At 33.9% G+C, this 57,671-nt stretch carries 33 protein-coding genes (1 of these 33 running past the window's edge); 17 read left to right on the forward strand and 16 right to left on the reverse strand.

What is annotated here, in order from left to right; all coding sequences use genetic code 11:
* A partial coding sequence (locus QL232_RS20430; RefSeq protein ID WP_281615568.1) for a T9SS type A sorting domain-containing protein occupies positions 1–6,075 on the forward strand: 6,075 nt, incomplete at its 5' end.
* Positions 6,076–6,113: 38 nt separating this feature from the next.
* On the opposite strand, the gene QL232_RS20435 is transcribed toward QL232_RS20430, so the two are convergent.
* Positions 6,114–6,260 carry a hypothetical protein gene (locus QL232_RS20435; RefSeq protein ID WP_281615569.1) on the reverse strand — a complete coding sequence of 49 codons (147 nt, stop codon included), beginning with the start codon at positions 6,258–6,260 and terminating at the stop codon, positions 6,114–6,116.
* A gap of 249 nt (positions 6,261–6,509) precedes the next feature.
* Between QL232_RS20435 and QL232_RS20440 the strand changes: the two genes are divergently transcribed.
* Together QL232_RS20440 and rfaD are read left to right on the forward strand one after the other, a co-directional pair.
* On the forward strand, positions 6,510–8,480 hold the full coding sequence (locus QL232_RS20440) for an OmpA family protein (RefSeq protein WP_281615570.1): 1,971 nt from the start codon (positions 6,510–6,512) through the stop codon (positions 8,478–8,480).
* Positions 8,481–8,570: 90 nt separating this feature from the next.
* Positions 8,571–9,542: an ADP-glyceromanno-heptose 6-epimerase gene (gene rfaD, locus QL232_RS20445; protein ID WP_281615571.1), complete on the forward strand. Its 972-nt coding sequence runs from the start codon at positions 8,571–8,573 to the stop codon at positions 9,540–9,542.
* A gap of 42 nt (positions 9,543–9,584) precedes the next feature.
* On the opposite strand, the gene QL232_RS20450 is transcribed toward rfaD, so the two are convergent.
* The 6 genes from QL232_RS20450 to QL232_RS20475 all read right to left on the reverse strand — a co-directional run bounded on the left by QL232_RS20450 (position 9,585) and on the right by QL232_RS20475 (position 22,969).
* A complete protein-coding gene (locus QL232_RS20450) occupies positions 9,585–11,417 on the reverse strand; it encodes a glycoside hydrolase family 13 protein (protein WP_281615572.1) in 1,833 nt (610 codons plus the stop codon).
* Positions 11,418–11,538: 121 nt separating this feature from the next.
* Positions 11,539–12,393, reverse strand: coding sequence for a SusF/SusE family outer membrane protein (locus QL232_RS20455; RefSeq protein ID WP_281615573.1), 855 nt, complete (start codon positions 12,391–12,393; stop codon positions 11,539–11,541).
* A 255-nt stretch (positions 12,394–12,648) separates the two neighbouring features.
* Positions 12,649–16,110 carry an alpha-amylase family glycosyl hydrolase gene (locus QL232_RS20460; RefSeq protein WP_281615574.1) on the reverse strand — a complete coding sequence of 1,154 codons (3,462 nt, stop codon included), beginning with the start codon at positions 16,108–16,110 and terminating at the stop codon, positions 12,649–12,651.
* A 200-nt stretch (positions 16,111–16,310) separates the two neighbouring features.
* On the reverse strand, positions 16,311–18,290 hold the full coding sequence (locus QL232_RS20465) for a SusF/SusE family outer membrane protein (protein ID WP_168884826.1): 1,980 nt from the start codon (positions 18,288–18,290) through the stop codon (positions 16,311–16,313).
* Positions 18,291–18,323: 33 nt separating this feature from the next.
* Entirely contained in the window at positions 18,324–19,976 is a 1,653-nt protein-coding gene (locus QL232_RS20470; RefSeq protein WP_281615575.1) for a RagB/SusD family nutrient uptake outer membrane protein, read from the reverse strand.
* Positions 19,977–19,987: 11 nt separating this feature from the next.
* A complete protein-coding gene (locus tag QL232_RS20475) occupies positions 19,988–22,969 on the reverse strand; it encodes a TonB-dependent receptor (protein ID WP_168884828.1) in 2,982 nt (993 codons plus the stop codon).
* A 633-nt stretch (positions 22,970–23,602) separates the two neighbouring features.
* On the opposite strand from QL232_RS20475, the gene QL232_RS20480 reads away from it, so the two are divergent.
* The 6 genes from QL232_RS20480 to QL232_RS20505 all read left to right on the forward strand — a co-directional run bounded on the left by QL232_RS20480 (position 23,603) and on the right by QL232_RS20505 (position 34,593).
* Positions 23,603–24,631: a LacI family DNA-binding transcriptional regulator gene (locus tag QL232_RS20480; RefSeq protein WP_281615576.1), complete on the forward strand. Its 1,029-nt coding sequence runs from the start codon at positions 23,603–23,605 to the stop codon at positions 24,629–24,631.
* A 194-nt stretch (positions 24,632–24,825) separates the two neighbouring features.
* Complete coding sequence (locus QL232_RS20485) at positions 24,826–28,044, forward strand: two-component regulator propeller domain-containing protein (protein WP_281615577.1); 3,219 nt, start codon at positions 24,826–24,828, stop codon at positions 28,042–28,044.
* Positions 27,992–28,657, forward strand: coding sequence for an ABC transporter ATP-binding protein (locus QL232_RS20490; protein WP_168884831.1), 666 nt, complete (start codon positions 27,992–27,994; stop codon positions 28,655–28,657). The genes QL232_RS20485 and QL232_RS20490 overlap by 53 nt, the downstream gene beginning before the upstream one ends.
* 21 nt (positions 28,658–28,678) lie before the next feature.
* A complete protein-coding gene (locus tag QL232_RS20495) occupies positions 28,679–33,514 on the forward strand; it encodes a hypothetical protein (RefSeq protein WP_281615578.1) in 4,836 nt (1,611 codons plus the stop codon).
* Between the two features lie 2 nt (positions 33,515–33,516).
* Positions 33,517–33,888 (forward strand): DUF1523 family protein, encoded by a 372-nt coding sequence (locus QL232_RS20500; RefSeq protein WP_168884833.1) that lies wholly within the window; start codon positions 33,517–33,519, stop codon positions 33,886–33,888.
* A 12-nt stretch (positions 33,889–33,900) separates the two neighbouring features.
* On the forward strand, positions 33,901–34,593 hold the full coding sequence (locus QL232_RS20505; RefSeq protein WP_281615579.1) for a YceI family protein: 693 nt from the start codon (positions 33,901–33,903) through the stop codon (positions 34,591–34,593).
* 60 nt (positions 34,594–34,653) lie between these two features.
* Here the strand turns inward: QL232_RS20505 and QL232_RS20510 are convergent, their stop codons facing one another.
* The 3 genes from QL232_RS20510 to QL232_RS20520 all read right to left on the reverse strand — a co-directional run bounded on the left by QL232_RS20510 (position 34,654) and on the right by QL232_RS20520 (position 37,150).
* Complete coding sequence (locus tag QL232_RS20510; protein WP_168884835.1) at positions 34,654–35,109, reverse strand: CBS domain-containing protein; 456 nt, start codon at positions 35,107–35,109, stop codon at positions 34,654–34,656.
* A gap of 224 nt (positions 35,110–35,333) precedes the next feature.
* Positions 35,334–36,083 carry a LytTR family DNA-binding domain-containing protein gene (locus QL232_RS20515; protein WP_168884836.1) on the reverse strand — a complete coding sequence of 250 codons (750 nt, stop codon included), beginning with the start codon at positions 36,081–36,083 and terminating at the stop codon, positions 35,334–35,336.
* The gene (locus tag QL232_RS20520) at positions 36,083–37,150 is read right to left on the reverse strand and encodes a histidine kinase (protein ID WP_281615580.1); all 1,068 of its coding nucleotides are present in this window, start codon (positions 37,148–37,150) and stop codon (positions 36,083–36,085) included. Before QL232_RS20520 ends, QL232_RS20515 begins: the two co-directional genes overlap by 1 nt.
* A 232-nt stretch (positions 37,151–37,382) precedes the next feature.
* Here QL232_RS20520 and QL232_RS20525 point away from each other — a divergent pair, with 232 nt between their 5' ends.
* From QL232_RS20525 to QL232_RS20535, 3 genes are read left to right on the forward strand one after another with little or no spacing between them, the layout of a single operon-like run.
* On the forward strand, positions 37,383–38,510 hold the full coding sequence (locus tag QL232_RS20525; protein ID WP_281615581.1) for an efflux RND transporter periplasmic adaptor subunit: 1,128 nt from the start codon (positions 37,383–37,385) through the stop codon (positions 38,508–38,510).
* Positions 38,511–38,540: 30 nt separating this feature from the next.
* Positions 38,541–41,759, forward strand: coding sequence for an efflux RND transporter permease subunit (locus QL232_RS20530; RefSeq protein ID WP_281615582.1), 3,219 nt, complete (start codon positions 38,541–38,543; stop codon positions 41,757–41,759).
* 54 nt (positions 41,760–41,813) lie between these two features.
* Positions 41,814–43,145, forward strand: coding sequence for a TolC family protein (locus QL232_RS20535; RefSeq protein WP_168884840.1), 1,332 nt, complete (start codon positions 41,814–41,816; stop codon positions 43,143–43,145).
* Between the two features lie 277 nt (positions 43,146–43,422).
* On the opposite strand, the gene QL232_RS20540 is transcribed toward QL232_RS20535, so the two are convergent.
* Both QL232_RS20540 and QL232_RS20545 read right to left on the reverse strand, forming a co-directional pair.
* A complete protein-coding gene (locus QL232_RS20540; RefSeq protein WP_281615583.1) occupies positions 43,423–44,775 on the reverse strand; it encodes an MATE family efflux transporter in 1,353 nt (450 codons plus the stop codon).
* Between the two features lie 61 nt (positions 44,776–44,836).
* Positions 44,837–45,415 (reverse strand): NUDIX hydrolase, encoded by a 579-nt coding sequence (locus QL232_RS20545; protein WP_281615584.1) that lies wholly within the window; start codon positions 45,413–45,415, stop codon positions 44,837–44,839.
* 132 nt (positions 45,416–45,547) lie between these two features.
* Between QL232_RS20545 and QL232_RS20550 the strand changes: the two genes are divergently transcribed.
* On the forward strand, positions 45,548–45,991 hold the full coding sequence (locus QL232_RS20550) for a PH domain-containing protein (protein WP_281615585.1): 444 nt from the start codon (positions 45,548–45,550) through the stop codon (positions 45,989–45,991).
* 25 nt (positions 45,992–46,016) lie between these two features.
* Positions 46,017–46,511 carry a hypothetical protein gene (locus QL232_RS20555; RefSeq protein WP_281615586.1) on the forward strand — a complete coding sequence of 165 codons (495 nt, stop codon included), beginning with the start codon at positions 46,017–46,019 and terminating at the stop codon, positions 46,509–46,511.
* A gap of 63 nt (positions 46,512–46,574) precedes the next feature.
* Here the strand turns inward: QL232_RS20555 and QL232_RS20560 are convergent, their stop codons facing one another.
* Positions 46,575–48,908, reverse strand: coding sequence for an amylo-alpha-1,6-glucosidase (locus tag QL232_RS20560; RefSeq protein WP_281615587.1), 2,334 nt, complete (start codon positions 48,906–48,908; stop codon positions 46,575–46,577).
* 447 nt (positions 48,909–49,355) lie between these two features.
* Here QL232_RS20560 and QL232_RS20565 point away from each other — a divergent pair, with 447 nt between their 5' ends.
* Together QL232_RS20565 and QL232_RS20570 are read left to right on the forward strand one after the other, a co-directional pair.
* The gene (locus tag QL232_RS20565; RefSeq protein ID WP_281615588.1) at positions 49,356–52,658 is read left to right on the forward strand and encodes a glycoside hydrolase family 38 C-terminal domain-containing protein; all 3,303 of its coding nucleotides are present in this window, start codon (positions 49,356–49,358) and stop codon (positions 52,656–52,658) included.
* A gap of 163 nt (positions 52,659–52,821) precedes the next feature.
* Entirely contained in the window at positions 52,822–53,487 is a 666-nt protein-coding gene (locus tag QL232_RS20570; protein WP_281615589.1) for a DUF2461 domain-containing protein, read from the forward strand.
* 62 nt (positions 53,488–53,549) lie between these two features.
* Here the strand turns inward: QL232_RS20570 and QL232_RS20575 are convergent, their stop codons facing one another.
* A complete protein-coding gene (locus QL232_RS20575) occupies positions 53,550–53,852 on the reverse strand; it encodes a hypothetical protein (RefSeq protein WP_168884848.1) in 303 nt (100 codons plus the stop codon).
* A 475-nt stretch (positions 53,853–54,327) separates the two neighbouring features.
* Here QL232_RS20575 and QL232_RS20580 point away from each other — a divergent pair, with 475 nt between their 5' ends.
* Positions 54,328–55,170 carry a 1,4-dihydroxy-2-naphthoyl-CoA synthase gene (locus QL232_RS20580; protein ID WP_168884849.1) on the forward strand — a complete coding sequence of 281 codons (843 nt, stop codon included), beginning with the start codon at positions 54,328–54,330 and terminating at the stop codon, positions 55,168–55,170.
* A 78-nt stretch (positions 55,171–55,248) separates the two neighbouring features.
* Here QL232_RS20580 and menD read toward each other — a convergent pair whose 3' ends face one another.
* Together menD and QL232_RS20590 are read right to left on the reverse strand one after the other, a co-directional pair.
* On the reverse strand, positions 55,249–56,946 hold the full coding sequence (menD, locus tag QL232_RS20585; RefSeq protein ID WP_281615590.1) for a 2-succinyl-5-enolpyruvyl-6-hydroxy-3-cyclohexene-1-carboxylic-acid synthase: 1,698 nt from the start codon (positions 56,944–56,946) through the stop codon (positions 55,249–55,251).
* 17 nt (positions 56,947–56,963) lie between these two features.
* Positions 56,964–57,671: the 3' portion of a polyprenyl synthetase family protein gene (locus tag QL232_RS20590; RefSeq protein ID WP_281615591.1), read on the reverse strand. 267 nt of this gene lie beyond the right edge of the window; only the last 708 of its 975 coding nucleotides appear in the window; its start codon lies off the right edge, out of view; it ends in the stop codon at positions 56,964–56,966.

A 57,671-nucleotide genomic window follows, 5' to 3' on the forward strand; every position in this document is an offset into this window, starting at 1 on the left:
GATGAATTCAGAAACTGGACTATCGACGGGGTAAGCTATGTAGTAAATGATTATGGTGAAGTAACTTCATTAGACATTAGTGGTAATGACCTTACTTCTACTCCATCAAGTTTACTAAATCTTATCAACTTAGGCACTTTAGATGTAAGTGATAACCAATTGTATTTTGACGATTTAGATGTTCTAAATGCAATGGGTGTTGCTAGTTTTATTTACAGTGGACAAACAATCGATCCAATCCAAGAGTTAGATGAAACTGTTAAAGGCGGTGAAGGCTATACTTCTTCATTAACTGACGCTCCAACATATTCAGACATATCATACCAATGGGTATTTAATGAATCTGGGTACTCGAATGTACTGGACTTAGATATCGAAACAATGACAACTGAAGACGTTGGTAACTATCAGTTATTTATTTCATCTACCAACTATGATGGATTAGAGATTAAATTTGCTGATATTGATATCATCTTCTCTAATGGTAATCTAGATTCAACTAAGGTTCATGATTTACTAACTGAATTGGGAATTTCCTTCAACGAAGATGATCCATTCAGAACATGGAATAACGATGGAATTATCACAGGAATTGATAACAATGGTTATGTAACTGATATCGATTTATATGGAAAAGGTTTAACAGAAGTTCCTTCTACTTTAGCTGCTTTCGACAATTTACAAAACTTAAATCTTGAGGATAACAATATCTACTTTGATGAATTAGATGTTTTACTAAGTTACAGTGGGGATATCAATTTAACGTATACTGGACAAAGTGTTACACCTTCTGTGATCAATGAAGTAGTAAAACATGGTGACAACTACAGTTCATCTATTACTCAAGATTACGTGGATGTCTACTACGATTGGAAAAAAGGTGGTTCTTCTGTTTACTCTACAAAAGACATTACATTTACTGATTTCCAACCTGCCAATGCTGGTACATATGACCTATATGTCACTTCGATGACACACTCAGGACTTGAATTCAACTTATATCAAATCAACCTTACTTACACATTAGGCGATAGAGATTCAGCCTATTTAGAACAAGTAATTGCAGATTTAGGTAAAACGATAGATAATCCTTCTGATGAGTTTAGAAATTGGACAGTCGACGGTGTGAGCTATGTAGTGAACGCTTATGGTGAAGTCACTTCATTGGATATTAGTGGTAACGACCTTACTTCTACTCCATCAAGTTTACTAAATCTTACCAATCTTACTACATTAGATGTTAGTAACAACCAGTTGTACTTCGATGATTTAGATATTCTTAGTGCAATGAGTGTAGCAAGTTTTGTTTATGACGGTCAAAGTATCGATCCTATTCAAGAACTTGATGCTACTGTTAAAGGTGGTGAAGGGTATACATCTTCATTAACTGATGTCCCTACTTACTCGGATATTACTTATCAGTGGGTGTTTAATGAGTCTGGATATTCAAATGTTCTTGATTTGGATATAGAAAGTATGACAAGAGAAGATGAAGGTAACTACCAATTATTTATCTCGTCATCTAACCACGATGGACTAGAAATTAAATATGCTGACATCGATATTACATTTGCATTAGGAGACCGAGACTCGACTAAAGTTCATGATTTATTGACTGAACTTGGAGTTTCATTTGAAGAAAATGATCCTTTCAGAGATTGGTTAACAGGAGGTATTATCGACAATATTGATGACAATGGTGCCGTAGGTGATATTAACTTAAGTAATCTGACCTTAACTCAAGTTCCTTCATCATTATCAGCATTTGAAGATTTACAGAACTTAAGCCTTGATGACAACAATATCTACTTTGATGAATTAGATGTATTACTTGGCTTCAGTGGTGACATCAATTTGACTTATGATGGACAAAGTGTTACTCCAACTGTGATCAACGAAGTTGTAAAACATGGTGACAACTACAATTCATCTATTACTCAAGATTATGCTGATATCTATTATGATTGGAAAAAAGGCGGTTCTTCAGTTTACTCTACAAAAGACATCTCTTTCACAGATTTCCAACCGGCTGATGCTGGAACATATGATTTGTATGTAACATCAACCACTCACTCAGGACTTGAGTTCAACATATACCAAGTTAACCTTACTTACACATTAGGTGATAGAGATTCTGTTTACCTAGAACAGGTAATTACAGACCTTGGTAAAACTATCGATAACCCTTCTGATGAGTTCAGAAACTGGACAGTCGACGGTGTAAGCTATGTAGTGAACACTTATGGTGAAGTCACTTCATTAGATATAAGTGGTAACGATCTAACTTCTGTACCTTCAAGTATTTTGAACTTAATGAATCTTGAAACTTTAGATGTTAGTAGCAACCAATTGTACTTCGATGATCTGGATTACCTAGGTACTATGGGGGTAACGAACTTCTATTATGGAAGTCAATCTATTGATCCAATTCAAGAGTTAGAAGAAATTGTAAAAGGTGGTGAAGGTTATACTTCTTCTTTAACAGCAGCACCTACTTACTCTGATCTAACATATCAATGGGTATTTAGTGAATCAGTACATTCTAATGTTCTTGATTTAGATATCGAAAGTATGACAAGAGAAGACGCGGGTAATTACCAATTATACATTTCTTCTTCTAACTATGATGGTTTAGCAATTATGTTTGCTGACATTAATATCACTTTCGCACTTGGTGATCAAGACTCAACAAAAGTCCATGATTTACTCACTGAACTTAGTATCTCATTTGAAGAAAATGATCCGTTCAGAGATTGGAATTCAGATGGTGTAATTGTAGATATTGATGATAATGGTTTAGTATTAGATATTGATTTGTATGAGAAAGGTCTAGAGACTGTACCTACTACATTATCTGCTTTTGAAAACCTTCAATATTTAAGTTTAGACAACAACCACCTTTACTTTGATGAGTTAGACAAACTAACTGGTTATGAAGGTGCTTATGTTACATATGAGAACCAATCGATAAAATCAACAACAATAATCAATGAAACTATTAAGCATGGCGATAGCTATAACTCTGCTATTGTTCAGAACTATAGTGATGTTGATTATGACTGGAGAAAAGGAGAAGGTACACTGTTTACTTCTAAAGATATCTCAGTATCTGATCTACAACCTGATGATGCCGGTTCATACGATTTGTATGTAACTTCAAGTACTCACCCAAGTCAAGAGTATTACTTATATCAAATTAACCTGAATTATACATTAGGTGATAGAGACTCTGTGTACTTAGAAAACTTTATTGCTGATTTAGGTAAAACAATATCCAACTCGTCTGATGAGTATAGAAATTGGATTGTAGAAGGTGTTACTTTCTCGGTTGATGACTATGGTTATATTACTGCTCTTAATGTAAGCGACAATAACTTGTATGAGATTCCAAGTAGTATTGAAAACTTCATGAATCTAGCAACTTTAGACGCAAGTAATAACAAGTTATACTTCGATGACCTAGATTATCTTAATGGATTAGGTATTGCAAGCTTGGATCATTCAGGACAAACATTCGATACTGTAAATACAACTGAGACGGTTAAACATAGTTATGACTTTACTACTTCTGTTTCTCAAGAATATGGAGATGTTTATTACCGTTGGACTAAAGATGATGAGAATATTGTAACTGAAACATCAAAAGATATTTCAATTACTGATATGAGGTTATATAAAGCAGGTGTTTACGCAGTGTATGTTACTTCTAGCATTCATGGTGATCAAGAATATAAAATTGCAGAATATACCATCAACCATGAATTAGGTGATAGAGATAAGAGCAACCTTGCAACATTGATCGATGCTTTAGCAGTTAGTTACGATAACACTCAAGATTTCAGAGATTGGTTAGGTAATGAAACTACATTTGATTCATCTGGATATGTTATTGGCTTAGATTTATCATCATTGGAAATCGAAAGTTTACCAAATGATTTAACTCAATTTATTAGAATTGAAAGTGTTGATCTTAGTGACAACTACTTCTTCTATGATGACTTAGATATTCTTTATACTGTAGATTACGAGGTGACTTACTCTCCTCAAAACTACGTACAACAAGAAGCTTCTTATGAAGTAATCCAATATTCTGCTCTTTCTAATGATGAAATGGCAGTTACGGATTATGAAGGTGAATTAAATTACCAATGGTATTTTGAGGATGAAGTTTATGGTGAAAATGGTACTTTACTTGAAGTTGAAAACTTTGATTCATCTAAAGAAGGTCAATATCAATTAAAAGTAACATCACCTACATCATGGGATGGTTTAGAAATCCATGTAGCGAATATTAATCTTCAGTATAAATCATTAATCTCAGAAGCTGATTCGTTAGCATTATTTGAGTTATATACTGAAATCAATGTAGATTTTGATCCTAACGAAAGAATTGTCAACTGGCCTAGAATGGATTATGAACCATCAACAGGTGCAATTATTGAATTGAACCTACATGAATTAGAAGGATTAACAACACTTCCTTCTATTATTGGTCAGTTTACATCACTTAAAACGTTAAAATTATATGACAATGAGTTAGTCTCATTACCACAAGAATTGTGGAGTCTAACTTCATTAGATTACTTAGATTTATCAAATAATAATTTAGGTGATGAAGATATCTCTAGTTTAAATAATTTATCTGCTTTAAGAACTATTTGGTTAAGTGGTAACTCTTTCACTAGCATACCGAATATTTCTAGTCTGAATGATTTATTATTCTTTATTGCGGATGATAACAACATAACAGAGATTGATAACGAATTCACTTCAAATACAAATTTACTGCACTTATCACTTGCGGGTAATGGTATTCAGGTGATTGACATGGACTTCTCAGGTATTTCTAACTTGAAGAAAATTGATTTCTCAAGAAATGAAATCACAGAATGGAATAACAGTCTACCAACCAACTTAGAAGAATTGATTTTATATAGTAACCTATTAAATGATATCTCTTCTATTCCTTCGAATCTACATATCGAAATTGCAGATAATTACTTATTCTATAATGATTTGGAAGGTTTGGATTCTTCTTACGTAAGCTACTCTCCACAGAATTATGATATCTATTACGAGAACATCGCTTTAGTTGAAGGTGGTCAGTACAGCGTAAGTCTTCCAATTGCAACTACATCAGACTTCAGTAATTATATCTTTACTTGGTATAAAGATGGTGTAATCCAAGAGCAGTTTACTTCTAGTGACCTTGAATTCACTAATATGTCTCAAGGTGATGTGGGTATCTATTCTTGTTTCATTACTCATACTTACTGGGAAGAGCTAAGTATTAAAGTAGCTGAAATAGGTATTGGATTTGACTGTGGTAGTGAATTGAATGTGGAGGTATCTCCTACTACTGAAACTCTTTTCTGTGCTGGTGATGATATAGTAGTTACTATTGAAGCCGGTTCTTCTGACACTGATGTTTCTTACTCTTGGTATTTAGGAGACGAGTTACTACCTCTATTAACTTCATCTAACATTACTATTCATGAAACAGGTAAGTACTCTGTAAGAGTAAGAAATAGCAATGGTTGTGTTGCTTTCTCAGATAGTATTCAGGTGGTTCAAACATCTCCATTGATTGCTCCAGAGATTATTGCAGTAAATGATTCATTAGCTATTGCTGAAAGTGATTCAACACTTTCTTATTACTGGTACTTAGATGGTGAAATTATGGAAGAAACATTCACACAAATTTTACCTACTACATTTGGTAGTTATACTGTTGAAGCAGTGAATGAAAGCGGTTGTTCGATCTTCTCAGCAGAATACGTAATTAATAATGATCAGATTACGGATCTTGAAGATGAACTAATCGAAAAGGTACTTCCATTTAATGTTTATCCTCAACCTGCTAATGAGTACCTGTTTGTACCAATTGAAGGTATTGGTCAAGTAGAACAAGTAGTTGCATTTGACCTGACGGGTAATCGTATTGAATTAAGTACTGATATTCTTACAGATAAGATGAAAGTAAATACTTCTAGATTAAATAATGGTGTTTATGTTATTACAATTAGCACCACTGATCATGAAGTCTATCATAAAAAGATTCTAATCAACGAATAACAAAAAAGGCTCAGTTTAAACACTGAGCCTTTTTTTATTTATTTTGAATTTTGAAAAGTAATCGGCTTAACCACAGAAGACTTTTGTACAGTTATATTAGCATCTTCTCCATGCTGCATTGCGTTGAGCATCGAAACTAAACCGATAAGAAAAAGAAGGCCTAATATTTTAAGTAATGTCTTCATGCTGAATTTTAGAAAGTTTATTCTTTACTGTTAATACATTTATGTACGGGACATTGACATAAAACATTTAAGATTTTAACAAATTATTTAAATACCCCTATTTTATTCTTCAAAAAGTACAATTACAGTCTTTATAATTTTCATATATTATATAAATGAATAAGACGATAAACATTATTCTAATAGTTTTATTCAACACATCTTATTAAATTGAAGGTTAAAATTTAGTTCAGCATTAGACTTAGAAAAATGCATAAATATTATTTCAGCACACTGTTATTCCTCATTCTTTCAGTCACATCATTTGCTCAAAACATCCCATTTGATAAAACACATTATCCTGATCAGAAGAAAGAATTACGTAATGCTCTAATGAATATTGACATTGCCGATGCATATCGTCAACAATACCATAAATATGACAGTGCTTTAAAGTATTATTATCTCGCCAATAATTTTAATGATCGGAATGCTGTATTAAACCAAAAAATTGGTATCACTTTCTCACTATTAGAACAATTAGATAGTGCTGATATCTATCTATGTACAAGTTTATCATTAGATAAAAATAATTTAAGAAGTATTTTCATTGCTGCTGATATTGCCCATAAAAATCAGAATTGGGATAAAGCGATCGAACTATATGAGCGTTATATTAATGAATATGATAATATTGCGTTTCCTACGAAAAAGGAGGTAAACGTACTTTTGCAACAAGCTAAGAATAGAAAAGTCGATAATAAAAATGTAGACATTATTAATTTAGAAGAGCTAAACTCTAGATATAATGAACTTAACCCACTCTTACTACCCAATACGAATCAAATATTTTTCACTTCAAACCAACCTTCAAAAAATTCTGTATTATCAAAAGTAGATGGATCATACTTTCAAAATATCTTTTATTATAATTACGATAAGAATGATTCGGCTTCAGTAAAGATTGTTGACAATTCGATTATTAACCCTGAAGGTAACAGTAGTGTAAGTAGTATTTCTAAAAGTGGTAAAACGATGGTTATCTATCATGGTTTTAACACTGGCGTTGTCTATTACTCTAGGTTTAAAGATTTTAATGGCGAATCCTTACCCTATAATAAAACGAAAATGCCCAACCCAATTAACTCTTACTTTCATCAACAAGGAGAAGGTACATTCACTCCAGATGGTAAAGGGTTTTATTTTTCAGCGAAGCGAGATAAGAAACAGAAGCATTACGACCTTTATTATACTACAAGAGAAGGGAAAAAGTGGAAAACACCACAACCACTTTCTACTATTAATTCATCATTTGATGAAATTGCTCCCTATTTTTCAAATAATGGCGATACATTATTTTTTGCTTCCAACTCAGAAAAGAGTATTGGTGGGTATGATATATTCTATAGTGTATTAAAGAATAACAACTGGTCTTCCCCACAAACATTACCAGCTCCAATTAATAGCCCATTTGATGAGGTTTTCTATTCAGCCGATACTACAGGAGAAACCGTTTATATTTCATCAAATAGAATTGGTGGTAAAGGTGGTTATGATATCTATAAAATATCACCCAAAGTGGAAGAAATGGTTTCAGAAGAACTTAATGACGTTTTTGATCATCAACTGATGTATGCTCAATTAACTATCATTGATATTGATACCAAAATGCCACTTTCCGGAGTTCAATTACAATTATATAATTCAGAAAATAACAGCTTATTAAGGAATAAAATCTCAGATCAAAGAGGTATTGTGCAACTTGTTGATCTCCCAAAAAATGTAAGTTTGGGAGGTAATCTTATCAAAAAAGGGTACAAATTCTTTTCTAGAAATTTCATCATTACTGAAGATTCAGCACTAAGGGTCATTGAACTTGAAAGTATTAAAATGGATCAAAAGGTTGAACTTGAAAATATTTTCTTCGATACAAATTCGAGTGTCATTAAAGAGAATTCTTTTTCAGAATTAAATGCTTTATTGAACTTCCTGCAACTTAACCCTTCTATCAATATTCAAATCGAAGGTCACACCGATAATACCGGAACAGATAATGGTAACATTCAACTCTCAAATGATAGGGCTTCTGCTATCTTAAGGTATCTAGAACAAAATGGTATTCAAGCCAACCGATTAACTTCAAAAGGCTTTGGAGACAGCATGCCTATTGCTGATAATTCGACCGAAGAAGGGAAAGCACAAAATAGAAGAACAGAATTCAAAATCATTAAAACGAATTGATATAAGAAACTTTATCCTTTTTTGGTATCTTCGCGTTGAAAGCAAAACAATTGTTTTCAATCACTTTATAGCAAAATAAAAATATACATCATGATTGTAGTAACAGGTGCTGCCGGATTTATTGGTAGCTGCATGATTTCTAGATTAAATCAAGATAATTTCAATCATATTATCGCTGTTGATGATTTTTCATTCCCAGAGAAGAATAAAAACCTTGAAGATAAAACAATATTAGAAAAAGTTGAAAGAGAAGAATTCTTTGAATGGTTGGATAAAAACCATTTGGAAGTAGAATTTATCTTTCACTTAGGTGCAAGAACTAGTACAGCGGAATTTAATAGAGATATCTTAGCTCATTTAAATACTGAGTATACTAAGAAAATGTGGGAAGCAACTATTAAATACGCTATTCCATTAGTTTATGCATCTTCTGCTGCTACTTACGGTTTAGGTGAACTTGGCTATGAAGATAGTGAAGAAATCATTCCAAACCTTAAGCCTTTGAACCCTTATGGCGAATCAAAAAATGATTTTGATATTTGGGCACTACAACAAGAAAGAAAACCAATGTTCTGGGCTGGATTGAAATTTTTCAATGTATATGGTCCAAACGAATTTCATAAAGAAAGAATGGCTTCTGTTGTTTTCCATGCATTTAATCAAATTAGAAAGACAAATGCAATGAAGTTATTCAAATCTCATAATCCTGAATATAAGGACGGAGAACAACAAAGAGATTTCGTTTATGTAAAAGATGTCGTTGAAATGATGATGTTCTTAATGCATGATAGAAAATCTGAGCATTCAGGTATCTATAATGTTGGAACAGGAGAAGCTCGTACTTTCCTAGATCTAACAAAAGCTACATTTAAAGCTATGGGAATAGAAGAAAATATCTCTTACATTCCTACACCGGAAGATATCCGCGATAAATACCAATATTTTACTGAAGCCACAATGGAAAAGATTCGTAAAATTGGTTACGATAAGCCATTCACTTCTTTAGAAGATGGTGTCGAAGATTATGTCAAGAATTATTTAATGTCTACAAAAAGATATTAAAAGATGAAGCCTGGTACTTTTAAAGATGAGTACCAGGCTTTTTTATTTCAATTCGATAATCATTCCTGTTTTAGGTTGTATTGTCAATATAGATAAATCGTCAATATTTCGATCACTTATCACCTCATAGCCCTTCTTAGCCCCTTTTATCATACTATTAAAATTAGCTGTAGATACAGTTATACTCTTTGTCTCATTATTATTTAATAAAACCATCACTGTATCATCATTAAAAGCTCGGAAGTACACATATACATCGTTTTCAGGAATAAAATGTACTAGTCTACCATTATGAATAACCTGACATGTTTTCCTCCAGTGTAAAATCCTTTTTATATAACTGAACATTTCCTCTTCAGATTTTGTCCTTCCTTCTTTTGTAAAGGCTGAACGTTTGTCACCCTCCCATCCACCTGGAAAATCCAAACGTAAGGAGGAATGATCTGATTCCAACCCCTCAAATAACAGTTCAGTTCCATAATAAATCTGTGGGATTCCTCTTGTGGTTAAAAGAAACGTCAAAGCCAATTGAACTCGTTTCGGATCTTTTAAATTTGACATGACCCTATTCACATCATGATTATCCAAACATGTCATTAAGTTATAAGGGTTTTTAAAAAGATGGTCTTGTGCCAGGTGATTTGCCAACCGTCGCATCGGAGTATCCCATTCTGATTTTGAATCCCCTTTTGCAAAGGATTCATTTGCCATAAAAGTTAATGGCATATCAGTCACAGAAGGCAAAGAAGAATCATATCCATCAAAGTTCTTGGCTCCTCCTGCAAAATAAGCAACAACTGGAGTTTCTCGTACCAAAACTTCCCCCACAATATTAAAATTAGGATATTCTTCAAGTATTGCTTTTGTCCAAGTGCTAGTAAACGCTTTGAAGGCATAACCGAAAGTATCCATTCTAATACCATTTATGCCTGAAAATTCAATCCACCATATTGAATTTTGAATTAAATAATCTGCTAAAAATGGATTATTTTGATTAAGATCAGGCATATCTTTTGTAAACCAACCTTCAACATTGGCCTTAAAATCTTCTTCAGAAGTATAAGGATCATGTTGTTTTGTAACTTGATAATTAGTTCCAAAAAATGAACTATCCTTTTGTCCTTCGTCCCAATAATACTGGTGATTTAACCAGTCTGAGGAAGGCAAATCAGACATCCACCAATGATCAATACCAATATGATTGAAGACCAAATCCATGATTACCTTCAGACCCAATTGGTGACATAAGCTTACAAAACTTTTATATCCTTGATTTGTACCTAGCCTAGGCTCTACTTTATAAAAATCAGTGATACCATATCCATGATATGAATATTTCTGAGCATTATTCTCTTGAATGGGATTTAGCCATAGTGCAGTTACTCCTAAGTCCACAAAGTAATCGAGATGATTTATTATACCTTTTAAGTCCCCTCCATGCCTTCCAAATGGTGCATTTCGGTTTACTTTTTCTTTCATCCCATCTACATTGTCTATAGATGGATCTCCATTAGAGAAACGGTCTGGCATAATCAAATAAACTACATCAGATGTATTGAATCCCACATTTTTGCACTGCTCCTCTTGCCTATCTTTAAGATGATATTCTATCTGGTCAACTTGTTTCCCATTTTTACTAAAAGAAATACGAAAGGTATCAGGTAAACGATGATGACTTAAATCTAAATACAGCAACAAGTAATTGGGGTTATCTAGTTTTTCAATTTTAGATAACAGAACGTTACTTTCTGCAATAGAAGGAGTTGTGTTTGCTATATTTCTCCCATATATCATGATTTGAAGAGATGAATTCTTCATCCCTTTCCACCAAAAAGGTGGTTCTATCTTTTCTATTGCATTACATGGAGTTGACATAATATTGAATATAGAAAATAATCACTAGAATAATTATGTTAATCCATGTACTTGAGCATCAAATTAGAAATAAAAAAAGCCCATGTTTCCATGAGCTTTCTATTTATTAATTTATCAAAAATTAGTTTTTCACAATAGTAAAAGTACCTACAGCTGAATCACCTGATTCATCTACAGTTAAAGTAATAGTATAATTTCCTGCTTCAGCTACAGCAATGTTATCTCCATTATGTACTAGACTTTCCTCTGTACCACCTAAGTTTACATCCCAAGCATCATCTTTTCTAAACTTAATATCACCTACAACAAGATCTAAAGTAATAAAGTAATTTTCACCCTCTGCATCATACAGTAAATCTTGGTCAGCATCCCAACCATCTGGTGTTGCAGAACCAATAAGTCCCCAAATACCATCATTTTCATGTGGAGTTCTATCTGCAGGTTCTTCATCTACTGGCTCCTCATCAGCTGGCTCTTCGTCTGCCGGCTCTTCATCCGCTGGTTCCTCATCAACTGGTTCTTCTTCAACATAAATTGGAGTTACCATGATATCATATTTATCAGATTCCGTCTCAATACCACCTTCAAAAGTACTAATTACTGAAATTTGTAATGCAGTAGCTCCTGGCTCACTTCTCATTTCTTTGATAGCAGCATCCATTTCTCCAACTGTTACAGCAGCAGATAATTCAGAAGTTTCCTTTAATACAGTATAATCATCATTGTAGTACAAAGTTAGCTTATAGCTCGATGCATCAAGATCTCCATATTTAGCTGCTGTCCAAGTATACGTCTCAAATACATTATCTTCTTCACCTGCAACAAGTTCTGCAAGTGTAGTTGAAGGTGCATTCAATTCAGGTGTTTCAGGTAATAAACTCTCTAAAACATCTTCGACTTTATCTTCTGAACAAGATGAAAAAATAGAAAGAATTGAGCATAGTAGTACAGCCGAAAAAAAGTTTAGCTTTTTCATTTTCATATTAAATTGTATAAATAAAAAGTAGTAAATAATAAACGTTAGTGCGCACAAAAAAGTGAAAATATATAGCAATTGCTATCACCTTTATATGTAAATATATATAAATAACACATGTTAAACAAGCGTAAAATCAACTGATTAACAGTGTTATACGAATAAATTCATTTCAACCGGTTGCATAGAATAAATAAAAAAATCCCAGTAATATATCAATATACTACTGGGATTTTATATACATATTAATAAGAATTATACTCTCATTAATTTCTTCACTATTCTACCTTTTGAAGTAAATATCTCGATATAATACATTCCTTTTGAATAATATGAAAGATCAAAATTCAACTCATTATTATTCACAATTTGAGCACCTTTTAAAAGGACTCGACCTGCATTATCTCTAATTTGGAATTCTACTTCTCCGTTAATTGCTTCTCCTCTTACTGTAGCTATTGAAGTTGTAGGATTTGGAAATGCAACAACAGATTTACTTAATTCATCTTCAACAGAGGTTACTTCAAACTCAATGCTATAAGTTAATGCATTAACATTTGCTCTGATCGTTGCCGTTCCTGTTTTAGTCACTTCAATATTGTCTCCATAAGAAGACTCCTTTAACTTTCCCTCAGAGGCGTACCCCCATTGACCACCATTCCAGCTTTTGTCATCAATGAATTTAATAAGTTCCCCTTTAGTTAAGGCAGCACCTTCGTATATGAATCCACCATTTCCATCGGAAGTCATTTCAATCGCCTGACTAGGCTCCCATCCGATTCCCAAAACATCACCTACAATGTATAGTGTTCTATTATTATCTTCGAAATCAAGGTAAAACGGTCCTTCAGAAGTGTTGTTATTATCCTTAACAGTTAAAGCTAATTGATAAGGAACATCTGAAGATGATAAACCAAAGAATTCTACAGGAGTAAAAGATGCTACATATTTATCTCCTTCTTTTGTCATTGTAGTTGTTTTCTTATTAGAAATATTACCACTACCATGACTATCTAATACAACACCTGCTTCTAATGTGATAGTCGCACCAAAGCTTTTATCACTACCGCTTGGATCAAAGATCACTTCGATTTCTTCGTCTTCTTTAAAACCGTAAGGGTTTACTTCAATAATACGGCTAAATCCTTTTACAAGGCCATCTGCAGGCACTTCTACAGCTCTAGAAGTTAATACCTTAAATTCTGATGGCTTCAAAACAAAAGTTCCTTTAGCATCTACTTGCTCTCCATTGTTAAAGTAGCTATACCAGTTACTTCCGTCTCCTGAGTAATCGTAAGTATAAGACTCTTCACCTAATGAGAAGTTACCTACAACTTTAACCGTTAAACCTGAAGTAACGCCTTTCAAGGAGATTGTTTTAAGATCGCCAGATAAAGATAAACTTACATTATCACCTTCAAGTGATGATAAATCATAGTCATGTCTTAGTTTAAGCAATGCTGCATATACATAATATAGTTCTTTACGAATAGCATCATTCTTAGTATCAAATTCAGAGATTAAAGGCTTCTCAGATGTTCTATGACTATCACTTACCTCACCTTCATACTCATATTGATTAATAGATACATTATATCCTAATTCACCAAATTGCCAGATTAACTTAGGGCCAGGTACCATAAAGAAGAAAGCAGAAGCTAATTTTGCTCTATCAATACCATTTTCTAATTCAGTTAAGTCATAAACCTGGGATACAGTACCATAATTTTCAGAATCATAGATAAGTCTTTCCTCATCATGTGATTCCATATATGACATAACACCATGAATAGGCATGCCTCTTGATGCAGGAGATTGCCAATTTAAATCTTTATTTCCACCTTTAACTACGTCTCTAAAATCATGGTTCATATTACCCCACATAGAGATATCTTCAGCAACTAGTACTTTTTCTTCTTCGTTATCGGCAAGGTGTTCGAAAACCACAAGAGCGTTAGGGTTTCTCTTTTTGATTTCAGTGTTCATACGTAATAATAGATCAATTCTGTCTTGATCGTAGTTACTACCCCACTCATCGTCACCTGTCTTTACGTTATTACCGAATCCTTTGGTAAAGTCAAAACGGTAACCATCTACCTTATAATATTGCATCCAGTGAGCATTTACACTATCAACAAGTGCTTTAGTATAGTCACTTTCATGATCAAAATCTGCACCCCATTGTAAACCTGGGTTCGTAAAGTTTGATTTCTCATTAAACCAAGGGTTCTCTGCACTTGGGTCAGCATAGTCACCTTCTTTATTGTACATTCTAACCATTGGTGATGAATGGAAAGAGTGGTTTAATACCAAATCAATAATTACACTGATACCTCTTGAATGTGCTTCATCAATAAATTCCTTTAATTTATTTTTTGGTCCATAATATTTATCTGGAGCAAAATAAAAGTTAGGGTTATATCCCCAAGAAGAATTGCCTTCAAATTCATTTACAGGCATTAAGTGAATTGTATTTGCACCTAACGATTTTATATAATCTAATTCAGCAATTGCTGATTCATAAGTAGCTTCCGCAGTAAAATCTCTAAATAACAACTCATATACTACAGCATCTTCGATTGCCACTGGAGTAAAGTTTGTTGTTTTCCAAACATATTCTTCTTCATTGATGATAAATGTAGATGCTCTAAATGATGTCTTGCCTGTTGGGTAATCAATTAGACCGGGGTATCTATTATCATCAATGTATTTATCATCTGGATCTGAAACTTTTTCAGTATATGGATCGGCAATAATAATTGTACCGTCGATAAAATATTGATAAATGTACTCAGTATCTGGATCAAGATCTGTAAATGTATACCACCAGTAATTCTCATCACCTTTTTCTACTTTCATTGGGTAAGCTGTTTTATCTTCCCAATTGTTAAAGCTACCAATTACGTTTACAAACTTCTTAAGTTTTGCTGGATCTTGAAGTACCAAAGTCACTTCAGAACCACTCTTATTTACACCTAAATTAGTTGCATAGTCTGGTCTATCTTGAACTGTTGGTGTAGAACCTACATAGAACTCTAATTCTTTTGTATCCACAAGCCCATCAGAAGATGCAGAGGCTTCGATTGTCAATTCACCTGCAGCCGCTGATGAAATTGTATAAGATAATGAGGTTCCTGTTTTTGAGATTTTCTCAACTCCATTTACTTTAATTTTTAAAGCTGTGCTTGTGGGTGATGAAATATTGATGATAACTTTATCACCTGACAAAAATACGTCACTTGCTTTAGGAGAAGTAATTTCAACAGATACACCAAGCTTTTTAATTGGGATAACAAGGTCTCCTGTCTTACTTCCTCCATCTTTTGTTTTGATTAAGCAGCCAATGGCATCAATAGCAGTTGGAGCTGATGCACTGTTTAATAGCTCTGCAAAATTGTTATAAGTCGATGATCCTTTTGTAACAGGAAAAGAGTAAGTAAAAATATTATCTGATTGCTTTGTTAGTTTAGCAGACTCATCAGATGCGGCCCATTCACCGTTTGTTAAGAAATCTCCAACATCTTCACTCCATCCCCAAAGATAAAGATCAGAAATGCCGGCAACATCAGTACCTGAAACATCAAAAGTTACAGTTACATTTTCAGTCAGTACATCTGCTGTGCTTGGATCTAAAGTCACTTTTTGTGCAAAAGTAGAACTACAGATCAACAAGAAGCTTACAACGAAGCCAAATGTTTGTAGTAGAAGTTTCTTCATAAATTTAAAAAAAGACGGGGTTTTCATTTTCATATTCCTTTAAAAGTACAAAGTACACTACAGAAAACAAAATTATTAAATAGCTGATTTTAAGCGATTTAATTGCAATCCATTGCGCAACCGGTTGAATTTTCATTAACAAAAAAGCCTTTTCCAGATTTCTCCAGAAAAGGCTTTAATATTATTTATTAAGATTCTTCTTAATTTGATACTCTTGAGTGTGTACCACTATCAGTATTAGAATCAAATGTACAAGTAATTGTATAATTACCAGGTGTATCAATTGTGATACTTGCTTGGTTACTACCACCAACTAATACATCATCATCACTGTCAGATTTACCCATTTGGTAATCCCACGAATCATCCGCTCTAAACTTGTATTCACCTTGTGCTAAGTAGCCAGTGTAAGTCCAAGTTCCAGCACCAGAGTCATATACCATATCAGTATCTGGATCCCATCCGTTTGGAGTTGCTGATCCAATGATACCCCAATATTGATCATTTGGTAAAGTCATCTTAACTACTGAGTAAGTTAAAGCACTGAAGTCTGCAATGATTTCATACCAACCATCCTCTGAAACAGGAATGTTTGACCCATCTAATACAAGGTTACCACCTGATCCACCGTAGTTACCAGCCCAATCATAGTTTGGTCTAAACTTGATCTCACCTGAAACTAGTTTCACTTGGATTTTGTATTCTGAACCAGAAACTAATGTCATTTCTGTATCAGCATCCCATCCTCCAGGAGTAGCAGAACCGATGATTGACCAGATTTGGAATGGATTTACAGAAAGTGTCACTTCATCAGAAGCTCCAGTATCACCATCACCAAATACAGCTACTACTTTAATATTCACATCACCAGCAGTACCAGGAGTACCTCCTGAAGCTAATGCACCTTTGTTTAAGTCTGAAGTTTTTAATACTGCTTCTAAGTCAGTACCTCCTACTTGAGCAAGAACATTGTCACCAACTTGAACTCTATAGTTAATTGGAGTTTCAGTACCTCTTACAGAAGCAGACCAAGTAACTGTTGTAGCTGGTGCATTGAAATCATCAGCACTTAAAGTAAATGAATCGCCAGTACCAGGGCTTGAGATCACTGGAGTTGTGATAGGCTCTTTACCTAAGATTGAATATACAGGTTCAGCTGGGTTGATCAATGTCATAATCATTTTTACTGAACCGTCACCAGTCATACCAGTAGATCCTTTAAACTCAAGTAAGTTACCTTCACCTGCACCAAAGAAGTGATCGTCATTACCTTTAAAGAAATATTGTTTAGCAGGATCCATTGTAACAGCAGCTTCCCATCTTACCTTAGATTTAACATAACCTAAAGTTGCAACTTCATTACCGTCTCCATCAACAACCATCCAAGTCATTGGAGTAATTGAATATGTCAACCCTGTAGAGCTCATTGATACATAGTAGTCGCCTGCAGCTGGAGTTTCGATGTTACCTGCCGTTGGCTCAGTATCTAATTCTCCTGATAATTTATCAGCAGCAGCAGTTTTCAAACCATAGTTTGTACCATCCCAACCTGGACCAGTTGCAAATTTGAAGTTATTATTCAAGTTAAGGTAGGCAATGTAAGTACCTGAGTTAGCCTCAACTTCAACCACTACAGTCTTTTCGTTATCAGGGTTCCAATCTTGGTGGTCACCAGGAACACCTAATTTGTTACCAGTAATAACTGGTTGGTAATATGGAGTTGCTTTAAAAGCAATTTTCTCAGAAACAGTTGTATAAGCACTCTCTGTAGAGTTATTATCTGACATATATGCTGAAATCCAAGTTTCAACATCATGCTCCACTTCTGGAGTTAAACCTAATGAAGCCATCGCTCCATTTAGCTCTTCTACTTTTGGAGCTCCTGTAGTGTCACTTTTAGTGATTGTTGCAATCACTTCTTCACCATCTGCATCAGTTGCTTTTACTAAGATGTTATATTTAACTTCTGTAGTAATACCAAATTTTGCTGGAGTCCATACATAGTTAGCAAATACGTTTGCTGCTGAATCTTCAACTAAAAGATACTGTGCACCTTCAGTTGGACCATCTGTAATAACTGGAGAGGTAAAAGTAGACGAATCTCCTAATACTGGTTCTCTCAAATCTTTACAACTAAATGCGATAGTTAATAAAGATATATATAAAAATATTTTTCTCATTTTTCTATAACAAATTAGAAATTGATGAATTTCTTAATAACCAGGGTTTTGCTCTAAAGTTGGGTTTGCACCAATCTCGTCAGCAGGAATTGGGAATAAGTTTTTGTAAGAACGTACACTTGTACCTGTCTCACTATTTCCTTTATAAGGCCATACATATTCAGATGAAGTTAAAAGACCAAATCTGATTAAGTCTGTACGTCTATGGCACTCCCAATATAATTCTCTAGCTCTTTCGTCGATTACATCTTCGATAGCCCAGTTAGCACCAATATCTCCTTGTCCTGATCTTTGACGGATGTCGTTAATATAACCAGTTGCAACTGTAAGGTCACCAGTACCTCCTCTTTTTACTGCTTCAGCATACATTAACATTGCATCAGATAATCTAAACATTGGGAAGTCAATATCTGGGAAAGATTTATCTGAACCAATCGTACCATCAGTAGTAAGGTTCTTATATTTAACAATACCTACACCACTCTTGAAATCAAAGATATCGTCATTCTCAGGACGCATTAACTCTCTGTTGAAAAGAGCTCTTGAATCTGTTGCAGCGAATTTAGATGCAAATTCTTCAGTAGTTCTATGACCACCCCATGCACCTGATGTACCGTAATTAGTCTCTAAACCAGACCAGTCAGTCCAAAGAGAACCTGATAAGATAAACGTCATAGCACCCCAAGATTGAGTACTTCTACCATCACATGGAATTGAGAAAATAATCTCGTCAGATAAATGGTTATCTGCTCTAAAGTTAGCAGTGTAATCTGCGTTTAAAGAGTACCCTCCATTATCAATAACTAATTTTGCATACTTTGCAGCTTCAGTATAATCTGCAGCAGTACCTGATGGGTATCTATCAGGAATAGTTGAAGAGTTATCATAGTCAAAAGTATATACATTTTTGTTTAAGTATAACTTTGACAATAACATATATCCAGCGTACTTACCAGCTGTACCATAAGGAGCTTGTTCTAATAACTTCTCATCACCAGAACCATCAGTCACTTCCAATAATTCATCAACGATGAATTGGAATACTTCAGCTTTCTTCTTTTGTGGAGGGTTAAAGCTACCTACAGGGTCTGCTTCAGTAACAAATGGAATGTTACCAAATAAATCAATCGCATGCCAGTAAGATAAAGCTCTTAAGAATCTTGCTTCAGCTCTGTATTGTTTTACTTGGCTAACAAATGCAGCATCAGCAGATAAACCTCTTGCTGATAACTTTTCATCTGTAGTTTCTCTTAAGAATTCATTAGCATAAGAAATTCCTAAGAAAATTCTACTGTACAATGCTGATACATACGTATTTGAAGCAGCATAGCTTAATGTAGTATAACCAAATGATAAGTCATACTCATTTTGCCAACAGTTGTTTGCTTCATCAGTAGGATATTCAGTAGCATAGAATAAACCTCTTAGGTATTGACCGTGTCCTTCATCAATACCTTGAATATCACCATCGCCAGCAGGACCTTTTTGACCAGATAAAGCTAAGTTACCATAAACTTTACCTAATACTTTGATATAGTTGTCAGCATCTTTATAAACGTTATCACTTACTTCGATACGATCATCGATTGGTGTAGTATCTAGGTCATTTACACAAGAAGTAGTAAATGCAGAAGCTACCAATACAGAGCCGACTAATACTTTATTAAATATATTTTTAACTTTCATTTTTGTCTATTTTAGAAACCAAGGTTTACACCTAATAAGAATGTTGTTGGACGTGGATAAACGTTGTTGTCAATACCACCATCAACTTCTGGGTCTAAGCCGTCATATTTTGTAGCTACTGCAATGTTGTTTACAGTACCATACACACGAAGGTTGATGTTACCTTCTGCAACATTTTTGAAGTTGTATCCAACCATTAGGTTATCTAATCTTAAGAATGATGCATTTTGTACATAGTAGTTAGAGTACTTCTGTAAAGTTGTACCAGTCTGGAAACCAGTATATAATGCATCTCTTGTTACGTTGTTCCAAGTACCATTTTGGAATACTCTATCTAACACACCATTTACAGAGTTAACGTTGTTATAAACGTAGTTATCTAATCTGATTCTACCGTTTAAGCTAAAGTCCCACTGTCCGTATGATAAGTTAGTATTGAAACCCATGAAGATATCTGCATTTGAATCTTTGTAACGGTATCTATCACCTTCAGTAATTTGACCATCACCGTTTCTATCAACATAAACACCTTCTAATGGCTTTCCTTCGCTGTTGTAAACTTGCTCTAAGACAAAGAATGAATTTGAAGGATAACCTACGCTATGTACTTGAATATTAAGACCTGTACCACCAGCGATACCACCTGTATAAACACCATCATAATTTGGATCATCAGATGCTTGAAGCTTAGTAATTTTGTTTTGGTTATATGTAACATTAAATCCTAAGTTCCAATTTAACTTTGAGTTGCTGATTACTTTTGCATTGAAGTTGAATTCAACACCTTTGTTTTCAAGGTCACCAATGTTAGCAAGTACTTGGTTGTTCAAGTTTGAACCTGCAGGTACTGGTGTTACGTTAAGTAAGTCAGTTGTTTTACGGTAGTAACCGTCAATGCTACCTGTGAATCTATCATCAGAGAAACCAAAGTCGATACCTGCGTTGTAAGTAGTTGTTGTTTCCCACTTGATGTTTGCGTCATAACCATTTGGTCTGTAAGTCTGTGAGAAAATTGGAGAACCGTCAGGGTTTGTACCAATTTGAACGTTAGCAGTTGCTGTACTTTGAGTGTAGATTGGTAAATATGGGTAATCACCTTGACCAATGTTTTGCTGACCAGTTTGACCATAACCTAATCTAAGTTTCATTGAGCTAACAACATCTGAAGTTTCTAAGAAACCTTCTTTCTTCATGTTCCAACCTAAAGCTACAGCTGGGAATAAACCCCATCTAGTATCAGGAGAGAATCTTGAAGTACCATCATTACGAACCGTAACAGTTAATAAATATCTATCAGCATAAGAGTAGTTCAAACGACCAAAGAAAGAAACTAAGTAGCTTTCAGTTTTGTATGGAGTTAATGGAGTTTTCTCAATTGTACCATCACCGTTTGTAGCATAGTCACTACCCTCTCTGTAGAAATGTTGCCATGAGTAACCTAACATCACATCTAATTTTGAATTGATTGACGAAAGGTCTTTAACATATTGTAAAGTAAAATCTAATAATTCGTTCTTTTTAGTTTGATCAAATTGAGATCTGTATCCGATGTCTGGGTAAGTCCACTTAGCACTATCAGCTTGGATGTTACTACCATCTGACCAAGAGTAGTCATAACCAACATTTAAGTTCGCTTTTAATTCTGGTAAGAATGGTAATTTGTAATCTAATTGTAAGTTACCAATAGATCTCTTTACATCTGATGTATTGTTAGTTAAATCTAACATTGCAACTGGGTTACTTGGAGCAAGTACAATTGGGTTATCCGATGCATCTAACCAAGTAAAATAACCGTAATCCCAAGGTGAACCATCTCTAACTGGTCTTGTAGGGTCGAAACCAACAGCTGAACCTACAGCACCTGTGTCTGCAAATTTGTTTTTGATGTACATACCTTTCAAGTTTAAGTTTACTGAAAGCTGATCATCAAAGAATTTTGGAGTTAATGAGATGTTACCTGTGAATCTCTCCATTTTAGAAGTTTCAAGGATACCATTTTGATCTGTATAACCTACTGATACTCTATAAGGAAGAACATCTTTTGCAGTAGTACCTGCAACACTAATATTGTGATCGGTAGAAACAGCTGGCTTTAAGATTTCACTTTGCCAATCAGTATTTGCTTCTCCTAAATCGTCAGTTCTTGAAGGTAAGATTTCGCCTACTAAGTTTGCGTATTCACCTGCATTTAAAACATCAATTTTACCTCTTGGGATAGCTACTGAAACGTTACCAGTGTAATCAATTTTCATTTTTCCACTTGCACCTTTCTTAGTAGTAATGATGATTACACCATTTGATGCTCTTGAACCGTAAATTGCTGTAGCTGAGGCATCCTTTAATACTGTGAATGTCTCAATGTCATTAGGGTTAACTGAGTTTAATGGGTTTTGCATACCTGCAACACCATCGTTATCAATTGGTACACCGTCAATTACAATTAATGGGTCGTTTGATGCAGCTAAAGATGAACCACCACGAATACGGATAGTTGATCCTGCACCTGGAGCACCACCTGATGAAGTGATGTTTACACCTGCAACCTTACCATTAAGTAAGTCTTGTGGTGAAGTAATTGCTCCTTGGTTGAAGTCATTTGCATTTACAGTTTCAATTGATCCAGTAGCATCTTCTTTCTTTACACTACCATAACCAATTACAACTACTTCTTCTAGTTGTTCAGCATCTACTTCCATGAAAACATCGATTGTAGCTGCATTTCCAACGTTGATTTCTTGAGACTTATAGCCAATGTAAGAAACCACCAAATAATCTTCACCTTCTCCAATTGTAATTTTGAATTTACCATCGAAGTCTGTTGTACCACCTTTAGTCGTACCTTTTACTAGAACAGCCACACCTGGAAGAGGATCGCCGTTCTCATCTACTACTGTACCGCTAACAGATCTCTCTTGTGCAAAAGTTACAAGAGAAAACAATAGAAGCAGCATAGTTGTAGCTAAACGCCATGTAGAGTTAATGCTCATTTTCATACTTAAACAGTTAGACAAATAGACAAGTATTTCTAAGACAGACCTAGTAGAGTTGATTGATTAATAAAATTTGAATCTTTTTCATTTTCATTTTAAATACGCTTCATACAATTACTACAAAGCAATCTTAGAATAATACAATTATCAACTTTTTATTTTTCTTCGTTGACAATGCAAAATAATCACTTCTGTTATACTTACAAAGAAATATTTTTTCACTTTCATTAAATTTTCGACTGTTAATATGAGTTTCAAACCCTTAAATCTTTTAACAGTTTAAATTTAACGATCAGAATCTTAATATAAATTATTGCGATTTTTATAAAATATAATTTCATAATTTATGATTTAATCAAAATAATAATCTTAACAATGAAAGTTTCCATGCTTAACACAATTTTAATTAATAGTAAATAATACACATCCTGTAATAGAAATAAGGGTGAAAATTACAGTCAAAAAAAAATTCCATCGAAACTAAAAAAAACACAACAAAAAAATCGAAGTTCAATTTTCAATCGGTTGCGCTATTTTTTGTGAAAAATTGAAAATAAGTAGGGCATTTCGTTAGTATTCCATATATTTTCAAAAAACAATACAATTTTCAACTCAACTTTTTGAGAAAAGCATAGCATGAGAAAAGCACAATACACGATGCAAGACATCGCTAACCAACTTGGCATTTCGAAATCTACTGTTTCTAGAGCTCTAAAAAATCACCCAGACATTAGTCAAGAAACTAAGGACGCTGTTAATAAACTTGCTGAAGAAATGGATTATCAACCTAACTCTTTGGCATTAAGTTTAAGACATAAAAAATCTTTTGTTTTAGGTATCATTGTTCCAGAGATTGTACATGACTTTTTCGCAAATGTAATTTCTGGTGTACAATCTGTTGCTTATGAGGAGGGGTACAATGTAATGATATGTATTTCCAATGAGAGCCCAGAGCAAGAGAAAGTTGATGTTAAAGCCATGTATTCTAGTAGAGTCGATGGTTTACTCATCTCGTTAACTAAAGAAACAAAAGATTTAGCTTCACTTCAAAGCATTATCAATAAAGGTGTTCCTACAGTAATGTTTGATCGAGTAGCTGAAGAGCTTGAAGTAAGTAAAGTGATTACTGATGATTTCCAAGGCGCATTTATGGCTACAGAACATCTCATTAATCAAGGATGTAAGAAAATTGTACATCTTAGTGGACCAAATAACCTTGCTATTAGTAAATTAAGACTAAAGGGCTATATGGCTGCTTTAGAAAAAAATAATATTGCTGTTGATGAATCTCTGATTGTTCCTTGTCCAAAAGGCGACCTCGACGAAGGAAAGGAAGTAACTAAAGGCATTCTCAAAAGTGGTTTAGACTTTGACGCTATCTTCGCTAATAATGATGTAAGTGCAATTGGAGCAATGAATGCTCTTAAAGAAGAAGGCAAAAAAATACCAGAAGATGTTTCTGTTGTAGGATTTGGTGACTGGAGATTATCTCAATTATTAGATCCTCCTCTATCATCAATTGAACAGTCTGGCTTTGACATTGGCCTTCAGGCAGCAAAATTATTATTTGAACAGATTAAAGCTGAAGAGAAAGACATAGAGTTCTCTCCAAGAACAGAAGTCGTTCAAAACAACCTTATAAAAAGAGCATCAAGTTTACATTAATCAACTTGATTTACTCGTCAAAAGTCTTGTAGATATCTATTCTGCAAGACTTTTTTTATTGATTAAATTAAGTATAATTTAGTCTTTATTCCACTTTATGCAATAATCAATTATCTTAGATGTTTAGAGGAGATCTTTACTTAAATAGCTATAAATTGCTTTCCTCTTCTATTCATTGATGATCTGTATACATTATGTATAAATATATTTTTATAGTATTACTTTTTGGATATTACGCTACATCTGCACAACAATACAATATTACTTCTTTCAATATACATGATGGATTAAGTCAGAACTATTGTAAAGTTTTAGAAAAGCTAAGTAATGGTGCTATCCTTATTGGAACAAAAGATTCAGGAGTCAATATAAACATTGGTACAACCTTTAAGTCTTTTGATGTTAGTGATGGGCTTTCCAATAATCATATTAATGATCTTGTTGTTGACCCTCAAGATAATATTTGGGTAGCCACCAACAATGGCATTAGTTGTGTGAGAGACAGAGAAATTTCTTCTTACTTAGAAGATGACATTGAATCATATATTATTGAAGACATTACTTATGATAACCATCTAAAAACAATTTGGGGTATAACTGTCAATAAGAAAGTTATCCGACTAAGTAAATACTATAAAAAAGATGAGTTAAAGATAAATGATAGGGTTGCATACACAGCGATAGAAGCTGATGAAGATGGACATGTTTGGATAGGTTCAAAAAGGAATGGCATCTTTATCTATAAAGGAGACTCCTTAGTAGACAAAATCGCTCTAAAATCAACTATTAACTGTATAGAACATTTATCAAATAAAAGAGTTGCGGTTGGCACAAATAATGGCGTAATCATCTTTAATAAGAGGAACCTTAAAAAAGGTGCATTTAAAATCCTAAATAATATAAAGGTTAGTGCATTAACAGAAGATAATGACAAAAACCTATGGGTCGGTACTCCTTATAATGGGGTTTATAAGACCAAAGGCATTAAAGTTTTACAAAGTATTTCAACAGATAATGGTTTAAGTCGTCAGATTTTTGATATCCAAGAAGATGATGATGGCGGGATGTGGTTTGCAACAAATAATGGACTTTTCAGATACAACAACGATATCTACACCCTTTACAGTAAAAACTTTACCATTAGTACTGATATCCTTAAAACTTATCAAACACGCGACAAAACCACTATTTTAGGTTCAGAAAGAGCATTGCATTTCATCAAAAATGATAAGCTTATTCGAAAAGAGATCTTACCCTTAAATGTCCGCCATTTAGACATTATGGAAGATCACAATAACCATTTATATATTGGTACTGAGCATGGTGTCTATGAATTTAAAAATGATAAATGGGAGAAGCTTGCCTCAAACTATATCAATAAAAACTTCCACTACCCTTCTACATTTTTTGAAAGAGACAAAAAAGTATTTGTTGGTGCTCTTAATCATATATTTGAGATCGATGGAGATTCACTGATTGAAGTCACAAATTATGAAGATAAATTAGAGAACTATCAAATCACAAAGGTCGTTATTTCGCCAGTAGACTCAACAGCTTGGATTGGAACAGCAGGTAAAGGTCTTTTTCATGTAGACAAAGAATGGAACCTAATTAAAGCATTCCAAAAAAGAGATAAATCTATACCAAGTTTAGAAATCAATGATTTAGTTTTTGATCAAGAAGGCAATCTTTGGATTGCTACTACTGATAGTGGTTTATGTAAAATCAGTAATGGTTTAGATAGGGCTATTAGTTTTCAAGATCAAAAGTTATCTATTACCAATATCCGTACTATTCAGATAGACAAACAAGGTAATGTTTGGGCTGGTAGTAACAGAGATATCAATCACCTAATAAAGATTGATAATGATATTGTTAGAGTGGAAAGGTATGGAACAGATGAAGGTTTTAATGCCTTGGGCTATTCAGAAGGAAGTGCCTCTAGAGATTCAGAAGGAAATTTATGGTTTGGCACTCAAGATGGCGGTGTAAAGATCACTCCTTCCCATCATGTGTATTCTGAGAAAACCCCACAGATCGTATTTGAAAATGTAAAGGTATTTTCAGAAGATATTCCATGGACTGATTATTCTGAAGGGATTGCAGCAGGTAGTCATTTACCTATCAAAGCAGTTTTACCAACTGAATACAATCACTTAACTATTAATTTTGTGGGCGTCTCTCAAAATGTCCCCAAAAAGATTAAATACCAATGGAAACTCGTTGGGTTTGATGATATTTTCTGCCCTCCTACTTCTAGTAATGTTGCTATTTATCCTAAACTCCCTCCAGGGGATTACCAATTTATAATAAGAGCTATCAATGCCGGAGGTATCGCTTCTCCAGATAACACTGAGTTTACATTTACTATAGATAAGCCTTTTTACAAGAAAAGAGGTGTAATAGCGCTGATCTTACTTCTAATTATCGCCTTAAGTGTATATGTTTTCTATTCCTACATGAAAACAATCAGGATTCAAAAAGAAAACTTACAAAGAAAGGTTGACGAAAGGACTTCTGATATCCTTAAACAAAGAGAGAAGCTTGAGACCGCAAAGAATGAGATAGAAAAGAAGAGTCAAGAACTTACCGAAGCTAATGAAAGAGTTTCTGACAGTATTAAATATGCCGCAACCATCCAAAATGCTTTAATTAGTTGTGATGAGCAGTTTGTGCATCTTTTCCCTAAATCATTTAATTTAAGTATCACAAAAAGTGAGGTAACAGGTGACTTTGTCTGGATGCATGAAAATGATCAATTCATTTATCTATTACTAATAGATTGTACCAATCATGGTGTCCCTGCGGCATTAATTTCCATCGTAGGAAATCAACTTTTAGAACAGTTGATTATTGAGAATCCATCTATCAAAGGTGCAGAGTTATTAATGAAATTAGACACTTCACTAAAAGATGCTCTGAAGATCTCTGAAAACACCTTAATTAGTGATGGAATGGATATCGCATGCTGTAGATTTGAAAAAGGTACGAGAAACTTGAACTTTTCGGGGGCAAGACGACCATTAATTATAATTGAAGATGGTGAATTACAAAGCATTAAAAGTAATTTTTGTAGTATAGGAATAATATTTAATGATGTTACGCCATCTTTTGATAACTTTGACTTTGAATTAAACGAAAACGCGATTATCTACCTTTTCTCTGATGGTTTTGCCAATCAGTTTAACGCTGCAGGAGAAAAGTTTAAGAAATCAAATTTCAAAAAATTGTTGACTGAAGTATCTCATCTTCCTTTGGCAGAACAATGCTCAAAGTTATATCAGGTATTTCATGAATGGAAAGAAGGTGTTGAACAAGATGACGACATGATGGTTGTCGCTTTCAAATACGAAACAAATTATGCTGAAAGTAAAAGGGATCACAAAATCATACGCGAAGTTGAGCGTCCTTAAAGGGATTGATTTAGAGATTCATAATAACGAAATCGTATCTATTATGGGAGCATCAGGTGCCGGTAAAAGTACTCTTTTACAAATTATGGGCACTTTAGATACACCAAATGATGGAGCCGTATGGATTGATAACACTGAAGTGACCAAACTAAGCGGCGATGATTTAGCAAAGTTTCGTAATGAGAAAATTGGATTTGTTTTTCAGTTTCATAACCTCTTACCTGAATTTACTGCATTAGAAAATGTATGTATGCCTGCTTTAATTGCAGGAAAGCAATTGCATGAAGTAGAAGAAAAAGGAAAACAGCTGATGAGGCAATTGAACGTTGGTGATCGTTTTGATCATAAACCAACGGAAATGTCAGGTGGTGAGCAACAAAGATGTGCTATCGCAAGAGCATTGATCAATGACCCTTTAATCATTTTTGCTGATGAACCAAGTGGAAACCTTGATTCAAATAATGCAGAAGGATTACATCAGTTATTTATAGATCTTAGAAATAATTTTAATCAGACTTTTGTGATTGTAACACACAATCATGAATTAGCTAAAATGGCCGATCGTCAACTTTGGATGAGAGATGGAAAGATAGAGTTGATGGAACAAGAATAAAAAAACATCTCATCTGACTTAATGAGCAACGATAACTCAAAACATACTCAACAAAACACAGAAGAACCAGAAAAAACGGTTACTAAAAAGAAGAAGTCGATCGGAAGAATGATCGCTAATGCTTTGCTATACCTTTTTGTTTCTATCATTGGGTTATTAATGCTGTTATTTGGTGTTGTACACTATGCCTTGAACCACTATGCTGAGCAGATCGTTGGAGAATACCTACTCCAAAAGGGTATACCTCAGGCGACAAATAATAAGTATTCTGTAGCATATGAAGACATCAATGTTCAACTTATCGCAGGATGGTCTATTCATGACTTTTTATCTAGTGGTTCTATCACATTAAACGATGTAATACTAGAAGCAGATAGTGCTTTCTTGGTAAAAAATGACAGTTTACCCATTGGTAAAAAAGATAATGTAGTTGGGATTAATGCAAAAAGAATCACACTTCAAAATATTTCATTACTAAGAGCTTTATTTCAAGAAGAAGTTTATATCGGAAATATCGTATTTGATAGTGTCACTACAGAAATTCATAAATACAAAACTGAAGAACAAGCCAAAAACAAACCTAAAAAGCCGGAAGGAGAAAAATTTAAAGGCTTACAAGATTTTTTTGACAAGGAGAAAAAACAATTTAAAAGATATCGTATTGGCAATATTGAAATCAATAAATCACATGTTCAATATTACGATCATACAAGAAAATCTGACCAAGAAATAACGATTGGTGAAATCAATACCAATATCAATGATATTTACTTAGACTCAGCAACTTTAAGGCAAAGGTTGTTACCTATTCATATCGGTTCCTTTGTGATTAATACTAAAGACGTTCGTCTCGAATTAGATAATGCTCCCTTAGGAATCAGTTTAAGAAAATTAGAGTTTTCTACGTTAGACAGTTCGTTTACTGTTTTCAATACCTCCTTATATAAAATCAATAATAGTGATCCTGCACTTCAAGGAGCAACTATACCTTTAATTTCGTTAGAGGGTATTGACATTCCTGCTTTCTTCGATGATAGTACCTTCTACGCTCGTAGATTCAATATTTCTCAACCAAGAGTAAACCTTGATCTTACAAAGAGTACTACAAAAAAGAAATCTTCGAAGAAAACAAAAATTAGTCTACCCCCTATCCTAAAAAGCATCTCTATAGATCAATTTTATTTAGAGAATGCTAATGTACCTTTTGAAACCACAAAACTTGGAAAAAGGGAGGTACATGATTTTAGTACAAGCCTTAAATATCTATACCTAGACAATTACACCTTAAACCGTACAATTCCTGCCGAATTTGATTTCTTTGATGTTCGATTAGGTTATCAGAGCTGGCGACTACCAAATGATCATTACGCCAAGGTTGGTGGCTTATATTATCATTCCAAAAGGCAGAAATTATACTTGTACTCACCGGCATATAAACCAAGAAGACAGGTGCCAGACTCTACTTCTCATGCTTATGTCAATGCCAATGCAAGAAAAGCTACTCTAAAAAATTTAGATTATAAGAAATTCCTAAAGCAACCTCTTGATAGTATTTTTCACTATCAAAATTTTATTGTGGATGCACCTAGTGTAGAATATTGGGTACCTACTCATCCACAAAAGAAGAAAACAAAAACCAAAGAGGCTAGTCCTTTATACTTGGGTTTAGATAAAGCACTTTTTACTAAAGGTCGCTTTAAATTATATTCAAATAAAGATAGTGTTTACAGAAATCGTGTCTCTGTTGAAAATATAAATTTCAAATTAGACAGTCTTTATCTCCCATTACATGATCCATTAAAATTTGACATAGCTAATGCTGATCTTAAGTTTTATGATTTACAGTTAAAGGATTTAGGTGGATATAATTTTTTATTGGAAGAGACGAAATTCTCTACTTCTGATAGTAGTGTAAGCTTACACCACATCAATATTGCCAATCATGATGTCCAATCAAAAATCTTACAAATTGACAGCCATATTGATGATATTGAGATCAATGATATTGGTTGGAGGAACTATTTAGCAACAGATTCACTTGTCCTTGGTACTTTATTTATCGATATACCAAGTTCAGAAATGCATCTTCCTCTGAAAGAGGTGAATGATCAATTTGAGAGTGTTTCAAAACAAAAGGCAAACTCTAGTGACGTCACTAAAAAGAGTCCTTTAAAATATCTAAGAGTTAACGATTTTGTTTTCAGAAAAGGTCCAATCTCAGTTTATAAACCAGATAACTCGCTTCTTGTAAAGAGTACTTCTACTGCTTTAGAGATAGAAGACTTCGAATTAAAAGATAAAAAAGTAGATTGGGAAGAATTACATTTCGTCCTCAATGGTCTATATGTCCCTATTCCAGAAATCCATCACCAAGCAAGGATTAATGAAATACGCATCAATGCTGAAAAACAAGAGTTGATTCTTGATGCATTAGCTATTGTTCCTACTAGAGAAGAAATAAAAAGAGAAAATCACATTCTCTGTGGTATCAACGAAATTAAAGTAACTGGCTTGGACTACCATATGCTTCTAGATATCCAACAAATAGATGCCGATAGCATAAATATTGAAGGGTTCAGAGGTATTGTTTCTATAGATAATAGTTTAAATCAAACAGAAGAGAAAGTCGAGGAAGAAATCAAAAAAGACTCTACACAGAACAACAAAGAAACGCTAAAATATATCGGAATTAGATCTATAAATCTTAATGCCGATGATCTATCTGTATTGATAAAGAATAAAGAAGGTAAATCAAGTTATGCTACTTTCTATGGCGGAAAGTTTATTCTGAGTGATGTAAAATCACAGCCCTCTCCTACAAGAAATATAGATAAAATATTACCAGAAGATGTATTTATAAAATTTAAAGGGTTACAATTAGAGGGTGAAAATACCTCTTTCAAATTTACATCCTCTTTAATCATTGCCGATACTAAAGGTGATAGCTTGATCTTAAAAGAAACGAATATTACTCCACAGCTAGGCTATCAAAATGTGAGTCAATTGGATTCTGCCATGGCTTTACAAGTTGGTGATTTGGCAATAAAAGGTGCAGGCTTTAAAGATCTGATCTACAATAAAAAAGTAGATATTGATTCTGTTTTAGGGAAGAATATTTATGTAATGACTCCCGCAAAATCAAAACAAAAGAAAGTAGTTGAAGGTGAAAGCATTGCCGAAAGAGTTTTTCCAAAAGAACAAATCAATGAACTATTGGAAAAATTCACCTCTATCCACATTGGCTATATTGATATAGATCAGAGCCAAGTGAGTTTTAGAACTCCAAAGAAAGAAAAGTCTTTCTCTCGACTTATGAAAAGACAAGAACAGTCTGAAGTTTTAAAAAGAGCTAAGGTCAATGAGAGTAAATTCAATAGAAAATACGAACGTATTTTAGGGAAGAAAAAGCTGAGTAATCAAGAGAAAAAAGACAGAATAAACAGTCTTCTACAAGACACCTTAGGCTTCACGGTCGAAGTCTACCCTTTAGTCCCATCCATTGTTGATACTAGTTTAGTCAATAAACAAAATAAGTCATTACTAATTCGTTCAAATGAAAATGATATAAAGGATATTCATCTGACGATAAAGGAAATCAATGTCAATGAGGAAACAATGCAAACGGATAATCAGTATATCCAAATTGAAAATATTGATGCCTCATTAGGAAAAAATAATGTAATGTTGGGGAATGGCATGTATTCTATCGCATTTGATTCCTTGAATTTCAACACACATTATGAAAACATATATCTGAAAAACTTTGGTCTTATCCCTGCCTATTCAAAAAAGGATTTTGGTGTCTATAATGAATTTCAAACGGACCGTATTGAGATATCTATTCCGGATCTTTTATTTAGAGGGTTCCATATTCAAGAATTTCTTTACGGAGACACTTTACACCTAAATGGGTTAGAAGTAGACCAATTGTCTTTATCAGCTTATCGTGATAAATCGGTACCCATCGATCCGTTTAAGAAAGACCCTAAAATGCCTCATGAAATCTTCGAGGACGTACCTATGATCTTTAGTTTGGATACTGTTACGATCACCGATAGTAGTATCGATTATGAAGAATTTAAAGGGGATATCGGTGATTCCAGAGTAGCCACTGACTCTACAGGCGGTAAATCAGGGCAATTCCAACTGAACGACTTTACAGGACAAATTTTCAATATCACTAATGATACGGCAAAATTAGTAAAGCAACCTTTTACAGAGATGTTTGTAAAGGGTACCTTAATGGATCAAGGAGGCGAATTAAAAATGTATTTTAGGATTCCTCCTCTCGACTCTTTGGGTACATATTACTATGAAGGTCAAGTAGGAGAAATGGATTTGATTAAACTGAACCCATTAATTGAAAGGTTAGAATTAGTTAAAGTAAAAGATGGGCATCTAAAAAGAATGTATTTTAAAGTACTCGCTAATGATTCTATCGCTCTTGGTAACATGCAGTTTAGGTATAAAAACCTAGAAGTGGATGTATTAAAAGACAAGGAAAAGAAAACTGGTGAGTTAAAAAGAAATGCATTTTTCAGCTCAGTTGCCAACCTGTTAATTAGAGAAGAAAACCCACGATTCCCTTCAATGAAGCAGGGGCATATTTATTTTGAAAGAAATCAGAAAAAGTTCATCTTTAATTATTGGGTGAAAACAGTATTATCTGGGATTGCTTCTACTCTATCTCCACTAATGGAACCTAATTTAAAGTACGAAACAGATGGTTCATCTAAAGATGTACTTCGAAAAAGAACTCCTGATGAGATCAAAGAGTTGAAGATGGAAATCCGTTATATAGAAAAAAACACAAAACGTAAAAACCGTCTTAAAGGACCTTTAAAACAAGTTTACTAACAATGAAAAAATATCTTTACATTGGTATAGCCGTAATCGGTTTATTATTTCTAATCTGGATCTTTCCTAAGGTAAACAGAAGAACTATTACTGCAACTGTTACTAAAACGGAGAGAAGTATTGGTAACCTTGATCAAAATAAAGATCGATTAGGTAAGTACTTAGTTTATACAATGGATGACAAAGGTAAAGCTCATGTATTTGAAAATGTAGATACATGGCTTTGGTTCAAGTTTAATTCCTCAGATGTATATGCCAAAATCCAAAGTAATAAAAAATACAACTTCAGTGTTGTAGGATTCAGAATTCCTATTTTTTCTATGTATCCAAACATTATCACAATTGAGGAAGTGTCTGGATTACCAAACAACTAAATTAAATTACAAATGAAAAATCAGTTCAACGTTATCGCTATTGCCTTCCTTATCGCATTAGGAATGGTGGCTTGTGGTGAGAAAAAACAAGCAAAAGAAGAACACAGCCATGATCATGACCACGCACATGCAGGTCACACTCACAGCCATGATGCAGTAACATTTGCAGATGGCAGCTACTCTGTAGATTTATCAAAAAGTTATATCAGATGGGTAGGTTCTAAAATAGTTGGTGATGAGCACTATGGTAAACTAAGCCTAAAATCTGGTGAAGTAGCAGTTGCTTCAGGCAGTATGGCAAAAGGATCATCTTTTGTGATTGATATGAACTCTATCGTAGTAGAAGACATCCCTGCAGACAATAAATTAAATGGTAAATTAAAAGGCCATTTAGAAGCTGACGATTTCTTTGGTGTTAAGAAATTCCCTACGGCTCAGTTTGATATTAAAGAAGTAAAATCTGTACAAAAAGGTAAAGTTGAAGTTACTGGAGATTTAACTATCAAAGGAATCACTGAAACAATTACTTTCCCTGCTCAATTAATGTCTCATGATGGTTCTATCCATGCTATGGCTGATGTTACTTTTGACAGAACTAAATATGGTATTAAATACAAGTCAGGTTCTTTCTTTGACGGTTTAGGTGATAAGGCGATCAACGATGAGATCCAATTAGAAGTTCACTTGTTTGCTGATAAAAAATAAGTAACAGAAAAAGTTCTAAAATAAAAAAGGGAGTAAGTGATTAACTTACTCCCTTTTTTATTACCAGGTTGTTGACTGTAAATCACAAGCCGCCCTAAGAATATCGCGTCTTGAAACTTGACCAATCAGTTTCCCTCCTTTAACAATTGGATATCTTCTAAACGATGAGTTCTCAAAAATCATCGCCACTTCTACCACATCTTTATCTGATGATATTGTTGTTACAGCTTTTGTCATGTAATCTTGAACAAGGCCTTGACTAGCTGGATAGTTTAAGTATCTACTTTCTAGGATAATATGCAAGCAATCTTTTTCTGAAAGCATCCCCACAAGATCTCCACTTTCATTCACCACTGGAGCTCCAGAAATCTTCTCTTCGACCAATACTTGCATGGCTTCTTCGATGTTTTGTTCTGGTTTAAAGACAATTAGCTTTTTTGTCATGTACTTCTCCACCGATGGATATGGTTTTACGTCATGTGGATCTTCAATTAAGCGTTTTGGAGTAAAATTCATAATGTTTTGGATTTACTGAGTATAGTTAATTAAGAAATAAAGGGTAAAAATTTCCCTCCATTTAATATTATTTATTCTAGTAATATACACATTATCAAGGAATAATACTAACATACATAAGAAATCATCACATATGTAATAAAAGCAGAATCTGTAAAAAGTTTGATTTTAGACTAAAGAAATTTGATATCACCGAATACTAAGCATCTAATTTTTATGAGTGATTATTCAAAGATTTTCATCAGTTGTGCCTTGTAACTTTGCCCCACAGGCAACTCCACATCACCTAATCCTAAAATATTACCTTCCAATGTTTCGATTTCTTGCACATTGACAATGTAAGATTTGTGAATTCTAATAAAGTCTTTCGATGGTAACTCATCTTCTAACTTTTTTAATGACGTTAACGCCATAATTGTTTTATCCTGGGTATGAAAAGCCACATATTCTTTTTGTCCCTCCATATACCTTAACTTATCGTATTTAACTCTATATAGTTTATAGTCAGCTTTAATACTTATACTATCAGATTTGGTGGTTACTACATGAGAACTTATTTCAGGATTGGGTTCCATTTGTAATATTCCAGATGACTGGGTATTCAATAACTCAAACTGATCACTGACTTTATTTACGCATTGAAGGAATCTTGGAAAAGTAATTGGCTTTAATAGATAATCGAAGGCATTTAGTTCGTACCCTTTTAGTGCATACTCTGAATACGCTGTTGTAAACACAATCATTGTGTTTTTTAACTGCATACTTTCCACAAATTCAATACCTGTAAGATTAGGCATTTGAATATCTAAGAACATTAAATCCACATCATTCGATTGGATAAAGGTCATAGCTTCTAAAGCGTTTTTAAAAACACCGAGGAGTTCTAGTTGTGGAACCTTAGACACATAGTTTTGGATAAGACTTCTCGCTAAGTGTTCATCATCTACAATGATTGTTTTTATCTTATTCGCCATTATTGAAACGATATCTTTAGTATAATTTTGAATTCATCTCCATCATTGACAATATCTAAAGTATGCTGATTCTTATAGATCAAGCTTAATCTCTTTTTGACATTCTCAATACCGATCCCACCTCTTGATGGATCATTATTAGGTATTACTTCAGGAGATATCGAATTGTGAACCTCAAAGATTAATTCCTTATGATCTTCTTTTAGATGAAGATTAACAAACCCATCATTGTGCTCTTCTAATTTACTGTATTTAAAAGCATTTTCAACAAATGGTTCTAACAAAACAGGTGATAATAACCTTGATGGATTCTTAATATCTATATCAAATTGTATATTTTGTTCTCCTTCGGTCTTTAAATTCTGAAAATCTATATAATTATGAAGGTAAGAGATCTCTTTACTTAACTCTACCCTATCCTCATTGCAATCATACAATAAGTACCTTAGCATTTCTGATAGCTTTGCAATGTTATCTGGTGCTTGAGGCATTTGCATATAAGACATCGTATAGATGTTGTTCAAAGCATTAAAGAGGAAATGAGGATTAATTTGCGAGCGTAGAAATTTCAATTCTGCTTGCATTTTCTCTTCTCTTAAAACCATCTCTTTTTCTTTACGCTCTTCATCGTACTTACTGACTGTTAAAACAGTACTGATCATAATGCTCATCAGTATAAAAACACTACCAAAACCAAAGGGGTAAATCCATTGGTACTCTAATTTGCCTGATAGCTTTTCTCTTAGATATTCGTATTCTTGAAAAAAGGATTCTTGATCGAGGTAAGGAAAAATAAACTCACTGATTGCCAAATATGCTTTAATTGAAATGAAATAAAGAAAGATCAATGAGATGACATAAAAAAGCTTATTGCGTCTTTCTATAAAAAGCTTTGGTATTAAGATGAGACTATTGGTCAATATTACAAAAAGAAACACAGAGATAGACAAGGTTGCTCTAAGTAATGCAAACCAAGGTCCTATCCAATAATCGAAAAAGAAGAAGAAGGCAAATAGACCTATTGTTATAAGAGGGAATGAATAACTGTTCTTTATTTTTTCTAGCATGTTCAATAAACTTTCCTCAAAAAAAATAAGACTAAAATTAAAAAAATAACTCTATCAACATATAAAGCTTTTTCATCTATGAATAGCCTTATTTTATCAATAAACTATAAAATTGAGAAAAAAACACTGTTGATTGAAGATATAAATCCATTCGTTGAAAAGATTATTTGATAGGATATATGTTTCGTTATTTCACCATTGAAAAATCAAATCATTAATTTATCTATCAATCATGTCTCGTAAGCACATTGTAACGGTCGTTGGTATCATTCTCTTAATTGGAGGTACAACTTTTATATCCAAAACATTAATCGACAACAAACCCAAACCTCAGAAAGCAGAGAAAAAAGAGAAAGTGATCTCTATTAAAGCTGAAAAGGTTCAATATGCTGATGTAAATAATAACCAAGTATTTCATGGTAGAGTAAATGCTGCTCAAACATATATCCTTTCTTCTGAGGTGGCAGGCAGAATATTACCTACCAAAGTTTTATTAAAAGAAGGAAATACATTCTATAAAGATCAACAGCTTGTACATGTATTTGATCAAGATATTAAAGCCACATTAAAATCTCAGAAATCTAGCTTTATGAATACAATGGCTAGTGTTCTACCCGATATTAAGATTGACTATTCTAATGAATATGACAAGTGGTATAGCTTTTTTACTTCGGTAAAAATTGATCAACCTCTTCCTGAATTACCAAAGATCAATTCTGATCAAGAAAGATTTTTCCTAGCTTCTAGAAGTCTTATCACAGAATATTTCGCTATTCAACAGGCTGAAATCAACTTAAGAAAATATGCTGTATATGCTCCTTTCAATGGTACATTTAAAAGTGTAAGATTAGAATCGGGATCTATCGTTTCTCCTGGTTCTGAAATTGGCGTAATCTCAAGAACAGATTTATTGGAAGTAGTTGTTGAAGTAGAGCCAGTGAATGCAAAATGGATTAAGAAAGGAGATAAAGTTACAGTAACTACTGAATCAAGAGACCCTTCTAATATCATAGGTATTGTTAGTAGAAAATCAAAGATTGTTGATCCTCAATCCCAAACGATTAAGGTATTTGTTCAGGTAAGACCAAAGTCTACTTCAGAAATTTTTGAAGGACAATTTGTGAAAGTTGAATTTAAAGGAAATACCATTGAGAATGTTGTTGAGTTACCAAGAGAAGCGGTAATCAACGAGAAATTCATCTTTACAGTACAAGACAAAAAACTTCATCAAAAAGAGATCGAAGTGATTAAAATAAATGGCGATTCCTACTACATCAAAGGAATTAATGAGAACGAAATGATCGTCACAGAATCTGTATTTAATGGCAAAGAAGGTATGTCGGTAAATATCAGAAGCTAATCAAATTTTCAATTTAAAAAGTATTACAAAATGAGAAAACTTGTTGAAGCTTTCGTTAGAAGACCTTTTTATGCTCATATGGCTTTATTGCTTATCACATTATTAGGTGGTATTGCAATCTACAATATGAAAAAAGCTTCTTTCCCATTATTAGAATCAAGAATAATTACTGTTACCGTAGCTTACCAAGGTGCTTCACCAAAAGAAATGGATGAAGGGGTAACTACGCTAATTGAAAACCAGATCAAAGGTATTCCTGGCATTAAGGAAACAACTTCTGTATCTGCAGAAAACCTAGCTACAGTTACTGTAACAACAGAGGCAAAAGCAAATATCGATGAAGTCCTTACTGATGTAAAGAACGCTGTAGATGGTATTTCTAACTTCCCTGCCGGCGCTGAAAAACCTGCTGTTTCTAAGAAAAGAGAAACAACAAGTGCTATGTATGTGGACTTGAAAGGTGATGATCTAAGAACATTAAAGCAATATGCTCAACGTATTGAAGATGATTTTCTTGCTTCTGGAAAGATCTCACAAATAGCTATTTCGGGTTACCCTAATACTGAAATTTCTGTAGAGGTAAATGAAGACTTATTACGTAGATATAATATCTCAATTAATGATATCAAGGATGCTATTTCTAATAACAACTTGGATATCACTGGTGGTACAATTAAAAATTCTAGAGAAGAAATTTCTGTACTTGCAAGATACCGTTCTGCAAAAGCTGAAGATATTGAAGATATTGTTGTTCGCTCAACTACAGATGGTAGAGTAATCAAAGTTCGTGATTTAGCAGAGGTTAAATTTCAATTTGAGGATATTCCTAACGCTGTTTGGAATCAAGGTCAGCGAAATATTTCGATTGCGCTTTCGAAATTAAATACTGAAGACCTTCAAGAAATTTCTAAATATGTACATGAATACATTGATGAGTTTAATGAAAAACACGATGATGCAGAGTTGTATGTAAGTTTCGATTTCTTATCAGTAGTAAATACTCGTCTAGATACATTGATTGAAAATGGTTTAATGGGTATTGTCCTTGTGATCATTACACTTTCATTATTCTTAAGTTTTAGACTTTCGTTATGGGTAGCATGGGGTATTCCTAGTTCATTCTTAGGAATGTTTATTTTCGCTTCGCTTATGGGAGTGACCTTAAACATGATCTCCTTGTTCGGTATGATCCTGATTATTGGTATCCTTGTAGATGATGGTATTGTTATCGGCGAAAATATATTTACCCATTATGAGAGAGGTAAGTCTCCTATTAGAGCCGCTATTGATGGCACTATGGAAGTAATTCCTGCAGTATTAACATCAGTATCCACAACCATTATCGCTTTCTTCCCATTCCTTTTCCTAGAATCAGGATTAGAAATGATGTCTGAAATGGCCTTGGTAGTTATTCTATGTTTAGCATTCTCATTGGTTGAAGGTATGTTCTTACTACCTGCCCATGTTAGTAATCCTAAAGTATTAACACCGAGAAAAGATAAGAGCAAGTTTAATGCTGTCCGAGAAAAACTTGATAAAATCATCTTCTCTTTTAGAGACAAAGTATACGTTCCTGCATTAAGATTCTTATTGGATCACAAATGGTTTGGTATTTCTATTCCAATTGCTGCCATCATAATCACAGCAGGTTTAATTGGAGGTAGAAAAATTGAAATGACTTTCTTCCCAGCCCCTCCGGGTGATTTCTTCAATATTGATTTAGCTTTAAAACCAGGTATTCACCAAGACTCTACTAAGGCATATTTAATTCGATATGAAGATGCTGTTTGGGAGGCTAATGAGACATTAAAACAGGAATATGATACTGATTTCAACTTTATCAAATCTTCGTTTGTAAGTATTGGTAATGCATTCAACGGTGCTGAAAGAGGTACACATACAGGACAAGTTTTCGTCATTATGGAGGACCTAACAGACTCCCCTATTGATGCCAGTGCGATTAAATCTAAGATCCATAATATTATTGGTGAAGAACCGACAGCAAGGAAACTCTCAGTAGGTGCCAATAACATGTGGGGTGCTCCAGTATCAATCTCGTTACTAGGATATGATTATGATGAAATTGAAGGTGCATCAGAATTCTTAAAAGATAAACTAAACGAACATGCTGCCCTTTACAATGTAATGGACAACAACCAAATTGGTGGACAAGAAATTCGTTTAGAATTAAAACCTAAAGCATATGCACTCGGGTTCACAGAATCATCTCTTATGATGCAGGTTCGTAATGGTTTCTTTGGTGCTGAAGCACAACGTCTGCAAGTCAATAAAGATGAGATTAGAATCTATGTTCGATATAAAAAGGACAACAGAAATACTTTAGGTGACCTTGAAAGAATGCGTATCAGAACAGCAGATGGAATGTATCCATTGTCTCAACTGGCTGATTTCAATGTTACAAGAGGACCTGTTGCTATTAACCATTACAATGGTGAAAAAGAAATTAGAGTAGAGGCCTTCCTATTGAATGCGGGTGATCCTGTAGTTCCAATCATCGAAGACATGGAAAAAGAGGTATTACCTCAATTAAAACAAATGTTCCCTGATGTAAGAACAGAGTATCAAGGTCAGCTTAAATCTTCTAAGGAAGATTCTGAAGAACTAGTAAATACTTACCTAGTCGCTTTCCTTTTGATTATTATGATCCTAATGCTTCACTTTAGATCATTTACTCAAGCAATTATGATCTTAATGATGATTCCATTAGGAGTAATTGGTGCGATTTGGGGTCATGGTATTGAAGGACAGACTATCTCAATGTTCTCAATGTTAGGTATGGTAGCCTTATCGGGTACAATCATTAATGATGCAGTAGTATACCTATCCAAATTCAACCAAGATTTATTGGACGGTTATACATTTGATGATGCCTTAGTTAATGCCGGTAAATCTCGTTTCAGACCGATCTTACTAACGACCTTAACCACAACAATTGGTTTATACCCAATGATCTTAGAGACATCAGTACAGTCTCGTTTCTTAGTACCTGTTGCTGTATCATTAGCTTATGGTATTCTGATTGGAACTATGTTCATTCTACTGATCATGCCTGTATTGGTAAAAGTGGTAAACGATATCAGAAGAGGTAAGAAATGGTTATTCACAGGTAAAAAACCATCAAGAGAGGAAGTAGAGAATGTATTTACTGAAATCGCTGCCGAAAAGGCAATGGAACAAGTAAATGAAGCATTATCAACAGATAAAAATGATCTAGTGTCATCAAATTAATTTGCATTGGGTGGTTGAAAAATACTGCCCAATCTTATAAAAGATACATCAATAATGAGAACTATATATTTAAGTTTGTTGCTTCTTGTTCTTCAAGTCTTTCCTTCATTAGGGCAAGAAAAAGAAGAGGACACAACAACAGCTAAACAACAAATTACTTTAAGTCTTGCTGATGCCATCAGTATGGGACTTGAAAACAACTACGACATTAGAATTGCAGCTCAAAATGTCGAGATCTCAAAAACAAATAATACTTTAGAAAATGCGGGGCTCTACCCAACAGTTTCTACAGATGTAGACTGGAACCACAACTGGTCCCATGCAGCTCAGTCCAACTTAGGTATCTTATCTCCAACGGTAAATTCAAACTTTACTATTTTCAATGGTTTTCAAGTTTGGATTACTAAAGAGCAATTAGAAGAGCTTCAACACTATTCTGAAGGGAATGCTCAAGTAGTGATTGAAAATACCATTAAGGATATTATTGTGGCTTATTTTGAATCCCTTTTAGAACAACAAAGGTTAGATGTAGCCAATCAACTTGCTGAGTTATCTAAAGAAAGATTTGATTACACTGAGACACAAAAATCTTTAGGACAGGCTGTTACTTATGATGTCCTTCAGGCGCAAAATGCTTGGCTAGAAGATCGAAGAACAGCACTGGAGCAAAAGAATAAACTTCAGGTGAAACTTCGTGATTTAAACTTTATCATGGGTGTACCAGAACCAGAGCAAGTAATGTATAACCTTACTGAATCATTCGAAGCTGTAGAAAAGGACTATATTCTTGCGGATCTTATTGAAAGAGTGAATGCTGATAACACTACGTTAAAGAATAACTATATCAATCAGATTATCAAACAAAAGGATATTGAGTTAGCTAAGGCTGCATTTTTACCTAGCTTAAAAGGTTCGGCAAATATCAAATATACAGAGAACTACGGTGGAGCTCAGGGTATTCCAAACTTTAACATTGACGGTATCAGTGGTATGGTTGGTGCTACATTATCTATCCCAATATATATGGGTGGAAGTAGAAGAAGAGCGAAACAAATTGCGGTAATTAATACTCAAATTGCTGAGATTGAAACACAACAAATGTCTCATAGTCTGAATAACCAAATGATGCAGGTTTATGATACTTATGTACTTCAGAGAGAAATCCTTGAATTAACTGTTGAGCAAGTAAATACGGCACAGTTGAACCTACAAATGTCTACAGAAAGATATAGAACTGGTCAGATCAATTCATTTAACTTAAGAGATGTCCAAATACAATACCTTGATGCTCAAAACTCAAGGTTAACAGCCATCTTTAATCTAATCTCTACAAACACTGAGATAGTTAGGTTAACAGGAGGAATAATTGATGCTTATTCTGAATAGTAAGCGGTCCATACTAATAAAGAAAAAAGGAATAGTTTTTACTCAACTATTCCTTTTTTTATGCGTATAAATAATTAGTAAAGAGCCTTTATATTTATTCTTAAAATTAGAAAACATGAAATATAATCATGATATTTTATAATAAGCTCAAAATTGATTGCTCCTAACACTAATAAATTGTATATTTATCAATAAGACATTTAAAGGCAGTCTTGGATGTACAGGTGCATAGTATGCCAAGTGCTGTTTTAAGCCATTCTATTTTGAATGGCTTTTTTTATTGCTCATTCACAAGGTTCCTAGCCCACTTTCCAGTTCTTTTTCTCCAAAGATATAAACCTAATCGGATATACTCTTCTATTGATACAATTACATATACCCACTCTAAAGGAAGTTCTAAATAGAAGGCTGCAAACACTCCTAATGGAATTGAAAAAAGCCAAGTAGTAAACAGTCCTAACGTTGTGGTAAACTTTGTATCACCTCCACTTCTTAATACCCCTGCGGCAGTGATGTAGTTCGTCATCTTTATTGGGAACAAAAAGGCAAAAATGTAACATAATATCTGCGTTAGATCTTTTACCTCAGGAGTTACCTCATATACTTTTATATATAAAGGACTAATCAGTACGACAAATAGTCCCATCAAAATACCTAGAAGGAAAGTATTAAAGGAGAGCTTATCACCATATATCTTTGCTTTTCTTATGTTATTCTGCCCCAACTGATATCCAATTACAATTGAAGCAGCAGAAGCTAAACCTGTAAAGAAACCAAAGAACAGAACTTGCAATGGTATGGTCATTGTCATGGCGGCAATATCTACAGTTCCCATTTGACCATAAATCATTGAATAACCTGTTTCTCCTGCAGCCCATGAAATTTCACCCAATACTAATGGTGCACTCACACTAAGTAATGGCATCAGTGATGATTTGTCCCAATGTAAAATATGCTTCCATCGAACATCTCCCGGAAAACCTTTAGAACGTACAATATAGATCAAAGCAAAGGTCTCAAACCACATGGCAATAATCGTTGCCCAAGCAGCACCTTCCATACCTAAACCTTCAAAACCTAGTCCTCCAAAGATTAATATATAATTGAGGATTGTGTTCATGACAATCTTCCATAAACTAATCTTTAAAACCAGTTTTGCCTCACCGATAGATCTTAAAGATGAACTATATGCAGCACTTAGCATTACTGCAGGAAAACCTAATGCAATAATTTGTTGATATATCCCTCCTAATGCAATTACTTCTTTATCGGAAGAAAATAAACTTAAGATTTCCGATGGGAACGCAATACTTAAGAACATCCCAAGTACTGTAACTAGTGTACCTATTTTTATTAGATCACCCAACAAATAACTGATTTGCTGCTTCTCTCCTTTGCCCCAAAATTGGGCAACAAAAACTCCCGCACCATTGGCTGTTCCAATAAGGGCCACCATAAATATAAATGATAAACGGCTCCCCAAACCAACAGAAGCAATTACGGTTTCACCAAGTTGACCCACCATAATTTGGTCTACCATACTTAGTGCATATTGTAATACACTTTGTAAAGAAATTGGCAATGCAACTTTCCAAACTTCTTGATAAAATGATTTCTGCGATCCTTTCAATTGACTACTATTTAATATGCGGCAAAATTAAAAAGAATGTATCGATACTAAATCTAGCTTTTCAATTATTAAGAGTAGCTTCCAATAATAACCACTGTACTCCAATCAACGTTTTGGCATCATCAATCTCTTTATTGGAATACATTTCTTTTAGCTCTGAAAAAGAATATTTTACAATTCTTATATCTTCTCCTTCTGTAAGCAATCCACCACCTTCTGCTACTTTCTCTTTCAATTCACTATAAAACATCACTACTTTTTCAGAACATCCTCCTGGCGTAGAATAAAAGGTAGAAATGTGTTTTGGAGTTGTAATACTGTACCCTACTTCCTCTTCTACTTCTCGAATCGCCGCTTGTTCTGCTGTCTCCCCATCATCTACCAAACCCGCTACACATTCGGTTAGTACTCCTTTACCATTTCTAATAGTAGGAATTCTTATTTGTTCAACAAACCAGTAATTATCTTCTTCTGGGTGATATAAAAAAATTGCAATTGCATCGTTTCTTTCAACTACCTCTCTCGTTAATATTTCAGATGTTGACCCATCAAATTTAGTATGTTGAAAAGTAACTTTATCTACACTTAAAAAGCCATTGTAAGCTCTTTTTCGGTCAATTACATTAATATTTATCTCCATAATTTTTCAATTCAATAACACAACAGACAATAATTCCTTAAATATTTAAAAATTGGTTCTCAGAAAACATCCTTAATCGTAAAACCTAACGTTTAATAAATGTAAACACTATCTCACATAACCTTAAAAACCATGAAGTTCAAAAGTAAAATAGATATTTATGCTAAACTATTTTGGAGTGCAATTTTCGCTTTAATTTTATTCTCTCTCGCAGTCGTAATTGATAAAGGAAGAGGTGCACCTATAATCTATACCCTTATTCCTATAGTAATTATCGGCCTCTCGGCTGCTCTTTGCATATGGATTCTATTCACTAGCTATATGAATATACATAAGAGCAATCAACTATTATCATATAAAGCGGGTCCATTAAGTGGAAATATTGATATTAAAACCATAAGAAAAATTAAATTAAATACTCGATTATGGTCAGGTATCAAGATTGGATTGTCATTTAAGAAAGGATTAATTATTTATTATCAGAAATACAATTATATTTATTTTACCCCTAAACAGGAAGATGAATTTTGTAATATGCTAAAGGAGATTAATCCTGATATAGAAATCATCCATTAAAAACATCTAATAACTTATTATTCAAATGAAAAAAATTATAGCAGTACTGTCTGTATTCTTATTGTTTTCCTCGTCTTTGTTCGCTCAAAATCTTCTATTAGACAAAGAATATACCTATAAGATGGATTATAAGGCTTTCAAGAAGCTTTACAAAAAAGAAGAAGACCGTGATAAGAAGAAGTTTATCATCTATAATGGTCTAAAAGGATATAAAAAGAACATGGCGGACTATTATGTAGCTTATAAATGTAAGTTCGATTCTCAGAAACGTTTAGTAGGTTTTGATATTGAATTCATTGGTAAGAGCAAAGAAGGCGTAAGAGATGCTTCTGTATCTTATATGCAAGAATTAGTTAGTGCACATGGTTACAAAGAAGTAACTGCAGGTAGTAATAAGATCAATTATAACAAAGATAACTTTTGGTATAAGCAAAAGACTTTAGGTTATGATTACATCGACAAGCGTAAAAAAGCTTGGGTAGCAAAATACCAGATGTCTGTTTATGGACAAGGAAAATAATCTCAAAAAAACACCCCTCACAATTCAATTTGTGAGGGGTGTTTTTTTATGGACAAAAATCAATTACTGTTTTTGGAATGTTTGTTTCATACATTCATATTCTCTGTCCATATCAGGCTTACAAAACTCTGTACCTTTAAATATTTCATCTGAAGTCTCCTGACGTTTTTGCAAAGTCTCGTCAAGATGTTCTTTTTTCAGTTCTCTTTGCTTACCATCTGGGTTGAATACTGTTAATGTAAGTTCTTTACCCTCTCTAGTAATTTCAACTTTCTCTCCAGATTTCACATCTATATCTACAGGCTGGAATAATGCATGATCAAATCTGATCGTCACATCTTTTCCATCCAAAGTATAAATGTATTTTTCAATACCATTTTTGGAGTAATATACACCATCTAAATAGGCATTTAAGATTTTCTCCTTGTATTCAATCTTATTGATTTTTGATGGGAATCTAGGAGCCAAAACTAAAGTATTTTCAATGGCATTTGGTCTAATACCTAAGAAGTATTGATACCACACTCTCAATTGTTCTGCATTTGACCAAGCTTGCATATACGTACCCGTTAATTTCGGATAAGTCTCTCCTTTATGTGGGAAAGCATCAGCATTTTCATTCATAGAACCAACAGCACCCATATCTAATGATTGAGCATTCATGTTTTCAAACAATTGGAAAGCAATATCTGGTTGTCCACTTTCAATCATACGTTGCATAGCGAAACCGTTGTTCCATTGCCAAATAGTACCGTTATGGTATGCCGCATCTTTATGGTAATGTTCCCAAGCCAAGTGGTAAGGATGGAAATTAGGATCTTCTTGTGATAGAGAAGCTACACCCCAAGGATAAACTAAATGTTCCCAGATCTCTCTTGTCAACTTCATTTTTGCAACATCATCCGTCATGAAGTCCATTGCAAATAATTGGTTGGGTCTAAATTGGAAGTCTGGTTTATCATCATGGTCGATACGGTCTGCCATATAACTATGCTCCTTGTCAAAGAAATCATGATTAAAATTAGCTCTCATTTTTTCAGCTAATTTAGACCAACGCTCACTATCACTCTTATGATTTGTTACTTTGGCAAAATAGGCCGCTGCATTTAACTGTTGATACCATAGTGCTTGAATATCATTTGCAAAGCTTCCTCTTGGAGAATACGGCTGATGATCTGGTTCTCTTCTAGCATCCATCCATGTATCAGCATCTTCATGAGTTAGGTATCCTTTTTTGTTTACCCAGTTCTTAATTGCTCCGTCAACTGAACGTTTTACTGTAGGATAAATCGTTTTAATCAGTTCATTGTCTCCTGAATATTTAATGTAATCCAACATCTGACCAATAAACCTTGGCGTACCATCTGTAGTATGATAATTTAGTGATTCCATTTTTACAATATTTGGAATTCTACCATAGTACTTAGAATTACGTTTGGTGTCTTGAACTTCAGAGAAAGACAATAAGATTTTTTTAGCAACTTCTGTTTCCCCTAAAACTAATGTACCACCAGGCATTGAAATAAAAGTATCTCTACCCCAATACTCATTAAACCAAGGAATACCCGCATAGATGCCATACCCTCTCTGATGAGTTACAAGTTCATCCATTGTAAGAGTTAACCACATCAATGCCTTATCAAAGTGAGCATCATCTGTTTTTACATATGTATTTGAAGTAACTAAAGTTGTCATACGGTCGGCTCTTAATTGGAACCACTCTCCATGACTAACTCTTGCATCCTTAATCAATTGCATTGCATTCTCTTTTGAGTCTGCTATAGAAATATAGAAACCTCCTCTACCTGATGCAGTTACATTTGCTTCACCCTCTTTAGTGATAGTTTCTTTATGAGAAGGTGCTACAGCTAGAATCATATCTTTCGCTTCTGAAGAAGTATAATACGTCGCTTCTCCATCTGAACTTTCAGCTTTAATTTGTTCACCTAAAAGAGTCAACTTAGTTCTTTTACCTTTAACATGATCCAATGAAACATAAATCACATCTTGGTCATCAAAAAGGATTAATTTTTCTACAGCAGCCTCTGTAGCTCTTTGTAGATAATGTGGATAAGCAATAACATCTGCATTTGCTCTATCAAAAGCTTTTCCATCAATTTCTATTTGATAATCTGAGAAAATTCTCTTTTGTCCTACATTCCAACCGTCGAACCAATTGTATAATTCACTGTTTAAAACATGACTTTGAGTTTGAAAATAAGCACTTCTTTTATTGGTATATGTTACCACCCTATTTTCCTCTTTGGAAACAGGTACAGCTAGTTCTTTTAATATTTGATCTTTGATAGCTTCTTTGGATACATATTTTTCTTCTGATTCACAGCTTATAAGTAAAGCAAAAACCAGCATACCTAGTATGTAACGAGTGATTTTCATAAAAAGAATTTTTTGATAATTGTTGAATCTATATCCTCTATTGAGACAGCTCTATTCTATTTAGTCAAGGACTAATTAATAAGTCTGCTAAACGTGAGTACTAATATAAATGTTATTACAATTTAAAAAACATAATCATTATCAAATAGGATATTTATCTCTATACTAGGTTATTAACATATTCAATAATTTGTTTGTAATACATTAATCCTAGAAAAACTCAAGAAAGTAAATCACTTATTTTCAGCACAATAAAAATATCGAATTTAATAATTCTGATTCGACAAACTACCAATTGCAATCGGTTGATTCTTCGATTGTTAACAATTGTAGTTTAACAATTAATAAATGTAGAATAAACACAAAATTACTGACCTTTACCATTGACTATATAAATAACCAGTGAAACAATTCACTAACCTTACTACAACTAAATACGATTGTTAAATGAATCAACTTATTACTAAGAACTGGTGGATGATATTAATCTTCCATTTGAGCATTATCGGTCCAATATCAGCTCAGAACCAACTTTTCCTAAAAGGATATACCAATTATCTCCATGGGGATATTATGCCCTACAAGTCTCCACAAGAAGATGCCAACCAAGCCATGCTCGTACGTTGTGAAAACGGCAAAGAAGTGATGGAATGGAAAGCAGAAGCTGTACCGTCTTCTTTTAAGGGGGAATTTGTAGAATATGGAGTAATCATGGGTGTTGATATTGATAGAGCACAATACAGCTACGATATTTATATCAACGATAAAAAATATTTCACATTTACTGCCCCTGAAGAAAGCATCCTACAGGATGTTATTACAGAAGGTCCAAATCAATCTAAGTTAACTTTTAAAGGAACTATGATTGATGCTTACAGCGATTTATTTGGTTACGGCTTCTTAAAAATCAAAGCAGAAGATTTACCAAAAGACCAACCTATCCGTATGAAAATCGTTGCTCCAACGATTGGTAAATCCAGTTGGATGATGCTTTTTAAATATGGTGTTGATGGTAATGTCAGCTGGAAACAAGAACCTGCCGTAGTAAAATCTTCTAAAGGGCCACAACAGCTTTTAAGAACTACCATACTACATTATGGAAATCCAACGAATGCAGTAATAACTGCAGGAAAACAAAAGGAAAAAGTAACGTTAAATGTAGGTGCCAATGTTTTCAGAATCAAAGTACCCAAAGTAACTGAAAATACAACTGTTGATGTTGCAGTTAAAGTTGGCAAAAAGGTATTAGATGAAAGAAAGATTACACTTACTCCAGTTAAGCCTTATGACGTTTATCTCTTACACCATTCTCATGTTGACATTGGGTATACTCATACACAAGATGAAGTGGAGAAAATGCAATGGCAAAACTTAGATGATGCTGTTATGATGAGTGAGAAAACAGCCGATTATCCAGAAGATTCTAAGTTTAAATGGTCCGTAGAAGTGATGTGGGCTGTTGAAAGCTATCTTAAAAACACAACTCCTGAGAAAAAAGAAGCATTTCTTAAAGCGGTAAAAAATGGCTCGATTGAACTAGATGGTCTTTATGGAAATATGCTTACAGGCTTATCTAACCCACAGGAGTTAGTCGAGTCTACTTTTGATGCATTACAAGTTTCTGATGAAGTGGGTGCTCCTTTAGAGTCTGCAATGATTACAGACGTACCAGGTTATACATGGGGGTTAGTACCTGTTTTAGCACATTCGGGTGTAAAATATTTATCTGCGGGTACCAACGTATTCCATAGAATCGGCGGAACGATTTCTACCTGGGGTGATCGTCCTTTCTATTGGAGTTCCCCTTCTGGAGAAGAAAAAATTATGGTTTGGGTACATGAAAAAGGTTACTCACACTTTCATACTGGTCTAGGTTTTACAGATTTAAAGGTATTATTAACTCCAAAATCTGTCTTTGATTACCTTAACGAATTAAATGATAGAAACTACCCTTATGATATCACAACATTAAGATATACAGTAGGTTCTGATAATGGACCAGTAGATCAGGGAATTTCAGAGACAGTTAAACAATGGAATGAAACTTATGAAACTCCAAGAGTAGTACTATCAACGACAACAGAATCATTTAAGGCGTTTGAAGAACGTTTTGGAGATGAATTACCTGTAGTAAAGGGAGATTTTACTCCTTATTGGGAAGATGGTGCTGGATCAACTTCCAAAGAAACAGCTTTAGTTAGAAATGCTTCTGAAAAGTTATCACAAGCTATGACTTTATTAAGTTTAAATAATAGTGATATTCCTAACGAAACTTTTGAGCAAGCATGGAGATATGTTTTATTATACAACGAACATACTTGGGGAGCTTACAATTCAATTTCAGAACCAGAAGCAGATTTTGTTCATTCTCAATGGGCAGTAAAACAATCTTTTGCCTTAAAAGCAGATAGTATTGCAAATGAGCTATTGGAACTGGCATTAAATACTAAAAAAGCATCTAGCGGTATTGAGGTTACCAATACGTTGAGTTGGGAAAGATCCAATCTAATTTATTTATCACAAGAACAATCAAAAAATGGTGATTTAGTTATTGATGAAACTGGAAAAAAACTCCCATCACAAAGGTTAAATAATGGAGAATTAGCTGTTTGGATTGAAAACATGCCTGCCTATTCAACAAAATCATTGACTGTAAAAGAAGGAGATGCCTACACAGTAGAGAAACTTATCACAACAGATTCTTCTATTGAAAATAAAGATATCAAATTAAATATTGACCAAGTTAATGGTACTATTGTTTCATTATTTGATAAGAAAAGACAGAAAGAATTAGTTGATAAAAGCACACTTAAAGGACTGAATGATTTTTACTATGTAGCGGGTAGAAATCCTAAAGCTCCACTAACTACAAAAGGAAATATTGAAATTGACATCGTTGAATCGGGAGATCTTCTTACGGTTTTAAAAGTTGCTTCATCAGCTCCTGGTACAGAAGAATGGGTAAGATTCTTTAAGATTAATGCTTACAGTAATGAAATTGAGATTGATAATCAGATAAATAAAAGTAATGTTTATGATCCAGAAGGAGTTCATATTGGTTTCCCATTTAATGTAAAAAATGGAACTGTTAGAATTGATGTTCCTTTTGGAGAATATATTCCAGAAAAAGAACAACTTGATGGTTCTTGTAAAAATTACTTCACTGTACAACGCTATGTAGATGTTTCAAACATAGACCATGGTATCACATGGGCTTCTCCTGATGCTCCAATGATTGAGTTGGGTGAGATTACTACAGATGCATTATCTTATGGATGGGTTCAAGAAGTAAAACCTACACAGACTATTTATGCTTACCTGATGAATAATTATTGGGAAACAAATTATAAAGCAAGTCAAGAAGGATGGCATTCCTTTAGGTTTGTATTGAAACCACATGGTAGTTATGTTTCTAGTGATGCGAAACGTTTTAGTACTCAAGTTTCTCAGCCATTATTAATTAGTGAAACTCAAAGTGAAAGTTTTGCTGGATTAATCACACCAAAATCAAAGCATATTTTGGTAACGGCATCTAGACCAATGGGTGAAAACAAAGTGTTGGTTACCTTATTAAATGCCTCAGCTGCAGATCATATTTTAGAATGGGAAAAATCGGATAAAGTGAAATCTATATCCCTTTCTAATATCCATGGAGATCAGCTATCTGAATATTCAGAAAAAGAAAATATTACCGGATGGGGTATTCGTTTCTTACTAATTGAAACAACCAACGGAGTATCTTCTAAATAATTATTGTTGAATTATTTCACAACTAAAGCCCATTTAAAGCATTTACTTTGAATGGGCTTTTTTATATGGTTTTTAATCAACTTGAATTATTATAAAGTTACTGTCAGATATAGAATTTTATAAAAACAACACTTATATTCCTATTTCAAATTAGAAAAACTATATGATCACTACATCACTTTTAGACTTTCTCTCCGAATTAAAGGAAAACAACCAAAAAGATTGGTTTACTGAACATAAAAAGGAATATCAGGCACATTTGGGAACGATGAAAGAGTTGTTCAATGAACTTCAAGTAAAATTGAATCAAACGGACCAAATTGATGCTCATAAAATCTATAGAATTTATCGCGATGTAAGATTCTCCAAAGATAAAACTCCTTATAAAACATGGTTCTCTGGTTATTTTTCTAGAGTGAAACCACAATTAAGAGGAGGATATTTTCTACATATCGAAAATAATAATTCTATGGTTGGTGGTGGATTTTATGGCCCCAACAAAGATGATTTAAAAAGAATTCGTCAAGAATTTGAGTTTGGTGCAGACGAGATGAGAGGAATCATTAATGATCCTGTATTCGTAAAGAACTTTGGGACACTACAAGGTGATGAAGTAAAAACAGCTCCAAAAGGTTTTAGTAAAGAAGATCCTGCAATAGACCTTATTCGTAAGAAACAGTTTATCGCGATTAGAAAATTCTCTAACGAAGAAGTTTTATCACCTACATTCCAAGATGAAATTATTTCTACATTCCAAGCTTTAAGACCATTCTTCGATTATATGACTGATGTTCTAACGACAGATTTAAATGGGGAAAGCGTCTTGTAACGGGTAAATACTACTACTCATAAAAAATTTAAGCCGATAGCTTTCACTATCGGCCTTTTTATTTAGTAAATTTCTTCTGCCAACTCTTGCTCTTCTATGTCAAGCATGGCATTAAGTGCTGCGATATTTGCAACATGTGAAGCGTTTGTCTGATTCTCTTTAAAAGTAGTCTGCATTTCTTTTACAGCTCTTTGAAGTTTAACCAAATTATCCTGACGACGCATTATTCTTTGGTTTAAGAGATCATAATAAGCTTTATTCATGGTAGAACGATTTGTTGTTGTAGTAGATTCAGTTACAGTAGTAGTCAAATCGTTGTGTTCGTTACCATTTAAAAAATGTTTAATTGCTCTGATAATTTTCATTCTTCGATGGATCTTAGAATTATAACAATTCCTTTAATAAGTAGAAAAATTTAGTGATGCTTTGTAATCAAAAGGAATAATTTTTTTTGGTCTCCTCCAAATATTTCTTCACTTAACACTGTGCAAAATACCATAATTGCTGATTTTATTGAAATAATCCAACAACTAATAACGGATAATTCATATTCTTTACTACCACCCTATTAAATCAGTAGATTTATAATGTTAAATTAATTCTTGAAATAATTACACAAACTACTGAATAATATAAACTTACAGCGATAATCCTGTATAAAACTATGTTTCACTACTACGGTTCAATAAGGATCGCAACCTGTTTCTGCTACTCTTAAAAAGTTCCCTTTATATAGATATAACAATTTTCAAAAACCAAACTGAAAAATGATTAAAGGTATACTTAAGTATGAGTGATAGTTATTACATTTGTGGAACTTTGAATACAAACAAAATAGGAATGGCAGAACTAGAATGGAAAACTGAGAAAGAATACGAGGAAATCACCTTTAAGTCATTAAATGGTGTTGCTAGAATCGCATTCAATAGACCGGAATGTAGAAATGCATTTACTCCAAAGACTGTAGATGAATTATGGGAAGCTTTAATTATTTGTCATGAGAGCCAAGAAATTGGTGTAGTACTTATTACAGGTGAAGGTCCTTCTGAAAAAGACGGTGGTTGGGCATTCTGTTCTGGTGGAGACCAACGTGTTAGATCAAATACTGGATATAAAGGTTCTAACGGCATCAATAGATTTAATATTCTTGATGTTCAACGTCAGATCCGTTTTATGAATAAAGTTGTTATCGCTGTAGTTCCAGGATGGGCTGTAGGTGGTGGTCATAGTTTACATGTAGTTTGTGACATGACTATTGCAAGTAAAGAACATGCGAAGTTTAAGCAAACAGATGCTGATGTTGCTAGTTTTGATGGTGGTTTCGGTTCCGCTTACCTAGCTCGTCAGGTAGGACAAAAAAGAGCAAGAGAGATTTTCTTTTTAGGTGCAGAGTACTCTGCACAAGAAGCTTATGAAATGGGTATGGTAAATAAAGTTGTACCTCATGAAGAATTAGAACAAGTAGCATACGATTGGGCACAAGAAATTATGACGAAGAGCCCTACGGCAATTAAAATGCTTAAGTTTGGTTTCAACTTAATCGATGATGGATTAGTAGGCCAACAAGTATATGCTGGTGAGGCTACGCGATTAGCTTATGGTACGGAAGAAGCTGTTGAAGGAAGAAATGCTTTCTTAGAAAAGAGAAAACGAGACTTCTCAACTTTCCCTAAGTTTCCATGATATAATAGCATTGATATAACACAAAAAAGGGCGTTAATTGATTGGTCAATTAACGCCCTTTTTTATTGAAAGAATATTTTATTTGGAATATAAACCTTCTCTTTTGAATGCTTTAAAGGTATTCTTACTAATATTTTTGTCTGTGAACACTTCAAAGATACTGACGTTCTCCAATTCATTTAGGAAACTATCATATGAGAAATAAAACTCCTCTCTAGAATTTGCTTCCCAATATTTACATTGAAACTCTTCTGCTAAGAATTTGGCTGATGTTCTTTGATGAGTTTCGAAGTATTCTTCTAATTCTGGTTGTCTAGTAGGGCCATCGATCATCCTAAAAATTACTCCTCCTTGGTTATTTAATAACACCACTTTAAGGTTTTTAGGTAAATAGTTATTCCAGAACGCATTTCTATCGTAAAAGAATGCCAGATCTCCAGTCAATAGGAAGTGTGTTCTGTCTGGATCTGATATAGCATGTCCTATGGCAGTAGAAGTACTTCCATCTATACCGCTTGTTCCTCGATTGGCATAAACATCAACATCATCTCGTTCTAACCCTAAAAAGTTAGCATACCTTACTGACATGCTATTTGCCAAATGCAGTACTGAATTTTCTGGTAGTTCCGATAATAAATGGTTGACTACCTCCAACTCCGAAAAAGTAAGTAGTTCAAAGAAATCGATTCTATTGGCTTTTACCTTTTCATCTGCACTTTTCCATTCTTCTAAATACTTTGCATCAAACTCTAATTCAGATAGTTGATCAAAAAAAGCATCTGGAGTTGAACGAACAACAGTAGATAAAGCCATAAAAGGATCTGGAACCTCTCCTGCTTCCTGAAGGTGTATATGATATTTTGGTGGATTCTTTCTTAAGAAGAGCTTTAAGTTTTTAGAAATTACAGACATCCCAAAAGTGATTAACACATCGGGCTGCAGTACTTCAATACATTCTGCCTTAAGAAAAACATCTTGATGAATTATTGCCGAAGTAGCATTTCCATAATTGGAAATAATATCAGATACGACAGGAATATTTAATTGATTAAAGCTCTCTACTAATGAATCTTCTCTTTGTCCTTGCCCTGCCACAATAAGAATCTTCTTATATGACTGTACTATTGGAAGTATTTCTTCCTCCCAAGTATCCTGATCAAGGTAAGTTTCCGATTTTATTACCTTAACAGCTTTAGCATTCTCCGAATCATAGACAAACTCCTCACCTTCCTCTGGATAAAAAGGTTCTCTTAGAGGCCAATTAATTTGTATAGGGCCTTGAGGAAAATCAAGTGCTTTTTGTAAAGCCTCTGCTCCTATCCTTCTTCTATACCATTTTGCATCATCATGAGATAAATCGACAGGCATTTGGAATGACTTTTTAACATGTCCCCCAAATATATTTTGTTGTCGAATAGTTTGTCCATCCCATTGATCTATCCATTCTGTTGGACGATCGGCGGTGAGTACAATAAGTGGAATACGTTGATAAAAAGCTTCTGCCACTGCTGGAGCATAATCCAATGCTGCAGTTCCAGATGTACATGCTATAACAATGGGAGAATTAGTTTGCTGTGCTATACCCAGTGCAATAAATGCAGCTGATCTTTCATCACTAACGGTTCTAGTTTTTATATGAGGGTGACGAACAAATGCCAATGCCAATGGAGCGACACGAGACCCTGGCGATAATACCACTTCTCTAACACCCATTTGGTAAACTTGTTCTACAAATTGTCCGACTTCAACTAATAAATCCTTTCGGTGTTGACTCATTTTAAAGTTGTCTAGAGTTAGATTTTACGTTCTACAACGTAAGTGATTAATTGGTGTAAAGCTGCTTTATATTCAGAATCTGGAAGTTCATCCAAGATACCTCTACCTTGTTTGATGTATTCATGCATCGTTTTTTCTGCATACTCTAAGCCACCAGAAGACTTTACAAACTCTATAATCTCTCGTACAACCTTTTGGTTTGTATTCTGAGTTTTAATTTTGAAAATAATCTCTTTTTTCTTTAACCATGTAGCATTATTTAATGCATAGATTAAAGGCAAGGTCATTTTCTTTTCTTTAATATCAATACCTAATGGTTTACCGATCTCATCAGTACCATAATCAAAAAGATCATCTTTAATCTGGAAAGCGATACCAATCTTCTCTCCCATTTTGTGCATCTTTTTGATCACTTCTTCTGAAGCTCCTGATGATGAAGCCCCAACAGCTGTACAAGCAGCAATCAATGTTGCTGTTTTTTGACGAATAATTTCGAAATAAACATCCTCTGTAATATCTAATCGGCGAGCCTTTTCAATTTGCATCAGCTCACCTTCAGACATTTCTTTTACTGCAGTAGAAACAAAACGTAGTAGATCAAAATCGCTATTATCCACAGAAAGTAATAACCCTCTAGATAAAAGGTAATCACCTACTAATACAGCAGTTTTATTTTTCCATAGTGCTTTAATTGAGAAGAATCCACGACGATAATCTGCATCATC

The organism is Flammeovirga sp. SubArs3 (genome assembly GCF_947387565.1).
In the GTDB taxonomy this organism is placed as follows: domain Bacteria; phylum Bacteroidota; class Bacteroidia; order Cytophagales; family Flammeovirgaceae; genus Flammeovirga; species Flammeovirga agarivorans.

Bases quoted from the DNA above. Each gene is read 5' to 3' on its own strand.
- QL232_RS20560 (WP_281615587.1), bottom strand. From the start codon at position 48,908: ATGAAAATCACTCGTTACATACTAGGTATGCTGGTTTTTGCTTTACTT.
- menD (WP_281615590.1), bottom strand. From the start codon at position 56,946: ATGAGTCAACACCGAAAGGATTTATTAGTTGAAGTCGGACAATTTGTA.
- QL232_RS20500 (WP_168884833.1), top strand. From the start codon at position 33,517: ATGAAAAAATATCTTTACATTGGTATAGCCGTAATCGGTTTATTATTT.
- QL232_RS20575 (WP_168884848.1), bottom strand. From the start codon at position 53,852: ATGAAAATTATCAGAGCAATTAAACATTTTTTAAATGGTAACGAACAC.
- QL232_RS20465 (WP_168884826.1), bottom strand. From the start codon at position 18,290: ATGAGAAAAATATTTTTATATATATCTTTATTAACTATCGCATTTAGT.
- QL232_RS20520 (WP_281615580.1), bottom strand. From the start codon at position 37,150: ATGCTAGAAAAAATAAAGAACAGTTATTCATTCCCTCTTATAACAATA.
- QL232_RS20550 (WP_281615585.1), top strand. From the start codon at position 45,548: ATGAAGTTCAAAAGTAAAATAGATATTTATGCTAAACTATTTTGGAGT.
- rfaD (WP_281615571.1), top strand. From the start codon at position 8,571: ATGATTGTAGTAACAGGTGCTGCCGGATTTATTGGTAGCTGCATGATT.
- QL232_RS20545 (WP_281615584.1), bottom strand. From the start codon at position 45,415: ATGGAGATAAATATTAATGTAATTGACCGAAAAAGAGCTTACAATGGC.
- QL232_RS20460 (WP_281615574.1), bottom strand. From the start codon at position 16,110: ATGAAGAAACTTCTACTACAAACATTTGGCTTCGTTGTAAGCTTCTTG.
- QL232_RS20555 (WP_281615586.1), top strand. From the start codon at position 46,017: ATGAAAAAAATTATAGCAGTACTGTCTGTATTCTTATTGTTTTCCTCG.
- QL232_RS20495 (WP_281615578.1), top strand. From the start codon at position 28,679: ATGAGCAACGATAACTCAAAACATACTCAACAAAACACAGAAGAACCA.
- QL232_RS20440 (WP_281615570.1), top strand. From the start codon at position 6,510: ATGCATAAATATTATTTCAGCACACTGTTATTCCTCATTCTTTCAGTC.
- QL232_RS20530 (WP_281615582.1), top strand. From the start codon at position 38,541: ATGAGAAAACTTGTTGAAGCTTTCGTTAGAAGACCTTTTTATGCTCAT.
- QL232_RS20470 (WP_281615575.1), bottom strand. From the start codon at position 19,976: ATGAAAGTTAAAAATATATTTAATAAAGTATTAGTCGGCTCTGTATTG.
- QL232_RS20515 (WP_168884836.1), bottom strand. From the start codon at position 36,083: ATGGCGAATAAGATAAAAACAATCATTGTAGATGATGAACACTTAGCG.
- QL232_RS20435 (WP_281615569.1), bottom strand. From the start codon at position 6,260: ATGAAGACATTACTTAAAATATTAGGCCTTCTTTTTCTTATCGGTTTA.
- QL232_RS20455 (WP_281615573.1), bottom strand. From the start codon at position 12,393: ATGAAAAAGCTAAACTTTTTTTCGGCTGTACTACTATGCTCAATTCTT.
- QL232_RS20535 (WP_168884840.1), top strand. From the start codon at position 41,814: ATGAGAACTATATATTTAAGTTTGTTGCTTCTTGTTCTTCAAGTCTTT.
- QL232_RS20510 (WP_168884835.1), bottom strand. From the start codon at position 35,109: ATGAATTTTACTCCAAAACGCTTAATTGAAGATCCACATGACGTAAAA.
- QL232_RS20485 (WP_281615577.1), top strand. From the start codon at position 24,826: ATGTATAAATATATTTTTATAGTATTACTTTTTGGATATTACGCTACA.
- QL232_RS20475 (WP_168884828.1), bottom strand. From the start codon at position 22,969: ATGAAAATGAGCATTAACTCTACATGGCGTTTAGCTACAACTATGCTG.
- QL232_RS20525 (WP_281615581.1), top strand. From the start codon at position 37,383: ATGTCTCGTAAGCACATTGTAACGGTCGTTGGTATCATTCTCTTAATT.
- QL232_RS20490 (WP_168884831.1), top strand. From the start codon at position 27,992: ATGCTGAAAGTAAAAGGGATCACAAAATCATACGCGAAGTTGAGCGTC.
- QL232_RS20480 (WP_281615576.1), top strand. From the start codon at position 23,603: ATGAGAAAAGCACAATACACGATGCAAGACATCGCTAACCAACTTGGC.
- QL232_RS20505 (WP_281615579.1), top strand. From the start codon at position 33,901: ATGAAAAATCAGTTCAACGTTATCGCTATTGCCTTCCTTATCGCATTA.
- QL232_RS20570 (WP_281615589.1), top strand. From the start codon at position 52,822: ATGATCACTACATCACTTTTAGACTTTCTCTCCGAATTAAAGGAAAAC.
- QL232_RS20450 (WP_281615572.1), bottom strand. From the start codon at position 11,417: ATGTCAACTCCATGTAATGCAATAGAAAAGATAGAACCACCTTTTTGG.
- QL232_RS20580 (WP_168884849.1), top strand. From the start codon at position 54,328: ATGGCAGAACTAGAATGGAAAACTGAGAAAGAATACGAGGAAATCACC.
- QL232_RS20565 (WP_281615588.1), top strand. From the start codon at position 49,356: ATGAATCAACTTATTACTAAGAACTGGTGGATGATATTAATCTTCCAT.